The 57,671-nt window shown below is 35.3% G+C and carries 26 protein-coding genes and 7 pseudogenes (1 of these 33 cut by a window edge); 2 read left to right on the top strand and 31 right to left on the bottom strand.

Annotated elements, in window-relative coordinates:
• Positions 1-127 precede the first annotated feature (127 nt).
• The 7 genes and pseudogenes from JFU20_RS02380 to tnpB form a co-directional block, all read right to left on the bottom strand.
• On the bottom strand, positions 128-643 hold the full coding sequence (locus tag JFU20_RS02380; protein WP_016097172.1) for a hypothetical protein: 516 nt from the start codon (positions 641-643) through the stop codon (positions 128-130).
• A gap of 860 nt (positions 644-1,503) precedes the next feature.
• Positions 1,504-1,886: pseudogene (locus JFU20_RS30515) on the bottom strand (hypothetical protein).
• Positions 1,887-1,897: 11 nt separating this feature from the next.
• Positions 1,898-2,425: a hypothetical protein gene (locus JFU20_RS02375; RefSeq protein ID WP_078205071.1), complete on the bottom strand. Its 528-nt coding sequence runs from the start codon at positions 2,423-2,425 to the stop codon at positions 1,898-1,900.
• A gap of 701 nt (positions 2,426-3,126) precedes the next feature.
• On the bottom strand, positions 3,127-3,372 hold the full coding sequence (locus tag JFU20_RS02370) for a cytoplasmic protein (protein WP_078205069.1): 246 nt from the start codon (positions 3,370-3,372) through the stop codon (positions 3,127-3,129).
• Positions 3,373-3,613: 241 nt separating this feature from the next.
• Positions 3,614-4,045: a hypothetical protein gene (locus JFU20_RS30050; RefSeq protein ID WP_242488137.1), complete on the bottom strand. Its 432-nt coding sequence runs from the start codon at positions 4,043-4,045 to the stop codon at positions 3,614-3,616.
• A gap of 5 nt (positions 4,046-4,050) precedes the next feature.
• Positions 4,051-4,311: pseudogene (locus JFU20_RS30660) on the bottom strand (glycosyltransferase family A protein); the annotation flags it as partial.
• A gap of 82 nt (positions 4,312-4,393) precedes the next feature.
• Positions 4,394-5,515 (bottom strand): annotated as a pseudogene (gene tnpB / locus JFU20_RS02355) (IS200/IS605 family element RNA-guided endonuclease TnpB).
• A gap of 1,936 nt (positions 5,516-7,451) precedes the next feature.
• On the opposite strand from tnpB, the gene JFU20_RS02350 reads away from it, so the two are divergent.
• Complete coding sequence (locus JFU20_RS02350) at positions 7,452-7,781, top strand: Lrp/AsnC family transcriptional regulator (protein ID WP_078205067.1); 330 nt, start codon at positions 7,452-7,454, stop codon at positions 7,779-7,781.
• Positions 7,782-7,957: 176 nt separating this feature from the next.
• Here JFU20_RS02350 and JFU20_RS02345 read toward each other — a convergent pair.
• From JFU20_RS02345 to JFU20_RS02300, 10 genes and pseudogenes are all read right to left on the bottom strand, one after another.
• A pseudogene (locus JFU20_RS02345) lies at positions 7,958-8,179 on the bottom strand (hypothetical protein); the annotation flags it as partial.
• A 486-nt stretch (positions 8,180-8,665) separates the two neighbouring features.
• A complete protein-coding gene (locus JFU20_RS02340; RefSeq protein WP_002191540.1) occupies positions 8,666-9,883 on the bottom strand; it encodes an MFS transporter in 1,218 nt (405 codons plus the stop codon).
• 144 nt (positions 9,884-10,027) lie between these two features.
• Positions 10,028-10,483: a GNAT family N-acetyltransferase gene (locus JFU20_RS02335; protein ID WP_078205066.1), complete on the bottom strand. Its 456-nt coding sequence runs from the start codon at positions 10,481-10,483 to the stop codon at positions 10,028-10,030.
• A gap of 14 nt (positions 10,484-10,497) precedes the next feature.
• Positions 10,498-11,526 (bottom strand): NAD(P)/FAD-dependent oxidoreductase, encoded by a 1,029-nt coding sequence (locus tag JFU20_RS02330; RefSeq protein WP_078205065.1) that lies wholly within the window; start codon positions 11,524-11,526, stop codon positions 10,498-10,500.
• A gap of 10 nt (positions 11,527-11,536) precedes the next feature.
• The gene (locus JFU20_RS02325; RefSeq protein WP_078205064.1) at positions 11,537-12,445 is read right to left on the bottom strand and encodes a branched-chain amino acid ABC transporter substrate-binding protein; all 909 of its coding nucleotides are present in this window, start codon (positions 12,443-12,445) and stop codon (positions 11,537-11,539) included.
• Positions 12,446-12,511: 66 nt separating this feature from the next.
• Positions 12,512-14,527, bottom strand: coding sequence for a class I tRNA ligase family protein (locus JFU20_RS02320; RefSeq protein ID WP_078205063.1), 2,016 nt, complete (start codon positions 14,525-14,527; stop codon positions 12,512-12,514).
• A gap of 16 nt (positions 14,528-14,543) precedes the next feature.
• Positions 14,544-15,833 carry a lysine N(6)-hydroxylase/L-ornithine N(5)-oxygenase family protein gene (locus JFU20_RS02315; RefSeq protein WP_002191545.1) on the bottom strand — a complete coding sequence of 430 codons (1,290 nt, stop codon included), beginning with the start codon at positions 15,831-15,833 and terminating at the stop codon, positions 14,544-14,546.
• A gap of 82 nt (positions 15,834-15,915) precedes the next feature.
• Positions 15,916-16,824, bottom strand: a complete 909-nt coding sequence (gene rocF, locus JFU20_RS02310) for an arginase (RefSeq protein ID WP_078205062.1) — start codon at positions 16,822-16,824, stop codon at positions 15,916-15,918.
• A gap of 142 nt (positions 16,825-16,966) precedes the next feature.
• Positions 16,967-18,241 (bottom strand): ATP-grasp domain-containing protein, encoded by a 1,275-nt coding sequence (locus JFU20_RS02305; protein WP_078205061.1) that lies wholly within the window; start codon positions 18,239-18,241, stop codon positions 16,967-16,969.
• Positions 18,242-18,636: 395 nt separating this feature from the next.
• Positions 18,637-18,984 (bottom strand): cupin domain-containing protein, encoded by a 348-nt coding sequence (locus tag JFU20_RS02300; RefSeq protein ID WP_078205060.1) that lies wholly within the window; start codon positions 18,982-18,984, stop codon positions 18,637-18,639.
• Between the two features lie 808 nt (positions 18,985-19,792).
• Here JFU20_RS02300 and JFU20_RS02295 point away from each other — a divergent pair.
• Complete coding sequence (locus JFU20_RS02295; protein ID WP_078205059.1) at positions 19,793-20,383, top strand: SCO family protein; 591 nt, start codon at positions 19,793-19,795, stop codon at positions 20,381-20,383.
• Positions 20,384-20,701: 318 nt separating this feature from the next.
• Here the strand turns inward: JFU20_RS02295 and JFU20_RS30045 are convergent.
• From JFU20_RS30045 to JFU20_RS02240, 14 genes and pseudogenes are all read right to left on the bottom strand, one after another.
• A pseudogene (locus JFU20_RS30045) lies at positions 20,702-20,833 on the bottom strand (LSm family protein).
• Positions 20,834-20,876: 43 nt separating this feature from the next.
• Entirely contained in the window at positions 20,877-21,005 is a 129-nt protein-coding gene (locus JFU20_RS30385; protein ID WP_274606592.1) for a hypothetical protein, read from the bottom strand.
• Positions 21,006-21,210: 205 nt separating this feature from the next.
• Positions 21,211-23,175: a M6 family metalloprotease domain-containing protein gene (locus JFU20_RS02290; protein WP_078205058.1), complete on the bottom strand. Its 1,965-nt coding sequence runs from the start codon at positions 23,173-23,175 to the stop codon at positions 21,211-21,213.
• Positions 23,176-23,439: 264 nt separating this feature from the next.
• Positions 23,440-23,637 carry a hypothetical protein gene (locus tag JFU20_RS02285; RefSeq protein ID WP_373696013.1) on the bottom strand — a complete coding sequence of 66 codons (198 nt, stop codon included), beginning with the start codon at positions 23,635-23,637 and terminating at the stop codon, positions 23,440-23,442.
• A 153-nt stretch (positions 23,638-23,790) separates the two neighbouring features.
• Positions 23,791-24,252: pseudogene (locus JFU20_RS02280) on the bottom strand (penicillin-binding protein); the annotation flags it as partial.
• Positions 24,253-24,371: 119 nt separating this feature from the next.
• Positions 24,372-25,306: pseudogene (locus JFU20_RS30040) on the bottom strand (carbohydrate binding domain-containing protein).
• A gap of 630 nt (positions 25,307-25,936) precedes the next feature.
• Entirely contained in the window at positions 25,937-27,898 is a 1,962-nt protein-coding gene (locus JFU20_RS02275; protein WP_078205057.1) for a DUF3472 domain-containing protein, read from the bottom strand.
• 505 nt (positions 27,899-28,403) lie between these two features.
• The gene (locus JFU20_RS02270) at positions 28,404-28,820 is read right to left on the bottom strand and encodes a DUF4879 domain-containing protein (protein ID WP_078205056.1); all 417 of its coding nucleotides are present in this window, start codon (positions 28,818-28,820) and stop codon (positions 28,404-28,406) included.
• A gap of 243 nt (positions 28,821-29,063) precedes the next feature.
• A complete protein-coding gene (locus tag JFU20_RS02265) occupies positions 29,064-29,786 on the bottom strand; it encodes a thioesterase II family protein (protein WP_201038276.1) in 723 nt (240 codons plus the stop codon).
• A gap of 16 nt (positions 29,787-29,802) precedes the next feature.
• On the bottom strand, positions 29,803-30,477 hold the full coding sequence (locus JFU20_RS02260; RefSeq protein ID WP_078205054.1) for a 4'-phosphopantetheinyl transferase family protein: 675 nt from the start codon (positions 30,475-30,477) through the stop codon (positions 29,803-29,805).
• 422 nt (positions 30,478-30,899) lie between these two features.
• Complete coding sequence (locus JFU20_RS02255; protein ID WP_201038275.1) at positions 30,900-45,809, bottom strand: non-ribosomal peptide synthetase; 14,910 nt, start codon at positions 45,807-45,809, stop codon at positions 30,900-30,902.
• Positions 45,806-52,276 carry a non-ribosomal peptide synthetase gene (locus JFU20_RS02250; RefSeq protein WP_078205052.1) on the bottom strand — a complete coding sequence of 2,157 codons (6,471 nt, stop codon included), beginning with the start codon at positions 52,274-52,276 and terminating at the stop codon, positions 45,806-45,808. Before JFU20_RS02250 ends, JFU20_RS02255 begins: the two co-directional genes overlap by 4 nt.
• A 2-nt stretch (positions 52,277-52,278) precedes the next feature.
• Positions 52,279-56,835, bottom strand: a complete 4,557-nt coding sequence (locus tag JFU20_RS02245; RefSeq protein WP_201038274.1) for a non-ribosomal peptide synthetase — start codon at positions 56,833-56,835, stop codon at positions 52,279-52,281.
• Between the two features lie 14 nt (positions 56,836-56,849).
• Positions 56,850-57,671 carry the 3' portion of an MFS transporter gene (locus tag JFU20_RS02240; RefSeq protein WP_078205050.1) on the bottom strand. It continues 441 nt past the right edge of the window, so 822 of the gene's 1,263 nt are visible here — the last part of the coding sequence; its start codon lies off the right edge, out of view; the stop codon is at positions 56,850-56,852.

Raw genomic sequence — 57,671 nt, 5'->3', positions numbered from 1 at the left:
ATATACTTAATATTTTCATATTTAACAACTATACTTGGTTAAAAAGATAAAAGAATCTCTTTTGCATTAATTGATGCACAAAAGAGATTCTTATTTTAGTAAATTTACTTATAAGATACCAGGCTAATTATTCATGAGGATTAGGTGAAATAGATGCCGGAGCTGGTCCGCAAGTTACTGCAAAACCAAATAGTACCACTGGGTTTACGGACAAGCCAAGCAATGAAAGCACTCCCAATGCTCCCCAGTAATCTTCCTTTTTGAGATATGATTTTATTTGATTAAAATATGACTTGCCAATACCTAATGCATCCTGCCAACATCTTTCCCAAACATTACTTGAATAAACATTAGATGGCATTTCATCATCATTCATTACATAAACACCAGCAATAATAGCTGCTTTTTCTTCATTATTATATGAAGATTTCGCTAGTTCTTCTTTATTAAGAACGTACTTACCTGTTTCCTCATTTTTTACCATAAGTACTGAAAAAATATATTCTAGTTCTTTAACTTGAGCTTCTAACTCCTCAGGTGTAGCCTTATATTGTTTTCCATCTTCAATAGTTGCAGCTGAAGCGAGCGTTGGGACAAAAACTAGAGTTAGAGCCATTAACATAAACATCATTTTCTTTAACATAGTGAATTAACCCCCAAAATTTAATTTTTTCTGCTTCTCCCAAAACTATAAACTTACTATAGAAAGTTTCAAATTTCATCTAAATCATTTACATGTACCACCCTCTTTTTCCAATATTTATAATAATAGTAATATAACCAACTATAAATGTATATATTTTACAATAAATTCATCTATTACAATCATTTGAATTTCAATATATAACTATAAAAAAACTACTATGTATACATAGTAGTTGTATAGAGATAATAAAGTTGTTAAATTTACAATAAAGTCGTTTAAAACATAATAAAGTTGTTGTAAAAATGCCGGTCATGTTATTCAGCAATTGGGCCAGATTATCGAGTGATTTTATTAATTGTTTCGTTAATATTGTGAAGAAGTATTTGATTTCCCTAATAATATTTGAGACGAATCTACTAATGTAATTAAATCTGAATATATGTAAAGTTGCATTTTAAAATACTTATATTAATGTTATACTAGGATTAACCAAGAAGTATCCAACAAATTATGATTAATCACTACATTTTCTTTCATAGTATGTCAACGTTAAAAAAGACACTTTCTATAGTGTCTTTTTTACGTTGCGAGATGAATATATTGACTACATACTCATATTTGGCGAGTTTTTAAGGATGTCTCCTGTGAGCTACATTACATTTTTTAGAATTTATTATTATAAATAATAGAATGTAAAGCACATACTAAGTGTAATACTATCTTATTTAAATTGAAATGGGGTACCGCCAGCATTTTGGAAAAAACCACGCTAAGCAAAAAATAAAATAAGCCATCCATTTGGACAGCTCATTTACATAATTATCGTTATTGGAAGTGTATTTAAGACCATTATTAACTTAATAAGAGTCTAATATCTCAAGTTTCTTAGCTAATACCCAACCACTTAGACCATAAGATGCACAAATGTTGTAATAAAAATAATTCCCCCTTTATTAATGTTTCCTCTAATTCTTTAATATCTTCATAACATATAGGCCAACAATAAGATTTTTGTTGCTCTAATAATTTCTTACTTTCTTTAAAAAAATCTAGAAGTGGATCTTCGTCTATATTAAAAATAATGCTGTCACTTATTTGGGTTTCAAAAAAATGTGCTAGGACACCTGAAAAAAACTATATATACATTGTTTCCTAATTCAGTAAGGGTGTGAATACGAAGTTCTTCTTTCTCAAGATTAACTTGGTATGAAACAATTGTATTATCGTGAACACTTATCATAACTTCACTCCTTAAATTACTTTTGCGGCATTAACTAAAACTTCCTTTACTTTTTTCATATCATCAATAACATAAAGATTTGCTCCTAATTTTGAACAGTGTATCAACACATTTTTATTCTCACCTTCAAGTAATAAAGCAAAATCTGCTTGGATTTGTTCTTTACGTTTATCTTTAACAGAAAATACTTGATATTTCTTACGAAAAATACTTAATTTTGGATTATGAATCTTAGTAAATCTAATATATTTAACATCTCTATATCGCCAATCGTTCTTTTCTTCAGAGTAGTATAGTAATGATTTTTCATAGTAGTCTTCATCATAACATATAGATATTCGGTCAATTTCTCCCCAAAATAGATGGTCATAGGGGACATTTGTAACAGAAAACGGTTCACACTTATCGTTTATAAGTACGACATGTGGTGTTTCGTTCTCTGAGTCTTGATAAAAAGAAATAACATATACGGTTATCTCTTTACTATTTATTAGCCTTTTTATATCTTCTTTAGTTGATAATGAACTAACTAAAACCATATTAAACTCTCCCCTCAATGGGTAATATTGCTTTCTATTAATTTATTTTATCATTGTTTTTTGTTTAACTAACAGGGTAGGTTAGTTAAACAAAGAACAATGAATACCGTATTCATGTTAAGTTAACATAACGTCCTATTATCGGTATTCAATGTATCTAGAAACCTAAAAAAGTACCTTCAGAAGATCTGAAGGTACTTTTCTTTTACATAATCTTTGTTATCGGAAGTTAGCTTTAATAAATTTTGTAAAGAACATCTTGATTTATATCATGAATTGAGTTTGTTAAATCCTCAAAAGAAATTTTCATTTTTTTGGGTTTTCTAATCTTTTCGCTTTCAATGGACTCTTTATACCAATGAAGAAGAAGTCCAATATGTACTTCTGATTTATATAAGTCTTTAAACAATTTATTAAGGAGTTTTTGATAACTTTTACTCTCTTTATTGTCAGAAAAAAGTCACAGGAACACATTCCGTTATCAAGGGTATAGATGCTATTTATAGACAATAGGGGACCTTTTATTACTTTGTTAATGTACAAACCGTGAACTTCAAACTCTTCTTGTACTGTTCTAAGTATTTCTTTTTGAGTAGAAATCGTTAAGATGAGACACATTTTAAGTTCCCTCTCCATGTATTTTATAAATATCTAGTTAATATAACGCGCGTTATCGGAAGTTGATTCTGTTATTCGTTTAATTAAAACCATCTTTTGTGCATTTCACTTAAAAACATTTCTGTGATTTTAAATCCAGAGCTTTCTCCTATAATAGAGTCAATCCCGCAATAAGGACAAACCGCTGTAGTATCATCATCCCACCACTCTGTAATTTCTTCTGGATTAAAAATTTTCAAACAATAAAAACAACCACATATAGTATCTTTTGCTAAGTTGTTTCTATTACAAGAACAGAAATGATGTGCTTCCGCAAAATATTTCTCCATTGGTATCCTCCTTTTTATGATTTTCTTCGATGTTTTACTTGGATTCTCCTTTGCATATTCTATACATGTTCAGTTAACATAACGTCTCATTATCGGTAGTCAATAATGAATATAGCTAATGTGACACGAAAACAGAAAATCCAAGAATATAAGAAAAAGGGGTAATATAAATACAAATCCTAACGCAATGACACTTGCTGTAGTACTCATCGAATCAAGATTATCTTTTTTATATTTAGAATTAATGAAGTAAAAATATAGTTTGAAGAAAGGAACGGAAAGAAGAGTCACTGATTTGTTTTTTCCAAAACTTTGTTTCTGTTTTTCTTTCCTCCAAGGTCATGGAGGTTCTAAAGGGGGAGGGCAGAATAAGAGCAGTTACAGCTGGTATAGTATAGAAAGTTACGTCGTTTAGCAGCAAAAATTTTCGCCACATATTTAGATCACTCCACACATCCTTAGGGCCAGGAGCCCATCCTTCAGGAAGACAACGATAGGTATCCATGCGATGTCCAGCAATTGTAGGACCAAAAATATTAAATGGTTCCTGCAACATGCGGTTACGGACCCAAGCTTCCTCCAATGATTCCTTAATAGTTGTCATCATCTGGTTATGTATTACAGCTAGATACCGACTGTGAACAAAATCAGCTTTGTTTAGAGCTTTCTCCATGTGTTTTAAATGATAGGAAACCACAAATCATCATCACTTAGATAACATACGAACTTCCCTTTGGCAACTTGTAATGCCTCATGTCGGTACAGCTCTCCATGGCGTGTGCCTTTAGGGCGATCCAATACATGAAATCGCATGTCATTATGGACAGATTGCCAGGCAATTTCGCGTCCTTCATCAACAGCACCGTCACAGATAATAAAGACCTCAAAATCTTGACAAGTTTGTTCCAGAATGCTATTAAGTGCATAACGAAGTAGGCATCCATGATTGAACTACCCCCACTTTCACTTCGTTTAGAAGAGGGGGATTCCTAAGTAAAGAGTTCTATCGAACTCTAATTTATTAGGCTAGCTCCACAGTCCTTGTGGTTAGAAGCCTTATCGCTTCATTCTTTAGATTAATACTTGCGTTAATATCCCTATCATGGTGTGTACGACAAGAAGGGCAGTCCCATTTACGTAGGTTTAGATTTTTAACGTCTTTGTTTTGATATCCACAACAAGAACATAATTGGCTTGAAGCAAATGTTTTCGATACGACAATGACTTGTTTGCCATACCATTTTGCTTTGTATTCTAACATGGATCGAAATTGCGACCATGATACTTCACTAATGGCTTTTGCTAACTTATGATTCTTTAACATATTCGATACTTGCAAATCCTCTATACCGATAACATCGTGGTTTTTGATGATTTCAGTTGAGACTTTGTCCAAGTAATCTTTTCTAGCATTCGTCATGTATTCATGAATTCTAGCTACTTTTACTCGCTGTTTATTCCAGCGAGAAGATCCTTTTATTCTTCTAGAAAGAACACGCTGCGCTTTCGCCAACTTCTCTTCTAATGACCGAAAAAACTTCGGATTTTTATAGGTTGTTCCATCTGACAAAATGGCGAAATCTTTTAGTCCCACATCCATTCCGATGTAAGATTGTGTTTTTGGAAGTTCTTGCACTTCTGTTTCAACTAACAATGACACAAAGTATCTGCCAGAAGGGTTCCGTCTAACTGTAGCATTTACAATACGTCCCTTTACTTCGCGACTCTTGGCAAATCGAACAAGACCTAGTTTCGGCAACTTTATCTTTTTTCCTACAATGGCAATGTTTTCATTTGTTTGTTTTGTGGTGTAAGATTGTACGTTGTTTTTCTTAGATTTGAAACGCGGGGCACTAGTTTATTTTTTGAAAAAGCGTGTATAAGCATCCGCAAGGTTGCGAACAGACGACTGAATCGCAATACTATCCACTTCTTTGAGCCAAACAAACTCTTTCTTCATGGCAGGAAGTTTGGCAGAGCATGTACCATATGTCAAACCTTTCCCTGTCTCTTTGTATGCGCTATCCCATAGAGATAGGAAATGATTGAATACAAAACGAGAACAGCCAATCGTTTTATTAATTAGGGTTGCTTGTGTTTTATTTGGATAGATACGAAATTTATATGCTTTATTAATCATCATTCATTTCACCTCCATTTCGGCATGTGTCTATTATACAACAAACATACATTCGATAGATAGTGAAGTAACAGTTTATGTATGTCGAACAATTAAGATGGCTTCCTGCCATCTCTTGTCCGAAGCCAATTCATCTCCCAACTACTCACTTCGCGTTCCTTGAGGAAGGAGTCTTCCTGGCTAAAATGATAAATTCAATTAAATAAAAAAACAGGGTTTCCCTATATAAATTGTAATTAGATAATATATGTAATGGTGACAGTATTATTTGTTACAGGAAGCAAGTGCTCTTTTATTTACGATAAAATGGAATTATTATTATTTATTTCTCAATATTTAATATATTGAATTAAATTCTCTTTATTGGTATTATAATGGTGACAGTTTGTTTCTAATGCTTTAGTTTAAGGACCTGTTTTAATACATCAGGTCCTTCTTAATTTTCTCACTAATAAGATAATGTTTTTTAACTTCTTATTTTTTAACTAGATAGCATATTTTATTGTATAAAGACTTTCCACCCATAGAAATCTACCTTTTTTAAGAGTATGCTTATATGCTTGTTCTTCCCACTTGCTATGAAATAATAGTTTTGTTTCATTTTTTTATACACCTAAATTTCCATAAACATCCCCATTTATTTCAAACTCATTCAAGTCTTTAATAAGATACAGCTTTAATAAGCTAGCAAATCCCTCAGTCTTAAATACCAAACATGGATATAACCAATCATAGTACCTTCAATTATTTATATATTTTCACTTTCTACTTGAATACTACCCGAATCAACTCTTTATAGATCCAATTTAATTTTTTCATAGGTTTGTATACCAAATGAACTCTACCTGGTTTCAATTTTTAAAATTATGCTATATGATTGTGAAACATAGAAAAATTTTACACAATACCTAAGATATCAAGGCTATCTCTTTCTCATTTCTTTAGAATTTCCGTCCGTTTTTCTATAAGAAATTAAACAGCTGTGTTAATAGCCTTATTAATTCTTTAGTTTCTTTTATCAGAGATACACTTGATTAAGATACACACTAGCTAAATGTTTTAATACTTGAAAATGGATATTGGAGAATTTGAAATAACTGAGGTTTTATAAACTTTTTTTAAAAGTAATAAATGATTATAATAATCATTTTGACTAGTAATCTAAATTATAAATAAAAAGAGAAGAACCCACCATAGTTCTTCTCTTTTTATTTATAATTTAGGGTTTTCATATCCATCGATATGAATAGAAGTAAATTAATGGATGAATAATTTACTAATAGAATTATAACATAATAAGCAAAAGCTTTTATATGCAATATTACATATGAAAATTCAATTTTCAAACACCCGCATTTTATAAAATATTTAAATTAAATATCTTAAATACTAATTATTGGTATTTGGAATATTATAAACTAACATAACAATTCACTTAGTTGCTTTTTGATAATTAAACAGATAATAAAAAAGCAACTCGGATTGGGGTTCGAGTTGCTTTTTTAAATAATGCTTATATATGTATTATAACATTTCGCGTAATAAATCCAATATCAATAGACCTAATCTTCGTATTTCTCAATATTTTCAGTTTTACATTACTGCCCTTTAGCGTTGGGAAAACTATTGTATTTACCAAAAATCCATTAAAATTTCTTCAAAAATATGCCTCTTAATGAATGATAGAATGTTATACTATTTCATAAGTATAATTGCTTTTACAATTTGTTGAAAATATATACTCAATAACTTTTGATCATCCGATGCTCTTTTCATAATATAAATTCCTCCTTTAAAAGTTTTTTATCACACAATATTTTATATCTATATCTGAATACCTTTATAATACTAAACCCTAATTCAACTTTCCATTTCATCTATAATGGAAAAAGATTATATTTTTTCTATTTGAAACTAATTTGAAAGGATTTTTTATCAAATGAAAAATACCGTTATTCAAACTAAATCCGCTCACTTGATTGGAACGGAAAAAAGCGTTAAGGAAACAACTACAAATTCTTTACAAGCAATATTAGAAATAAAAGTTAAAGAAGGACAATATCAGGAATTTATGGATTGTATTCAACTTGAAACAAATATTGAATTTTGTTATAGAGTTACAGGAAAGACTGACTTTATTGCTAAAATAATAATAGCTGATTTGAAAGAATTAGAAGAATTTGTTGATAATTATAGTTCTGTAGCTCAAATAGTGTCTAATCTTATAATTTTCAAAACAAATACTAATTATGATTTAGCAGAGAATTAAAGTTATAGGCGACTTTTCATAATAATAAATACCACAACTAAAAACTACACTCCTAACAATTGGGGTGTAGTTCTTTGATAATATAAATTAAGTTTAAGTCACCACTCTAAAACATAATATAAATACATTACTCCAAAAAATGCATAGTAATATTAAAATATAATGGAGTGATAACAATTTTTGGAAAAACGAACAAGAACAAGTTTCGACAATTTAATTTTGTTTCCCACAACGGTACTGTTTTCATTTGTTTGTTTTGGGTTGTAAGATTGTATGATGTTCTTCTTAAATTTAAAACACAGGGCACTGTTTTATTTTTTGAAAAAGCGTGTATAAGCTTCGGCAAGGTTGCCAAAACGGGTACAGCCAATCGTTTTTTGATCAAGGGTTGCTTGTATTTAATTTGGATATATACGAAATTTATATTCTTTATTAATCATCATTCATTTCACGCTTCTTTAAATATGAACCCACCCTAAAGCGAGCGGACGCTCTATATGTAGTGAAATAATAATAACAAACTAGCCAGTAACACTTTATGTATGTCAAATAACTTAAATGGCTTCCTACCATCCCTTGTTCGAAGCCAATTCATCTTCCACCTACTTACCCTTGTGGAAGGATTCTTCTTAGCAAAAACAATATATATAACGACGTAAAATGAGCTAATACTCTCATGTTTATATAAAGAATTATCGCGGATATTGTTTCATTTGAATTGGAAACAGGAAAAATATATTGACTATTTTAATTATAATTACAGCCGAATTAAAAGAAATGAGTACTGTATAATACAGTACTCATTTCTACATAGTTATTTATACATTGTTTCTACATTATAAAATTCACTTCATTAGCTGTTCTTTTCATTTAATACGCTGCTATTAAAATGATTTTGGAGCAACTTCTTGTTGTAAAACTTCTATTTTTTTTCTATGATTTAGTTCGTTTAGATAAATTACCATCATAGTAGCAGCAACAATCGTACCTATTACTCCAAACAGATGGCCTGCATTCATAATCCCAATCCATTGAATAGGTAATGCTAACGTTAAAGGTAAAGCAGCTTTGGTAAACTGGAATGCTAGTGTAGATCGACTAGACCAAATAACCGTTTCTTCTTTTGTTTTAATAAAGTCAAACATCACAGTTCTTTGGTTGATACGTGAACGATTAAAAACAAAACCAAGCATAAATGAAACGGCAATTGCTAAATACCAGGAATGCACTAATCCTAAAGTAATATCAAAAACAGCAATTAATATAAAAATTGACCTTGGAATAAATTTTTCAAATTTCCCAACAAGTGTAGCTAATAAAGCCCCTAAACCTGCTGCAGCACTAACAAATCCATACTGCATAGGATCCCAACGATATACATCGTGAAACAAAATTGGTACTAAAAAATTAAATGAAGCAAGTTGTATTGTTAAAACAGCAATACCAGTAATTGTAATCCACAATATTTTTGAATTGTCTATTGGATTTATTTTTTCAATATGATTTGATACAGGTTTTTTATTTTGCTGAACCTCTTTACTTTTTAATAGAGGCATCAGAAGAGGTAAAAATACCCCAATACCTAATGAGAATGCTAAACCATAAAGTACATTATTAAATCCACCTACATTCATCATAAATCCTGCTATTGCGTTCCCACCAAATGCTCCAATTTGTATTGCAGTTTGTAACATATTTGAAGCCTTTCCTGCTGGAATTTCTCCTGATAATACCATTTGAGACATATATGTTTCCAAACTTTGCGTAGATAAAAATAAAATAATAGAAAAAACACCTGCAAAAATATATAAAGTAAAAACATTAATGTGCTCACTATTTAAAAGACTTATTATAATCAGAATAATGCCGATACAACGGACACCAGAGAAAATTAACAATGGACTTTTTGTTAACCACATCTTAAGGCTTTTCGAATATTTTTGCATAAAGAATGGTAACAAACTCATTAATGTTAATATAATTCCTAAATGAGTAACTGATCCCCCTTTATCCAAAATTGTCCAGGTTAGAGTTACTGTTAACATACCTTCCCCACAAAGAGTCAGCGCCAATAGTACTATAAATATAAATTGAATTGGCATTATACATTCCTTCTTTCTTATATCGGTTGTTTGACCTTAAATTTGTTTTAACTTGTTTAAAGAAAGGGATTTGGAAAATACATAACAAAATTGCACATTGAAAATATTCTGTTATATACGCCCTAAATACTATTAGATTGTTATTTAAATACTGTAAACAATCCAATCACTCTTATTTGCCTTTTGTTTTTTATAGAAGTTTTGAGCAACCATATTATCTTTTGCGGTAACCCATTCCATATATGCATAATTATTGTCTTGGACGTACTTTTTACAAGTATTAAATAACATATCCCCAACACCCAATTTTCTATAATCAGGGATAACAAATAAATCATTCAAGATCATTGCTCTTCCCATACTTAACGTACTGAAAGTCGTATATAAAGTAGCAAATCCAATTGGCTCTTTATTAACCGTACAAACGTAGAATAATCCCAAATCTCTATTTTTTATTATAGTATTAACTAATTCATCTAAAGAACTTTTTTCATGCACCGGTTTTTCATAGAATTCCATATACATTCTAATTAAATTGATAACAGTCTTTCTATCATCATAAGTCGCTTCAAAAACTTCAATATTCTCGAGATTGTTCATAGTCTTTTCTCCCCCTATACTCCAGTAATCATTTTTGCTATTCTCTTACCAATACCAGGAGCCAACTTTACTCCACCACCACTCCAGCCAGTTGCAACGATTAAGCCTTCTGCTTGTGGAAATTGTTCTATAATTCCTCGATTATCTGATGTATATGCATCAAAGCTTCTTCTTCCACCTATAAATAAGTTTTTATTTATATATGGCAATCTACTTTTTGAATTTTGAAGCATTTTTTCTAAGTCATTTGGGTCAATTGACATTTTTTTGTCCGGGTCAATATCATACTTATCTACTGGATATCCTACTAGAGAAGTACCTAGATTATCAGGTCTGCCATATAATCCAGTACTATCATCTATAAAAATTGGATGGTCTTTTTGCCCTATTCCATCAAAGAAATGAATTTGAATAATTTTACTTCTTACTGGAATTTTAATACCTATAGTATCTAATATATTTCCACTCCAGGCTCCAGCTGCCACAACAATATGTTTACAATATATAGTCCCATAGGAGGTTTTAACTCCTACAACACAGTTATTATCCATTAAAATTTCTTTCACTTCGATTCCTTCACAAGCTAATGCACCTTTAGTTTTAGATGTTTCAATCCATGTATTCGTGGCTAACGATGGGCTAATGTACCCTGCTTGTTCCTCGTAAGCGACACAGGTGTTTTTAGGCAAATTTATAAACTCAAATTCTTTCTTTAATACTTCAGATGAAAGGATAGTAATTTTATGTCCAGAATTTTTAAGTTCTCCAATTTGCTTTTCCATTTTTATATGTTGTGTTTCACTTTCAACATATAACATTCCAGTCTGCTTAAATTTAACCTCTTCACTAATACTAAAAAAATCATTTATTCCTTCTTTCGCTATTTCAGTTAGATAGGGATCATTATGATAGACCCTTATAAAACCTCCTGATTGGCCTGTTGATCCACTACTAAAGGAATTTTTCTCTAATAAAATTGTATTTGTAATATTTTGCTTGGTTAAATAATACTGTATAGCTGCACCAATAATACCCCCCCCAATAATAACTACATCAGCTGAATGTTTTATGATAATTCACCTCAACAAAAGATTTATCAATAACTTGTGCAATTATCCATGAAGCTCCTAAACGATCTCCATTGTTTGAAAATTTAATTGTAGAATTACCTCTCGCTAATTCATTGATTAAATTTTCCACATTAGATTCAATACAATCTAATAGATACGAAGCTGCAAGAAATGATGTTTCTACATAATCTTCTTTTGCCTTTATGGTAAAAGCATCATTGGAATAATCTTTAGCTAATTCTATAAATTCATCTACATAAGAATCATCTGAAGCTATAAAAATCCCTTTATACCCTCTCATCCTTAGTTCCTTTAGATAAGTTGCAGAGTTAAAATGTGTCCCGGCAAAGAATATTGCATCACTATACTTATTATTTTCACTATTAAAATCTTCAATTCTAGTAACTTCTTTAAATAAAGAAGTTGCATTTTGATACAGCAAATCTGCTAGGCTTTTTCCGTAAAATGTTTCATCAGAAACCGCCGCAATCGTTTGAATATCTTTAGTTTTCAAAAAATTAATAACAGTTTCAGCTTGTACCAAATCATTAGAACAAAACCTAAATACTAATTCTTCGTTATTAAGCGTAACGTCTAAATTAGTTGATGCAGGAACTAAGAATGGGATTTTCGCCTTGGAATAAAACGGTATTGCTTTTAAAGCACATGCACTATTAAAGTGTCCAATTACAGCAACAACGCCTGATTCAATCATTTTTTTAGAGATATCTTTGATGGTATTTGGATCTCCTTTATCGTCTTGATAAATCCATTCGATGTTACCAGTATAATTTAGCTTCGCACGATTTACACCCTCAATTAACATTTGACCGTATACAGACCTAGGACCTGAAAAAGGGCCTACTACTCCAATTTTTAGTTTCTCTTTCATAATATGAGCTCCCTATATATTTTTTATTAGGAAATATAAGGAGGTAAGTACTACCTCCTTATATTATCAAATATTCTGAAGATAAAAACTGTCGTTTGTTTTTGAAAAATAATTCTTTTGAAGATTTACTTTCTGTCCAGCAGGCAAAAAGTTTACTTCTTCATCCAACTGCATTTCAATATTAAATCCCAAATCCCCCCATAGCATTTTACCAAATGTAGGCATGATTGGGCTAGAAAATAATGCTAAAATTTTCGCAGTATATAATTCTAGTGCAATAGCAGTATTTCTTCTTTGTTGATTATTCTTTAATACCGTTAAAAACTCTTCTCCCGCCGATAATTTCTTAACAATTCTAACTAATTCATTTAATAATCTAACTACCTTTTGGGGTGAAAATGTATTTGGTTCATATGCATTCATAATTTCATTTATAATTCGATTTACATGTTGATAATACATTAAATAGTTACCTGATAATGTCTCTAATTCTGGAGCACCATTTGGAAACTCTGCTTCTAACTTGCATTTTAAATCATGTAACCAAGATTCCCATTCTTGGTTTAAGTTCGTATCTACAATATGATTAAAATCTTCCATAGTGAAGTTTGTTTCAACTGTTTCCGGCCTACTATAAGATAAATAATACCTTACAACATCATGTGAAGCATTTTCTAATAATTCTTTGCCCCATACAGCATGTCCCCTGCTTGTTGAAAACTTAAGACCCTCTAGTTGATAAAATTCATTCGTTATCATTGTTTTAGGAAGAGTTATATCTTCACTATATGCTAGCCAAATAGCAGGGAAAAGCACTGAATGGAAATAACCATTATCATATCCAAAGAAATTAATGATAGTTGTATCTTGATTATTCCAAAAATCTCTTAACGTATACGAAAGATTTTTATCCTGAATTAATTCGTTTGTTGCGGATAAATATCCAGGTGCCATTTCAAACCATACATATATAGTTTGATTTTCATATCCTTCTACCGGAACTGGAATTCCCCAATCAGATACATGCGAAATGGGAATATCAGGCAAATCCTCATCTAGCATTGTCTCACATAATGCCGTTAAATGTGGCCCTATTTTTAATTCTTTGTAGTACTGTTTTAATTGTGTTTTATAATTACTTAATGGGAAAAATAGTTGTTTAATTTTAGATTTCTCTGGTTTGCTGCCACAACATTTACAGGTTGGGTTTAATAAATCAATACACAAATTAGGTCTACCACATTTTTCACAGGCGTTACCATCTGATAATTCATTACAATGTGGGCAATTACCTCTCACATAAGCTTCATAAAGGTGCTTATCGCATTGCTTACAGAATAGAATGTCGACTTCTTTTTCTACTAATTTACCTTCATTCCACAGTTTTTCAAAAAACTCTTTGACAAACTCAATATGAAATGTTGAAAAATGAGGTTTGACAAAAATATCTGGATTAATTTTTGCTAGTCTTAATGTTTTTTCAATTTCATTAGCAAAATGATCTGCCGTTTCTCTAGGAGATTTTTCTAATTGTCCCGCCTTAAACGGTACATAGCTTTGATGATCATCCGCTCCACTCATATAAAAGACTTCGTTCCCTTTAAGTTTTAAATATCTAGTTAAAATGTCAGCTCCTGTATATGGACCAGATAGGTGCCCCACATGTAAATCACCATTAGGTGTTGGTGGTGTAGCCGTTATTAAATACTTCTTTTTATCTGAATTTAACTTTTTGCTATTTTTTTCACTAAAAGTATTTTCCCACCATATGGTGAAGAATATCAATTTTTCATCTGATGTATTTTTCAAACTATGTTCTTCAAATGGTGGAATAAAGATGGCGTCCCCTTGCATAACAGGTTCTTCTTTTTTACCCACTTTAACTATTCCTTCACCCTTAAAGATAATAAAAGTTTCAACTTCATGATGTCCATGAATTTTAGAAATTTCTCCAGGCTCTATGATTCCCCACATTGCACCAAATGGTGAATCATACAATTTATTAGAATGCGGAAATAATCGTTGACACATAATATCATATTCATTTGTAAAAATCTGTGGATTTATCTTTTCAATATGCATCTTTAGACCCCCTATATTATGAAACTACGTTTTTAGTTTTTTCTTCTGTTAATGAATTATATTCTTGTACGGTTTTTAAAATTTCATTTGATCGAATAGATAAATTAGATAATAAAGTGTCACTAAGTCCATGAGTGCTTTCATTTACACCCTGCAAATAAATACCAGGTTTAAATTTATCCGTTGTTTCTAAACGATAATTTCGGGAAACTTCAATATTATCTGAAATGTACGAGTTAAGATTTTTTAATAAAGGATGGTTCTTTTTACTTTCGTATCCAGTAGCAAGAATTACAGCATCAGCTTCAATAACAATCTCTGTATGTTTAACTATGTCTTTGTAATAAACAACAGCTTTATCAGACAGTGTTTTTATCTCAGTTAATTCTAAAAATGGCTTTATTCTAAAACGATCTTCTCCATGGAATTTTTGGTTATATAAAGCTTTATTAATTTGACTAATTAAACTTCCATCCGCAGCTGCATAATTAGTATCACTGTGGTGTTTTAATAAAGCATCTCGATTTTTTTCTGGTAAAGAATAAATAAAATCAATCATATTAGCATCAAATATACGATTAACAAGCTTACTTTCATTTACAGCTTTATATGAGAAAGGTCTCATTGTTGCAGTGATATCTGATTTCGGATAATTATTGATTAGATGGAAAAATAATTCAGCTGAACTTTGTCCTGATCCTACAACTAAAAACTTATGAGCATCATCTTGTTTGAAATTATTAATTTTATTTTTAAATTGACTAGAGTGAAATACTCTACTATTATTCATTTCAATATTTACTGGAGTTCTTGGTGTTCCACCCGTAGCCAAAACAATATTTTTAGTAATATAGCTCTCTAATTGATTAGTTTCTGTATTTTGCACAATAACTTCTAATAATTCAACAGAATTTTCAGACATAACAGGGTCTACTGAAACTACCGATCTACTATAATAAACGTGTTCTTCTAATTGAGAGGCAACCCAAGACATATAATCATTGTATTCAAGTCTTGACGGATAAAACTCTGAGAGATTAATAAAATCGCTTAGTCTCTCATTTTCATGTAAATAATTTAAAAATGAGAATTTACTTTTAGGATTTTTTAGAGTTACAAGGTCTTTCAAAAATGAAATTTGAATATTTGTATTATCTAAAAGCATTCCAGGATGCCATTGATAGTGCGTTTTTTCTTCCAGAAAGATTCTTTCCATTGAACTATTTTCTTCTTCTATAGCAGTTGCTAAAGCTAGGTTAGCTGGTCCAAATCCAATTCCAATAACATCATAGATTTTATTATTCATTTGACTCGTCCTTTTCGTTTTTTTAAATTCTCGTATATAATTTTAGTTTTTTATATTTTTAAAATTAATTTCAAAAAACATTTTATTTAGACATAGTAACCTTCTTACTTAAAAGTCCAGTAATAAGTTCAATTGTTGTGTTGACAGTAATATTATCTTTATCTAATATAGGGTTTATTTCCGTGAACTCTGCCGCTATTAGGTTTGTATTATTTTTTAACATATCAATTGCCTCTTTTGTATCATCTAAACTTAAACCATGTGGAACAGCTAATCCTCCTCCAGGAGCAAATTCAGGATCTAAAGCATCTAAATCAAATGTTAGATGAACTGCATCTGTATTATTATTGAGAATCTTAATCGCCTTTTCCATAATGTATTTTATTCCATGCTTTCTCACATCGTCTGCTGTAAAAATTGTTACTCCTAAATTTTTGAGAAACTCTTCTTCCCCCGGGTCTAAATCACGAATTCCTATTTGTACGATATTCTTTGGATTAATTTTAGTTTCTTTCTCTAGAAAATCTTTAAATTTTTCGTTACCGTATCCTAAGAGAATTGCTAAAGACATCCCATGAATATTACCAGAAATCGATGTTTCAAATGTATTTGCATCCCCATGAGCATCAAACCAAATTACTCCTAATCGTTGTGTTTTTCTAAGAATTCCAGTTACAGTCCCAATTGCAATACTATGATCTCCACCTAAAACTAATGGGAAATGCCCTTTTTCCAATTCGTTCTCAACTGTTGAAGCAATATTTTTACATATATCAATTACTTCATTTGAAAACTCTTGTTTGACAATTCCATAATTTTTATTATTGGTTGAAGGAAGAGAAATGTCTCCTAGATCAACAAAATCAATTCCGATTTCAGTTAATTGTTTCGACATACCGCCATATCTTACAACATATGGTCCAAGGTCAACCCCTCCTATACTAGCTCCGAAGTAAGTAGGTGCTCCCAAAATAGATACTCTTTTATTCATAGTGTTTTCCACTCCATTTCTATAATTATACACATTGGATTACTTGGTTATAATTTGGTACTATTCAATAATTTATCGATAAATCTAGCGGTTATATTCCTCATTTAAACAAGGAATATAACAACCAGATTTACTAAAGTTTTTATGCATGAACTGGAATTTCTAATTCTATATCTAATTGATTATCTAATTCTCTAGCTCTTTTGCGCAATTTTTCTACATCAGATTTATCTTTATATGGTGCTCTTAATGAAAGTAATCCCGTTATATCAAATCCTTTTGGAGCATGATATACTTCAGATCCTACTTTAGCTACAGGATAGTAAGCCTTATACTCTGGCTGTTCAGCAACAATTCCCAATTCATTTTTCTTTATTATTCCAGATCTATATACAAATTTAATACAAGTACAAGATTTTGGTGTTGTAGATCTAGTTAAGAAGAATTCCAAAATATCCCCATTACAATCTAATAAACCAAGAATATTAACGGCTACTAAATCAATACCATGTACATCACGTATATTACGATAAACATGCCCACCACTGATTCTAGTACTAAATTCTACAACTTTAAAATTCCCTTGCGTATCTCGGCGTAGTTCTACATTAAATAAACTGTTTTCAATAGCTAATTTTCCACATATTTCTTTAGCAATACTAACAACTATGTCTTCATCTACACCAACATACGGTAAAGTGTATTCATCTTCCTCGAAATATGGACCCATCATTTTATTTTTATTGTGAATTCCACCAAGGTAAAATTCTCCATTTAAAACGACTCCATCAACTGTAATTTCTTCCCCAGTCAGAAATTCTTCTACTAATGCCACACATTGTTGTGTTTGGTTAAAATAGAATCCTTTATTTGTTTTAGAAAGATTAATAATTTTTTCTAATGAATTATTCAATTCTTCTAAACTGTTAACTAAATATACAGATTCACTGCTAGCGGCCATAGTAGGCTTAATGATTACAGGGAAAGGAATATTTTCTATTTCTTTCTCTGCATCCTCTATAGAATTAATTTTTGCAAATTTAGGACTAGCAATAGAATTCTTTAACATAAACTCTCTCTGCTTTGATTTATCTCGAGATGTCGTAGCAGCTTCAACAGATAACGCCTTATTTTCAAAGCGTTCATTAATTTTAGCAGTTAAGACAATATCAGTTTCTTGCCAAGTCACAAAAAAACTAATTCCTATATCTTTTCCTTTTGTAAAAATATAATTTTCAGCATCTATTTCAGAAGCCTCTTCAAGTACAATTACTTCTTTAAAGCGCGCATCCATTGTTTTACTTGGTACACTCGTAAACAAGTAAAGTTCATCAGATATTCTTCCAGCAGTTTCAATATGATCACCATGAATGCTATAACCTTTTCTCATGATGATTCCAATTTTTTTATTTTTCATATGTAATCTCCTTTTCTTCTCTGTATATGTTGATATCACGTTGTAATCGTATACTAAAACTTTTGATTGTTCAATAGATTAGAAATATTTAGAAATATTTTTCCGTAAATATATTTTTATGTAAAAAAATACCAAAAATATCTCATATTGAAAGGCATACAACTAGATATTTTTACTTGAAAAAAAAACAAAAATTCATTAAAACGCTATATAGTTTACCTTTTTTAAACATAAATTTACTTATTTTAACATTTATGTTTTTTTCTATTAATTATTATTTATTGATAAAATTTATTTTTCTTTAATGGAATAACATACCTGCTTATAATTAGTAGTTGTCTAATTTAAACAAATTTGATAAAAAGACATTTATTTTTACCTTTCTTATTATGCAATTATCGTTGTAATTTAAAATCTTTTTCGCAAGAGTATTCAGCAGGTGCAAAGAAAACAAGTACCGTTAGATCTTCTTTAATAGTATGAAATCTATGTTTCATGTTAGCCTTTACATAAATAATAGAACCAGATTCAACAAAAATATTTTCACTCTCTACTTCAAGTTGTGCTCTGCCATTGATAATATAATATACTTCATCTTCTGTATGTGGTTGTTGCATATCTAAAGATCCTGCTTTCAATTCATAAATTCCCATACTTAAATCTGTTTCATGCAAAAATTCATAATAATTTTTGTCAATGTTTCTTTTTTCTCTTAAAATCTGAGTAAGTTGATAATTTTTCACTTGTATCCTCCTAATGTTATAAAATTCTAGAATCAATTAACTAATTTAACTTAATAAAAGGAATATATCAGGTATAATCTAAATTTCTTCACATGTGTCTGAAAAATTAATTAAAGATATATAAACTGCAAGCATAACAAAACAAGATAGAAATAATCCTATCTCTTTTCTACATAAGGGACATGCTTACAGATTATCCTTTCATTTCAAATTTCATTTTAATAGGAGAAATCTTAATATTCAATCTCTAAAATATTTTCTCAATATGTATAATTTAATCTTTAAATTATACTATAGTTAACTCTATTTTTAATACGTTATCCAAATGTATGATGTTTTTTCACTCTTATGAAGGGTAATAATTCAAGAATCATACTGAGATGGATCTATTATTAGCATAGTCAACAAGTCCTTGAATGACCTATCTATTTTTCCTTACATACCATACTTCTTATCAGATATAGAGGTTTGTATAAAAAATTACTAAATAATATCTCCTTGTTTTACTTCACCTTTTATTATGAATCGTGAAATAAAGAGGCAATGTATGTAATAATGACACATCTAACAATCTTAATTATAAGTGGTCTTGTGAACTATAAACATCAAAAAGGAAGCTATATGCATAATAGTATTATTATAAATAGTAATATAAATACTATGGAACATGATGGTTCATTCGGCTGTGTTAAGATTAATTCGATAGCTATCAAAAATAAAATTTAACCAAAGTAAATACTACCGAGTGTTGGGTAGTTCATATAACCATTCCGTAAAATCTATAAAAATTGAAAGGAGATAAATACATATGAAAAAAATGAATTTCATTAGATCACTTATACTTATACTTATATTCACAGTTATAGCTCTAGGAGCATGCAAAGATGCAGAACTCAACAATTCACTAAATTGGGATGTGCAGAAGTTCTCATTTACAGATCAAAATGGGAAGCAATTTGGATCAGCTGAGTTACAAGATAAAATTTGGGTAGCTGATTTCTTCTTTACAAATTGCCAAACAGTTTGTCCACCTATGACAGCAAATATGGCAAAACTCCAGAGAATGTTGAATACGGACGGGATTAAAGATGTAGAATTTGTATCATTTAGTGTTGATCCTGAAGTAGACACACCAGAAAAAATAACAGAATTTTTGAAAATCTATGAAATGGATGGAAGTAGGACTCATTTCCTCACGGGATATAAAAGAGCAGATATTGAAAAGTTTGCTAAAGAAAACTTCCAATCACTTGTAACTAAGCCAGAAAATGATACACAAGTTATACATGGCACAAGTTTTTATCTTATTGACAAAAATGGAAAAGTTCTAAAAAAATATTCAGGTGTCGAAAATACTCCTTATGACGAAATTATTCAAGACATTAAAAAAATTCGATAATAAAATTCTATTAAGTCAATGGTTTGAGGAAAGTGAAAGTTTACTTTCATTTTTTAAAAATATTTACAACAAGATTTGTAATTACTTTCTCAATATAAATAATCTTGTTGATTATGTTTTTAATATTAAGAATCAGCAAAAATTTAAGCATAATAAAAATATAATGGTTATATTTTTTGTTTACTCCTTGTGCTAAAGATAAGATCGTGTTCGCCGATCTTATCTTTTTACTTTGTATATTTTTGATATCAAAAAAGTATCCTTATAATAAGAATTCTGCAACTGGAACCCATTTTTTTTAATAATTCAAGAGATTATTCATTTGTAGACTACTTGTTTCCTACCATAAACCATCTACAGTAAATTTATCTGTTGAAAGGGTCTTAACACGTAAGGGAACCCTACTTTTTAAAAATATAGTGATGACCTCTCTTTTAATTGTTCATACATATCTTCTTGTAAGTTACATTTGAAATGCGCCTCCTATTTTTATTTACTTTTCTTCTAATACTTGCTGCCACTCATTGCTGGATATTTGCATCTCAAATTCACTTTCTATTTTGCCAAACTTTTTTCCTATTTTGCTTACATAGTATTTTTTCACTTCATCTGAAATTTTCATTTGACATTAATATGAGATGTCTTTAAATATGTTTACGAAAAGAATTAAACTAAGCTAAGAAAGTGAATTTTATCAATCCGAGTTTTTCTTTTACATATTGGCTAGTATAGGATAAAAAGGTTATCAAATGCCGAACGAAACTCTCCGCAGATGATAACCCTTTGGAGTAGCGTATCAATGATTTAAATAGCTACTCACAAATATATTATTGAGCCACTCCAAATACATTAATTTCAGCCGCACATGTCCATGGATTATTATTTACCTCGCTTAATGCACGTAGTCTAATATAACGACCTGTTTTGTTTGCAAAGCTGACTTCTTTCAAATTAGTATTATTTGCAAAAGCACCTATGGACACAGCTGTTCCCCAATTCACTCCATCACCACTGACGTAAAACTCATAGTCCTTAATCGTCCCATTTATTTGGCCGTCTTGCCTTGGCAGGTAGCTGAATTTGGAGAGGTTATAGGTCGTACCCAAATCAATTTGAATCTCGTGTGGCATTGGAGCAACAGGGCTCCAGTTTGTATGCCAAAATGTGTCTTTGTTTCCGTCAAAGGCATACACACCTAAATTGTACCAATTATAGCTATCTACATATTTTAGTGTCCAGTTTGTCTGCGGAATTAAACTAGCTTCTTTTGTTGTGACTGCTACATTCATAGCAGAATTACTTGTACTTGTAGTTGTAATCGTTACTCCTGATTTTTCTCCCGTGTAGGTACTACTATTCGGATTGGTGTCTGGACCAAAGGTAGCAGCATGATTTTGATTCGTGTAATAGAACGGGTCTTGGTATTCACTGATGGATTGCTCTATATCAATGAAAGGATGAGGATCACTGGAATTATTATTCATGGATTCATCAATATGCCAAACCGCAATACCGCCAGAATTTGTTGGTAAGCTCGCATCATATCCAACCTTTGCGCGATTCTCAACTAAAAAATACGTATTATCCTTTAAAGGAATCTTTAACACATTATAGTTATTTGGGATCGCATTTAGAGTAAAATTGTTAGTGGTATTTACTACATTTGGTGTTACAAATCCTAATTTTACTTTTGACCAAGCATCCATATGACCGGGTGTAGCTCCATAATCTTCTCCTTGAAGACTATTCCAAGATCCATTACCCATTATACTTAGACTACCCACATGATTATTATCACCATATAGATCTGGCAGGCCAAAGGAATGACCTAACTCATGAGCAGGGATACCAATCGTTGCCATATGACCATATTGTTTTTCACCCTGCGCCGTATACATGCCTGATACAGTAACACCATCGTGATTTGTATTGGGAGCATACGACTGATGTGCCCAAATATAAGGAAGTGGAGCACCAGGAGCAGCCTGTTCATTACCAGCAAGAAAACTTACAATGTAGAAGCCATCTTTAGAGTCAATGACTTGATCATTATTAGTATCCAAACTAGCAAAATTCACTTGAGAATCAGCTTTAACCAATGCATCTGTTATAACCGTACTCATGCTTTTTCCCGATGTACTCGGATGAGCGTAGTCTAATTTTATTTTAACTACCCCATCATTTTGCGTACCATATGCTTCGGAAGCTGGAGTGATCTGTACTTTTCCATTACTTACTTCATTATAGTAATTCTTTACTGACTTTTGATTTGTAGAAAAGAATTTGTTACTCCAATCGTTATCGTTATATGCAATATCAACATCTGTAAACCCAATCAACAAAACAAGTAATTTTTTGGTTCCTAAAACGGGAGTGACAGTTCCATCAATATTTTTTGGTGATTCTTTTTGTAATTTATTTATGTGCTCCTGTTTTTTCTTTGCTTGAGGGTTGTATTTCTTTATCCATTTGTTCAAATTGTTCTCATTTACCGCCATTGAAGGCTTCTTATCAATTTTATATTTTTTCCCCGTCGATTTCAGTTCATCTGATGTAAGCTCAGCGTAATTCCAATACCCCTTCTGATCTTGTAAAAGTACGTCGCCATCCTTTGTACTTACCCAATGGAACCATTCATCTCCATGTAACGTGCCCTCAAAAGATTCGCCTGAAGGCTGCTTCATTTTGACAACTCCATCGTATGCTGGTGCGGCAAAAGCGTTCGTTTGAAAATACAAAACACAAATTAAAGAAAAAACGGACATGAACAGGAATTTAAAAATTCTTTGCATAAACTTTCCCCCTTTTTCAATGGTATGTGGAAGATTCTGTTGATAGCCAGACTAGATTCATACATGGAATAAATCGAGAGATACATCTGAATAAGACTAACAGAATACCTTTAATTATAATTACAATAAATTGAAAAAATGTTATTTTTTTAATTTAATTAATATTTTCTCAAGATTAGTCAATAAAACAGAATTGATGAAAGTTACATTTGGAGTTCCGGAAAAAATTATACTTTTTAGAATCTATATAATGCCACATGTTGACTAACCCAAATTACATAAAGCAGCCCAGTCTTGTGCACCATGCTTATTTTTAAGTTTTATAAATCCCGGCTCTTTTGCAAGTTGTTGAAGAATATGTAGAGATTCACCGAAGAAGTGAAATTCATCTCGAATCGATAAATACATAGAAAAACGCCATCCTTTCCTATAATTCTGTAGAAAGAATAGCGTATTTTTCATTTAAAGGGTACTATATAAAGAGACTTCACCCTTTCAACTTACAATGTACTTCAACGACTACTAGCTACTTCCTAAACGTTGTTCCTCATTTACTAATCTGTTTATGCTTTTTTTAAATTTGCAAAAGGACCAACAATATCTTCATATTACTTATTAACCATTATTGGCTGGATTCTCTCTTGAATTCCCATCATTACTTGGTTGCATTGGCGTTCCATGGCCATCCCCATTGTTTGGCAGTGTTGTATTTCCTTGGTCACTACCATTGTTTGGCGGCTTTGTATTTCCTTCGCCACTCCCACTGTTTGGCTCACTTTGCTTTTGCTCTTCTGGTTTCTTTAATTCTTCTTGTTTCTTTTGCTTTTCTTTTTGCTTATTTTCACTCGGCTGTTCAGTCGTATTTGCTATTTTCGTATTTGAAGAAGAATCACGCTTCTCACCTTTAATACGTAATTCGCTACCTTCTTGAACTACACTGTTCGGCATTTTAAATTGCGACTTATCTGTAGCAGAATTAGTCATCATTTCTTTATAAATCAACTGAGCAATCTTCGTATTTTTACTACTAATATAATTTTCTTTACTATCTTTTATATATCCAGTCCATACTGCCATCAACCTAAGAATTGCAAATACCCCAAAATGAAAAACGAGCTGAATTCCCATAAATAAATGTAGAAAGAACAAACTTCGTTTTGGATACATTTCAAAGTCTCAAGTCTATAGGCATATGGCTACTTTTCAACTAGTACGATATCATCAATATAGGCATGAAGATATTCATTATCATCGCCTGGTAATACGGAATCAGTAAAAATGTTGATATTTGGACTTGGAGAACTATAATTTCGAGTAGTAAATTCGAACGATTTTTGTTCATACTGTGAGGAAGTAAATCTAATGCCGTCTGGTTTTATTACATCAGGCCCCCTACTGATACGTATATACTTCTACCAGGAGTAGTTACTTTTCCAGATGCGGACAGTATGTATGTAGTATTAGGCTTCAAAGTTACGTCCCCCAAAAATCCACCGCTATATCCACTTAAATGAAGTCCTTTAGAATTATTTACTCCTGCATGCTCTTCAATATTGTAATTTATATAGCCATATGGTTTAAGAGGTTCTAAACTTGAATTGTGGTCAAAATCAACATTTAAAATATAAGATTTTTCCTTTTCCTTTAATTGTACATTATCAAACTTAACCCTCCCATTTGCTGTAGAAGCAAGTTTGACACATCTTCCCCTGTTTTAAACTTTATCTCATGATGTTCCGGCTTAAATCCTGTATACTGCTTCTTTGTTAATGGAACGATTTCTTGATTGGCATTCAGATTACCTACTGTTACTTCTGATGGGGAAACTATACTTCCCGCTATATCAAATGTTAATGTATATTCTGTATACGGCTTTACAGTAACAAGCTGATAGGCTGTGTCTGCATGTATTAATTTGAGATAATGATTGCCTGGTTCAGAAGTGCCGATATTCTCGGTAGAAGAATTAGGATTAGATAAAATCCAGTTATTTAGCCCATCCTCAAAGTCTCCATTCCTAACTTGTTCATTTGCAGATGGACTATCTGCTGATACAATACCTGAAAAAACCTATACTGGCACTTAATGCAATTGCTGTAGAAAATACTCCTATACCGACTTTTTTTAACAATTTCTTCATCTCCTCTGGTCAGATTAAAATTTACTTTTTCACATTTATATATATTTGGATAAACCTGCCAAAGAACAACTTTATTTATAAATTATTTATAGGTTATTTTCAATTGAAAGATCTTCAACATATACAAGGACACTTTGCTCAAATTAAACGGGTAAAGAAAGCATATCAAGAGAGCATAGTGACCTATTAACTAACGAAAGCGTCAGTTCCACTTGCTCGTATATTAAGGTTATTAGTATCAATTTAACCAAATATTATTCCAAAGCTACATGAATAAAACACACGACCAGCTTATGGGTTAATAATTAACTTACGGCCAATTTATGTTTCCAATTCCGTTAAATAACTAGATAATTATTTGCAAAAATAAGTGTTTTCTGGTCAACTTATGCTTCCAACTACGGCCAACTTATAGGTAAAGTGACAGTTTTGAAACTTAAAGGATTATGTGGACGTAACTATCTATTGAATTAAGATATTATAAGAACCTTTGGTGCGAATTTCCTCAATATTATTATCAATTCCTATTTGAGTTGTAGAGGCACAAATTAATCCTACAATTTCTCCAGAAATGTGGACCACAATAAAAAAGTTGAGGATTCCCCCAACTTTTTTATACATTTATTGTATTATTAATCCTGTAGATGTAACCTGATATGTTCTTTTCTTGCCTATATATTCCTGTTTTCCATTCTCAAGGTTAGTTAAAGTCGCTCGTGTTTTTTCCTTAGCTGCTTCCCCTTCTATATGAGTAAATTCTATATAATCTCCTACTTTTATAGGTACTGTTTGGGTTTCCGCATTTTGTTGTCTATTTCCCATGATTTCCTTATTGTAGATAACGCTACCGGATGAGTTCTGGACTTTAATACTTGCATATGTACTATTAAAGTAAGAATGCGGTACGCCAGCTTCTAATTTGACTTTCAGCTCTTCTGTTGTTTTATTATAATCTACTTTTGCAATTTCTCTATCACTATATCCTTTTAATGACCATGCAAATTGTTTTCCATCTAGAATTGTTGTCTCTGGCATTTTTTCTACTTTCTTTAATCCCTCTTTTGTAACCTGATACCTCGCTGTCTTTCCAATAGTCTCATTTTTGTTATTTTCAAGATTCGTTAATGTTGCGCGTGTTTTTTCCTTTACTGCGTCTCCTTCTATATGAGTTAATTCAATGTAATTTCCCACTTTTACAGACACAGTTTGGGTTTCGGCATTTTGTTGTCTATTCCCCACGATTTCCTTATTGTATATAACGCTACCAGATGAGTTCTGGACTTTAATACTTGCATATGTGCTATTGAAATAAGAATGCGGTACACCAGCTTCTAATTTGATTTTCAGCTCTTCTGCCGCTTTATTATAATCCACTTTTGCAATTTCTCTATCACTATATCCCTTTAGGGACCATGCAAATTGATTCCCTACTAAAATATCAGAATTTCCATTTGTAATTTCTACTTTTTTCTCTGCAGTTCGATCAAATATGTCTGTTAATGTAATTTTAGCAAAAGCCGTTTGAGGCAATTGCATAGTTTGACTTACCTCAGTTTGGTAGGACTTAATATTATCGATTACTTTCAAAGGTTGTCCCATTAACTTTTCATTGTCATAGATTTCAATTTTCCCTTTAAACTGTGGAGTACTTTGTTCTTTCAATTTCCATGAAACATTTAATTTTCCAGCTTCAAAGCGAATATTTTGAATATCAAAATCTAAATTTCCCATTTCTGGTTGACTAGGCTGATTTATATTAAAAGTTTTTCCAGTACCAATAGTTGATTGAGTATTTCCTCCTGCCCTAACCCATAGATATTCTGAAGTTGCTCCTCCATCGTATTGATAGGACGTATCCTGTTGCCCAGAGATACGCTGGTTATTCCAAGAGTTCCATTGTTTATCTGAAACTTTTCTGCTGTATCCATTTTTAAGACGTGCTTCTCTTACATCTTGTCCATTACCAGCCCAGTCCTCTTGAAACATCGATAGACCATAGTTAAATGCAACATTCGCAACTGGATGGTCCATAATAGCAACTAACTTCCATTGATTTAATTTATTATCTTTTATCCACTGGCCAAACTTTGTATGGCCATCTTCTTGCCAAGAACGTAGAGTCATTCGATACCATTCACTATCTTTCCAATTATAAGTTGTTTGTACCTTTAGACCTGTTCCTTCTCCACCAAATCTACTGGCTTCTGAAGTCGGCGATAAATATTCAGCTTTTATTGCTTGGTTTGATGCTATTGGATCCCAAAGTGCAAAGTGAAGGGTACGTTTACCGGTTTGATCAAAACCGCTTTGTTGTTGGAAGCCAGCATAACCGCCACCCTCTCCTCCCTGATTCCAGTTATGTACAGCCCAATACGTATAAGGTGCCGTTTGGACTGGTGACCAGTCTATGCTAATAATATCTGAAGCAGCAGTATTTTGTGGTGTTACATAGACTGATGGGGCATGAGATCGAATTGCTGCCTCTGTACTAGAAATTGGTGTTCCAAACATTGAAAGCATGGTGCAGGCCGCTGTAATTACAGTAATTTGTTTTACTCTTCTCCTTGTTTTTGGTTTAAACATAATTTCCAATCTCCTTTTAAATTATTTTAGTTACATAAAATAATAACGATATACATACTATTAAACAAATTATGTAAAAAAATAACATTAGCTATATTACCTAGGTATGTTTTATGTTTTTTTCACTACTATTACTAATCAAATTATAGTATTTGGTTATAAAATCGTATGATTTGGGCCTAAATGTAGACTAAAAATATTATAAAAATTCATAAATATGTAGTTTTAGATATTTATGATGAAAGACCCATTAAATAACTTCATTAATTTTGTGATAGATTTCTTTCCTTTATTAATCACACTATTAAAAATAAGTTTGTTTACCCAAATATTATTATGTCAACTTTCGATGTGACAATTAAACAAAATGGCTTATCAATTTGCTAGTTTCTCATCATTAGATAAAAAAAGCCTACTTAAAAATGTAGACTCCTTTAGTTATAGTTATCTAAACATTACATATATTACAAACACAAAAAAATTAACATTAAACTCTTCTTTTAGCTTATTTAATATTTAATGAAGTAGATAATGTATTCCAAGGTGCATTTGTAGATGTGTTTTGATATTTAAATTGTCCATTTTGCTGTCCCGAAGCATCCCATTTATATTCCCATCCATCAACTGTTCTATCACCATTAATATCAATCATCTTAGAATCTACTTTTTTTAACTTTTGACCACTCATTTGAGCAATTGGATTTCTACCATATCCCATTTCATTTGTATAAATGTATAAATAGCTTCCTCCATGATCTTTAACTGTACTTAAATTGTTGGGACCAATAAACTCAACTCCGCCTAATTGAGATTCAACTTTTACTACATTTAACGATATTAAGGGTGGTGCTGGTGCTGCAGATACATCTTTCGCTAAACCAACTGTTGCTCCCACTACTAATGATGAAACCCCTAGAATCATTCTTTTTAATTTAGAAGATCATTTTTCTGGTGATAAAATAAAATGAGATAAGAAAACTTCACCTACAGGTAAAGCATAAATAAACTAAAGTTAATTCATATATTTTGCTTAGAATTCCATCATTACCTACCTTTGAACATTTCGTTGAGGCTTCTATGACTCCATTCAATGATATTCCAGCAGTACCTGTATTTTTCACCTTTAATTTTTGGTTTCTCAGCCATGATTGTACTTAGAAAAACTCTAAAAACTAGTTGGAAATCTTTTAGAATCTAACTTTCTTATAATTCTATTTGCTATTTCTTCAATATTTTCATTTAGAAAGAAATGATTACCTTTAAAAGAGTGAAAAGTACACGTTTTACTTGTGTATTGTTCCCATTTTATTACTTGATTATATGTAGTAAATTCATCATTTTCCCCATTAAATATAAGAAAATCAATATCACATGCTTGCATATTATTGTCATGAATATATGTCTCAACAATTTTAAAATCTGCCCTTAGAATTGGGAGGAAAATTCCCATTAATTCTTCTGATTGAAGTAACCCGGACGGTGTACCTCCCATTGCAATAACTTCTCTTTTAAATTGTTCGTTAGAAAAATTATGTCGGATATTTTTCATTTTACTATTTGGGTGGTTTCTACCGGACAAAACAAGAAATTCAGGCAATACGTTTTTAGAATCTTGTATTTTTCTGGCTACTTCATAGGCAATCAAACTTCCCATGCTATGCCCATATAGAATATAGGGCGAATGCTCTATCTGCTTAACTATACTAGTGTAGACATCATTTACGGCCTCTTCCATACTTTGGTACAAGCTTTCTTCAATTCTATATCCTCTACCAGCTAACTCTATTGGGACTACTTCAATATATGGATTAAAGTAATTTTTCCATTTTGCGTAACTAAACGCAGATCCCCCAGCATGTGGAAAGCAAAAAAGTTTAGTCTTCTGCATTGATTTTCTCCTTACTTTAAAATTTGTTTATATTTTGGCAAATTGTATAAATATCTTTAATTATTATATCCTGCGGAAATTCTTCCCTTGTTGCACAAGCAGATATCTTATAATTCGGCTCAATGCTATATTGTCTAAAGTAAAAGTCTTTAGGTATATTCTTATATGAGATTAAAATTCGTGACTCTTTTTTTATAGAAAATGCATTTAACGGGATATAAAGCCCTTTTCCAATCGTTTTTATATAGCTTTCTTTTAATGTCCATATATCATAAAAATAATTAATTTGTTCATCAGAATTCATACTAGATATATCATAAAATTCTTCATCTGAAAAAAACTCATTTGCTAATTTAAGAGCCTCTATTTCTGAAACTTTCTCTATATCAATCCCTACATTAGAATTAGCAGTGCCACAAACCACCCATTCTCCTGAATGTGAAATATTAAAATGAAAGTCAGAAAAGTTTTCAACAAAAGGTTTTCCATACTCATTATATATAAATCTAATTTCTTCATTACTAATTTTATACTTTTGGCAGACTAGAGATCGGATTAACAAATCTCCTATTAAAGTCCTATTAATATCACATAAATTTAATAACCGCTTCATTCGTTCTCTCTTCTCATTTGAAATCAAGTTACTAAATTGATTAAACAAATGATTTCCAATATTCTTTGGTATTTTCACAGCATGAATTTGTATGATAAATCACTTCCTTTTTAAAAGGATGGCTTCCTATGTATACGTTATAGAAATTCAATTTCATTTTCTAACTTGCATCTATTCAAGTGCAAATATAATAGAAAAGGTGCATATTAACATATCAATGAAAATATACACCTTTCCTCAGCAATATCATCAAAGCATTCGCTTCTGGTACAAAAGCTTCAGATAATTTACAGCATACTATGAACAAATCATATATGTTTCTATGTCCCTATCAAGCAATTTTTCATTAGCCCCTTAAAAAGTAATGCTCTTGATATATACATAATCTCCTACACTTGATGTGCAGTTATTGGACTGCTCTCTTTATTTACACTACTACTCACAAATAACGACTTTAATAATAACAATGTTCGTTTATAAAGTTGCCTATTTTGTGCTCTCTACTTTTCCGTTAGTGAAAGGGATGTCTCTTTTATTCCTTCTAATTCATTTAGTAGATACTTAGCTAACTTTTCAACTGCGGGGGAAGCTACTATTTCTTCGTGTGATCCAGGGACCGAATACATATTCACTCTTCCTTTTAATAAAGGCTTCCAATCCGTAAACAATTCTTTACCTTCCTCAGCACTAAAGTAAATGACTTCCCCAAAATATGGTGTTAAATCATGCTCTGCCATTAAATTCAGACATTTCCTGTGAGCATTGATAATTTGCTTCAAATTCGTAAGATTTGCATCAGGCGGGAGCACTCCTTCCACAATTAATTGCTCAACAAGCATGTCCTGTTGATGAACAAGCTCTTCTTCCTGATCCACTAACTCTATATTGATGAAATGCTCCAATATATAAGATAGCATTTCATCTTCTGTCTTGTAATCCCGTTCTGAAGGCACCTTGGTATCCAATAGTACCAACACCTCAACTTCTTCTCCCTGGTTCCGTAGCATAGTTGCGATTTCATAGGCGATGGCACCGCCCAGAGACCATCCTCCCAGACGATACGGCCCCTCTGGCTGAGCCCGCTTCATTTCCTCGATGTAGAGTTGAACTACTTCCGATAAAATCAACCCGTTCATTCCTTCTTTCTCTACGAGAGGATTCTGTAGACCATAAAATGAGCAGTGATCCTTGAGTAACCTTGCTAGCTGAATGTAACAGAGTACATTACCCATAAACGGGTGAACACAGAAGAAAGGTCTTTTCTCTGATTCTTGTAATGGAACCAGAACCGATAATGATTCTTCCATACGATGATTCTCACGGATGAGACAAGCGATTCCTTCCACTGTCGGATTCTTAATTAGTGCGGGCACCTTAATCTCTTTTCCAAATTTCTCTCTGACCTTTGAAATCAATTTGATTACAAGGAGAGAGTGACCTCCTATATTGAAGAAATCATCGTTTACATGGATATCTTCTAACTGTAGCAAATCCTGCCAGATTGTAATCAGCTGATACTCGATTTCATCCCGTGGGATGATTGGTGTAGAAAAGGTACTTTCTCTTTGAATCGTTAAGCTGTTCAGTGCCTTTCGATCAACCTTCCCATTTGTTGTAAGGGGAATCGCATCAACCTCAATAAAGTGTGCAGGAATCATATAATTCGGTACTTGCCTCTTGAGATGCTCACGCCATTCATGCATACTTCCTTTACCCACCACATAGGCAGCCAATCTCTGATCTCCTGGTTGGTCCTCTCTTATCAAGACTACCGCCTCTTTCACCGATGGATGACTTTCTAAATTCGCTTCAATCTCTCCAAGCTCAATCCGGAATCCTCGAATTTTCACTTGATTATCGATTCTTCCCAGATAATCCAAATGGCCATCAGCTAAATAACGGACTAGATCTCCCGTCCGGTATAACCGTTCTCCTTCATTAAATGGATGTGGAATAAAACGTTCTAACGTTAACTCTGGACGATTCAAGTATCCTCTCGCTAGGCCTGCTCCACCGATATAAAGTTCACCCGTTACACCAACTGGAACAGGTAACAACTTCTCATCCAATACATAGGCTTGAACATTTGGCAACGGACGCCCAATGGTTACTCTCTTACTATCTTTTTTGATACGATAGCATGTCGCATCAACCGTACATTCCGTAGGACCATATACATTATAAAAATGGATATGGTCATTCTCTACTAGTTGTTCCCACAGTGATGGCATAATCGCTTCTCCACCGACCAGTACCTTGCTTGGAACATGAACACTATCGTTTGTTTCTAACAACCCCTCATCTATTAGTAATTGGAGTAGTGAAGGTGTTATATCGAACATTTCCAACTTATTCTCCCGAATATAAGATATAAACTGTTGAGGATCACTGCGAACTTCTGTTGAAATAATATACAAACTAGAACCATACAAAAGCATTTGTAATTGTTTAACGGATGAATCAAAGGCGATTGAGGCATTTAGACCAACGCGCATGTTATCATGTGCCCGATGTGAAAAAACCTCTTTCTGTAAACCATAGGATAGATTTAATACCGAATGATGCTGCACCATAACCCCTTTTGGATTCCCGGTCGAACCTGAAGTGTAGATAACATACGCCAAGTTTTCTCCTGTTACTTTACATATTGGTGAAAGAGTGTTTTCTTGCGAAATCATTGCTTGATCTCGGTCCAAACAAACTGTTTCAACTTCTTCAGGCATCCAACCTTGTGATACTTCGTTCGTAACCAATATTTGAATTCCTGTGTCCTCCAGAATATATCGTAGGTGACTTTCTGGATACGATGGATCCAGCGGAACATAGGCTGATCCAGCTTTCAAGATTCCCATGAGACCGACAATCATCTCCACTGAACGTTGGAAACAAAGCCCGACCAATGACTCCGTCCCAATCCCCATTTTCTGAAGATAATGGGCCAATTGGTTTGCTTTCTCATTCAGCTCTCGATACGTCAACCGCTGATTTTCATCCACCACTGCCACCGCATCAGGTGTACGATCCACTTGATCTTCAAAAAGTTTGTGGATCACACTTTCACGTGGATACGCTGCTGCATTATCATTCCATTCTTCCAGTAGTTGTTTCTGTTCTATTTCCGTAACATACACCAGCTCCGACAGAGTTTGATCAACGTTCTCGATCATTTGCTTTAACACCTGGCTTAAATGCCCCAGCATCCGTTCAATAGTGAGACCATTAAACTTGCTACGATCATACTTCAACTTTAACAACAACTGGCTTTCTGGGACAACTGTCAATCCTAATGGATAATGAGTTTGCTCTACTCCTTCCAACCCACCAATTTCTAGATTTCCTGAGGACTCCTCTTTCACTGGGTAGTTTTCAAACACATACAAGCTATGGAACAGCGGGGTTCCTCTAGGAACTTCACTCCATCCTTGAATCTCTGTCAAAGAAGCATATTCATATTGTCTTCTTTCTATCTCTTCCTCTTGTATCTTCTGCAACCAATCCATTATTTTTATATTATCTATCAACTGAATTCGCGTCGGTGATGTGGTAATAAAAGGACCTACAATGTTTTCAACATCAATAATCTCCGTAGGGCGTCCTGAGCTAGTTACACCATAGACAATTTCATCTTCTCCACTATACCGGCTCATGAGATACGCCCACGCACCTTGAATTACTGTATTCAAAGTGAGCCTATTGCGCTTCGCCCAGTTTTGTAACGCTTGGGTTTGCTCTTCTGATAAATAAGTTACCTTCTCTGTGTAACCTTTTTCTTGCTCTTTACTTTCTAAGCCCAGCAGGGTTGGAGCTGTAAAACCTTTAAGTTTCTCTCTCCAGAATTGCTCCGCCTGCTCCTGATTCTGTTCTCTTAGCCATTGAATATATTTCTTGTATGGCGATGAATTAGGTAAATGCACGGCTTCTCCATTCATTCTCTTCTGGTACACTGTAAGCAATTCGTTAAAGACCAGTGGTAGGCTCCATCCATCCAACAGAATATGGTGATGTGTCCAAACAATTCGATATTCTTCCTCACCTTCTTGAATGACAGTCACCCGCATCAATGGCGCTTTATCAAAAAGAAAGGCTTGTTTTCGATCCAATGCCAAAAAGGCTTTTCTTTTCTCTTCTTTTTCTTCAGCAGTCAGCGTACGCCAATCTTCTACATTCACCTTAAATGGAACACTCTCATACACCACTTGTAAAGGCTCCTCAACTTCATTCCAAAGGAAAGCTGAGCGGAAAATTTCATGCCGCTGAATTATCGATTTCCACGCCAGTTCGAAAGTAGCAATATCCAATTCTCCTCTAATCATGAAACTTAATTGCACTATATACGGCGCTACATGTTCCTCCCCTTGGTCATGCAATGCATGGAAAATCATTCCTTCTTGCAAAGGCGATAGTGGATATAAATCGGTAATCGGATAATTATTTCCACGATTCATCTTGGTTAATACTTTTGTCAAACTGGCTTGGTCAAGATTAGCCATCACAAAATCTGAAACGGTCAGTGCAGATTCTCCATCCGCAGATTGAATCAATTTACTTAGTTGATGGAGCATATTCTCTGCAATACTTTGAATCGTTGATTTCGCATATTGTCCTACATTGTATACCCAAGTGAACTGAAGCTTCCCATCCGTTACCATTCCAATTACATCAATTAAATGCAATCGCTTGGAACCAGAAGCATGATCTAAGCGCTTAAATCCGTTCTCTGGAATAAGTATTGCATCGTCAGAAAACATTTGGTCAAATTGTCCAAGATAGTTAAAACTAATAGACGGTGTATGTTGAGACCCCCATTGCTCACACATTGTTGTGTTCAGATACCGCAAAATTCCATGGTCAACACCCTTATTAGGAATTTTACGCACTTGTTCTTTAACTGCTTTTAATGCTGCAATTGGCGTGTCGGCACCGGTAATATTTAAGTGAACAGGATAAATACTTGTAAACCACCCCACGGTTCTAGATAGGTCAACGTCTTCGATAATCTCTTCCCGACCATGCCCCTCCAAATCCACGGTCAGCGTCGGATGACCTGTCCATGCTGCCGTAGCCTGTACCAATGCTGTTAATAGTACTTCATTGATTTGGACACGATGAGTGCTTGAAATCTCTTTCAATAACGTACGGGTCTCTTTCTCATCCAGCACCACGGTAATCTCCTCGTTTCCTGTGTTTGCTGGAACTTCGAGGGTGGTATCCACTGGTAGCATAGCCACTTCTTGTTCGGATTGCTGCTCCCAGTAATCACGCACTTCTTGCACAATCCCAGCTTCAGCGTAATGATGCAATTTCTCCGACCACGCTTTAAAGGATGTACTCTTTGTAGGTAATTGGATCATCTGATCCTTGCTCGCTTGATTATACGCCGTTTGCAGATCCTCCAGTAAAATCCGCCAAGAAACACCATCCACTGCTAAGTGATGAATCACCCAGAATAATCGGCCTGCTCTTTTCTCACCTTCATCAAAATACACCATTCTCATTAGCGGTCCTGCGTGTAAGTGCAAGCTTGCTTGTGCAGTGTCAATCTCCGTTTGAATCACTTGATGCCATTCTGCTTGTGGCACTTCGTCTAATGAAATAACGGTCAGCGTCGATTGTTCTTCGATCCCTTCGTTCCGCTGTTTCCAAGCTCCATTCGGTAACCGTTCATATCTTAAACGCAAAGCATCATGATGGATTAGAAGGGTACTCACAGATTTTTCCAGTATTACTATATCCAGTCGCTCTTTTGTTCTAAAAAACATGGATTGATTCCAATGGTGTGGGTTTGGATGATCTTGTGCAAAAAACCATTGCTGGATTGGTGTAAGGATCAGTTCTCCAGTTACAACTCCCTGCTCTGCTTGTACACCCCGTTCTTCATTGACTACTTGCGCCAACTCGGCAATCGTTTGGTGTTCAAACATTTGCTTTGGCGTCAATTGCAAACCTGCTTGCTTCGCACGAGAGACAATCTGAATGCTGAGAATTGAGTCTCCACCAATTTCAAAGAAGTTATCATGGATTCCCACCTTTTTAATCCCTAATACTTGCTTCCAAATGGTGGCCAGTGTTTCTTCGTTACCATTCCGCGTGGCAACACATTCACTTTCGATTTTCCTCTCCTCTGGTACAGGTAAGGCCTCACGATCAACTTTTCCGTTAGCAGTTAGTGGAATGGCTTCCATCATCACAAATCCTGAAGGAACCATATGGCTTGGTAGTTCCGCCTTGAGATAATCTCTCCACTCACCTACATTCCCGTCACCCACGACATATGCCACCAACCGTTTATCACCCGGCTGATCTTCTCGAACAATTACAACAGCCTCTTTTATGGAGACATGTGCGTTTAAAGCAGATTCAATTTCTCCGAGCTCAATTCGGAAACCACGGATTTTCACCTGGTGATCAATCCGCCCAAGATAATCCAGATTTCCATCAGGTAAGTATCTCGCTAAGTCTCCTGTCCGATATAATCGCGCTCCTGGGTCACTACTGAATGGATGAGGAATGAAACGCTCTGCAGTCAATTCGGGTCTGTTTAAATATCCACGTGCAAGTCCTGCTCCACCAATATATAGTTCGCCAGCTACGCCAATAGGCACAGGTTGTTGACAAGCGTCTAGTACATACACTTCTAAATCTGGAATCTGTTTTCCTATATTACTTCTTGAAGCATGCTGCACATCATCTTGAGTAATTGGATAATACGTAACATGAACGGTAGTTTCTGTAATTCCATACATATTAATTAACTGTGGTTCCTGCTCTCCATACCTTTGAAACCATGGTACCAAGCTGGTAGGATCGAGTGCTTCCCCACCAAATATGACATAGCGCAGATGCAAGTCTTTCTTCTCATCTTCTTGTTCACACACTTGTATCAATTGTCGAAATGCGGATGGTGTCTGATTAAGAACCGTAACCTTTTCCTTTACTAACAGTTGATAGAAATCCTTGGGCGATCGACTAATCCAGTAAGGAACAACAATCAATCTTCCGCCATGGAGTAATGCCCCCCAAATCTCCCATACCGAGAAGTCAAACGCATAAGAATGGAAAAGCGTCCAAGTATCTTTTTCATCAAACTGATACCAACATTCCGTCGATTTAAATAAACGAATCACATTTTGATGCTCTACCATAACTCCCTTCGGATTCCCTGTTGATCCCGAAGTATAGATTACATACGCCAAGTTTTCTCCTGTCACTTCACATATTGGTGAAAGGGTGCTTTCTCGCGAAATCATCGCTTTATCCCGATCCAAACAAACTGTTTTGATTTCTTCAGTTATCCAACCTTCTAATGCTTCGTTCGTGACCAATACTTGAATCCCTGTGTCCTCCAGAATATATCGTAGGCGACTTTCTGGATACGATGGATCCAATGGAACATAGGCTGCCCCAGCTTTCAAGATCCCCATGAGACCGACAATCATCTCAACTGAACGCTGGAAGCAGAGACCAACCAATGACTCGCTCCCAATCCCACATTTCTGGAGATAATGTGCCAATTGGTTTGCTTTTTCATTCAGCTCTCGATAGGTTAACTGCTGTTTTTCATCTACCACTGCCACCGCGTCAGGTGTACGATTTACTTGCTCTTCATACAGCTGATGAATCCCAAATTCCTGTGGATATGCTACAGCATTATTATTCCACTCTTCTAACTGCTTTTGCTGTAATCCTGACAGTATCGGCAACTTAGCTAATGATTTATCAGGATGTTCCACGATTAAATTCAACCAGTTTCCAAAATTTTCGGCTATGGATTCAATAGTTAAACTGTCAAATAAATCAGTCCTATAAACAAAAGTAAGCAATAAGCCCTCTTCCACTTCTGCGGCAGTTAAACTTAAATCAAATTTGGCGATTGAAGCGTGGCTGTCCATTACTTCTATACTTCGTCCATGTAGCTGTGGTAGCTCTTGTCCCGTATTTTGCAAAGTAAACATGGTTTGGAAAATCGGAGAATAACTTGTACTTCGTTCAGGTTGGATAACCTCCACAATTTTCTCAAACGGAACATCTTGGTACTCATATGCCTTCAATGCTTTTATCCGCACTTGAGACAACAACTCTTGAAATGCCGGTGCGCCACTTAAATCAGCTCGATAAACCAACGTGTTGACAAAGAAACCAATCAACCCTTCAATTTCTCGATAATTTCGATTCGCAATTGGGCTTCCAACAAGAATATCTGATTGTCCTGTATAACGGGCAAGGAAACTTTGATACGATGCCAATAAGGTCATGAAAAGCGTGGCCCCTTCTTGACGACTAAGTTCGTTTAATTTATCCAGTAATGAGCGTGACAACAACACATTATGAGTTAATCCATGGTGGGTTTGCACCGGAGGACGGGGACGATCCATCGGCAACATTAAGACTGGTAACTCACCAGACAGTTCTTCCTTCCAATATGCAAGCTGTTGGTTTAGTACTTCATCTATCAACCATTCTCTTTGCCACTGAGCAAAATCGGCATATTGAACTGGTAGTGGTGCAAGGTCTGCTGGTTTTTCACCAATCGCCTCCTCATAAAATGCCATCCATTCTTGGAGCAAGATTTCCATCGACCATCCATCCGAGATGATATGATGCATATTACACAGAAGAACCCATTCTTCTTCTGAAATTTTCACGATTTGTCCACGGAACAATGGCCCTTGCTCTAAGTCAAATGGGGATTCGACTTCAGTTTGAATCCATTGCTCCACTTCTCTTTCTCTCTCTTCTGGAGAAATCTTAGTTAAGTCAATTTGTGGAAGGGAACGGAAAGTATACGATTGAATCTTCTGCACAGGATGACCGTCCACTTCATGAAATACTGTCCGCAATGATTCATGACGCTCTATCAACTGATTCCATCCCAACTCCAATGCTTCTAGTAACCAATTTCCTGTAAGACGGCATACCATCGGCATATTATAAAGTGCACTATTAGGTGTAAATTGATCGATAAACCATAAGCGCTGTTGAGCATAAGAAAGTGGAATGGCATTTCCTCGTTCCATCGGCATCAATGGTGGAATTTCTCGTTTTTTGCCTCCCTTACGTAATTGATCTAATCGCTTCGCCAGTGCCTCGACCGTTGAATATTCGAACAGTTCACGTACCGGTAATTTGATTTGAAAGACTTCTTGCAAGCGTGAGACCACTTGTGTAGCAAGTAGAGAATGACCACCAAGTTCAAAGAAAGAATCCTGAACACCTATATTTTCTATTCCTAGCACTTGACTCCACACTGAAGCGATAAGTTCCTCTAGCGGAGTTCGTGCGTGAACGGTATTTTCCGTAGATAATTTGCTAGGTATTGGCAATGCCTTTAAATCAAGTTTTCCATTCGGTGTAAGTGGTAAAAATTCCATCTCAATAAAGTTTGTTGGGACCATATAATTTGGTAAATGTGTTTGTAGATGCTCTCGCCATTCTTGGACACTTCCTTCACCAACTACATAAGCTACTAATCTCTTGTCGCCTGGATCATCCTCTCGTACCAATACAACCGCTTCTTTCACAGAAGAATGTGCCTGCAAGACTGCTTCTATTTCTCCCAATTCAATCCGGAAACCACGAATTTTCACTTGGTCATCTATACGACCATGGAACTGGAGAGCACCATCAGAAAGATAACTTGCTTTGTCTCCGGTGTAATAGAGACGTTCTCCTGACTTGAATGGATGCGAAATAAATTTTTCCTTTGTAAGGTCCGGACGATTAGCATATCCACGAGCAAGACTTTTCCCTCCAATATAGAGATCTCCAATCACACCACTTGGTACTAGCTGAAGATGAGAATCTAACACATAAACTTCTGTATTCGCAATCGGTCGACCAATCGATGGCGTACCTGTTGTCACTCCTACAGGTACATAACAATCCGTGGTAACAACGGTATTTTCCGATGGACCATACTGATTGATTACCGCAAAAGGAATATCGTTAGATGGATACTGCGTTAATTGATCCCCGCCGGTAATGATAAAACGAAGATCCGTTTTACCTGGCCAAGATAATTTCAAGAGTCTTTCCAGAATAGGCGTAGGTGCAAAACTAGCTGTTATTCGCGAATCAATGAGCCAGTCTCTTAGTGCTTCTGGATTAATTCTCAGTTCCTCTGTTGACAAGTAGAGTGCTGCACCAGCAGTTAGATACGGCCAAATCTCCTGAACAGCCGAATCAAAAGCAATCCCTGCAATCTGAGTCGCACGATCCTCTGCTGTAATACGATAAACTTCTTGATGCCAAGAAACCATATTCATTAATGAGCGATATTCAATCATGACACCCTTTGGCTTTCCTGTAGAACCAGAGGTATAGACAATGTAAGCTAAGTTCTCTGGATTTATCTGCCGTGTAGGTGCGATTACGCTTTCCACTGTTAACTCTTCTAACCTCACCATTTCGACCTGTTCGAAAAGGCCTTCTTGTCCTTCCGCCGTCACTACAAATTGAATTCCTGCATCTTCAATCATGTATTCTAACCTTGATTTTGGGTACAACGGATCTAAAACGACATAAGCTCCACCAGCTTTTAATATGCCTAGTAAACTTACCATGAGCTCAGCCGACCTCGGAAGATAAACTCCCACGACTGACTCTGGAGCAACTCCTTTTCGCTGTAAAACATTTGCCAACTGATTTGCTTGTGCATCCAGTTCACCGTAAGTCCAATCTTTTGTTTGATCAACTACCGCAATCGCTTCAGGACGCTTTGCTACTTGTTCCTCAAATCTGTCGCAAATAAGACCCTGTGGGGGCATTTCCATTACAGTGTCATTCCATGTTTCTAATAACAAAGTACGCTCAGGTTCCGATAGCATGCTCAGACTATGCAACGGATTTTGCGGGTAATGGGAAACTTCGTGTAGCCATTTCTCAAAGTGCCCTGCCATCCGTTCAATAGTTGTGGCATTGAATAAATCCTTATTGTATTCAAAAGTAAAAAGTAATCCCTCTTCCGTCTCAGCTACCATTACGCTTAAATCAAACTTTGCGATTGGACTATGGCTTTCTATCATTTCAATACTTCTACCAGATAACACCGGGAACTCTTGTTTCATATTTTGCAGGATGAACATAGTCTGGAAGATTGGCGAATGACTTGTACTCCGCTCTGGTTGTACAACTTCCACAATTTTTTCAAAAGGGATATCTTGATACTCATACGCCTTCAATGCTTTTTGACGAACCTGAGACAGAACATCCTGAAATGTCGGTCTACCACTTAGATTAGCCCGATATACCAAGGTGTTGACGAAGAAACCAATAAGTCCTTCAATTTCTCTATAATTTCGATTAGCAATTGGACTTCCGACCAGAATATCTTCTTGTCCCGTATAGCGGGATAGAAAACTTTGATATGCAGCTAACAGGGTCATGAAGAGTGTAGCCCCTTCTTGACGACTAAATTCATTTAATTTGTCATGTAGCGTGCTTGGCAGAACCAGGGTGTATGTCGACCCATGATGAGTTTGTATTGCGGGACGCGGGCGATCAATAGGAAGTTGGAGTACAGGAAGCTCCCCAGACAATTCTTCCCTCCAATATTGGAGTTGTTGATCAAGCACTTCCGCCTTCAGCCATCCTTTTTGCCACTGAGCGAAGTCGGCATATTGAACCGGTAATGGTTCAAGTTCTGCTACCTTTCCATCCGTAGCTTTCTCATAGAATGCCATCCATTCTTCAAGTAGGACTCCCATTGACCATCCATCTGAAATGATATGATGTAAAGTACAAAGGAGAATCCATTCTTCCTCTCCCACTTGCAAAATACTTGTCCTGATTAGTGGGCCCTCTGTTAAATCAAATGGCACTTCTGTTTCTTGTTGAATCAAACGTTTAACTTCTTCTTCTCGGTCTTCTGGAGAAAGCATAGTTAAATCCGTTTTCGGAATTGATCGAAAAGCATACGGTTCAATTTGCTGCACGGGCTGACCGTTCACTTCATGAAAGACCGTCCGCAATGATTCATGACGCTCTATGAGCTGATTCCATCCCTTTTCCAATGCCTCAGGTAGCCAACTCCCTGTAAGGCGGCATACCATTGGCATATTGTAAAGGGCGCTATTAGGTGTAAATTGATCGATAAACCATAAGCGCTGTTGGGCATAAGAGAGCGGAATAGTTTCCCCTCTTTCCATCGGCATTAGTGGCGGAATCTCTCGTTTTCTATCTCCTTTACGTAACTGATCTAATCGCTTTGCCAGTGACTCCACCGTTGCATACTCAAATAGTTCACGTACCGGTAATTCGATTTGAAAGATTTCTTGTAAGCGTGAAACTACTTGAGTAGCTAGCAGCGAGTGACCACCAATCTCAAAAAAAGAATCCTGAACACGTATATTTTTTATACCTAACACTTGGCCCCATACGGAAACAATGAGCTCCTCTACTGGTGTTCGTGATGAAGTAGTAATATCTTCACTTATGAACTGTGCCTCCAATTCCAATAAAGCTTTCCGATTCACCTTACCATTTGGAGTGAGTGGCATCCCTTCAACTTGGAAGAAGTATGCCGGAACCATATAATGTGGCAATTGCTTCTTAAGATATTCACGCCACTCTCCAGTATCCCCTTCACCCACTACATAAGCTACTAACTGCTTATCTCCTGGTCGATCTTCCTTCACCAACACGACAGCCTCTTTTACAGATGAGCGATCATGTAAAGCTGCTTCGATTTCTCCCAGTTCAATTCGGAATCCTCTGATTTTGACTTGGTTATCCATTCTTCCAATATACTCCAAGTTACGATCATTCATATATCTCACCAGGTCACCCGTTCGATATAATCGTTCCCCTTCCTTAAAGGGATGCGGAATAAAACGCTCAGTAGTTAACTCTGGTCGATTGAAGTAGCCACGTGCCAATCCTACTCCTCCAAGGTAAAGTTCCCCCGCCACACCAATCGGTACCACCTGTTGATGTTGATCTAACACATACAACTCTGTATTATCAATTGGACGACCAATTGGAATAAGCATAGGTTCTTTTTCTAAATCACAATTATAATAAGTCACATCCACAGTCGCTTCGGTAGGACCATACAAGTTAATTAACTTTGTTTGCTGAACATCGTAAAATACCCCCTTAAAGCGGCGAACCTGTTCAGTATTTAATGCTTCTCCACTAGTAAAAACCTGATTTAAAGACGCTACATCCCTTTTCGAATTATATTGTTCCATATAATCCAAGAAAGTAGATAACATCGACGGAACAAAGTGAATGGTGTTCACACGATATCGTTCGATATACTCCTCAATCACCGCAGGATCTTTCTCTCCTCCTGGTGGAAGCAAACAAACACGTGCTCCTACAAATGACCACCAAAATAATTCCCAGACAGAAACATCAAACGAAAACGGTGTCTTTTGTAGAATTGTATCCTCCTCAGATAATGGATATTTTTTCTGCATCCACTGTAGGCGGTTGATAACCGAATGGTGTTCAATCATTACTCCCTTCGGATTTCCCGTCGAACCCGAAGTGTATATGATATAGGCTAAGTTATTTGCAGTTACTCCACTTACCGGAGCCAAATTACTCTCTTTAGAAATCATTACTTGATCCCGGTCTAAACAAATTGCTTGAATATCTTTAGGTAACCAGTCCTGTAGTGCCTCGTTTGTTAACAGCACTTGAATTTGTGAATTCTCTAAAATGTATCTCAGGCGGTTTTCGGGATAACTTGGGTCCAGTGGGACATAAGCCCCTCCTGCTTTCAAAATCCCAAAGAGACCAATAATCATATCAGGAGAGCGTTCAACACATATACCAACCAATGATTCAGGTCCTATACCTCGTTTTTGTAGATAATGTGCCAATTGGTTCGATTTTTCATTGAGTTCTTGATACGTTAACTTTCCACCCTCATAAACTACCGCCACTGCATCAGGTGTACGTGCCACTTGCTGCTCAAATAGCTCATGAATCATACACTCATGACCATAAACTACGTCAGTATCATTCCATTCTTCTAGGAGTTGTTTCTGCTCTGTGTCCGATAACATCGACAGCTTTGTATATGATTCATCTGGATGATACGCGATTTCATTTAACCAGTTCTCAAAATGGCCTGCCATACGTGCAACGGTACTACTATCAAATAAATCCGTGTTGTATTCAAATGAGACAAATAGGCCTTCTTCCACTTCGTAGGCAGTTAAACTCAGATCAAATTTTACAATAGACATATTACTTTCTACCATTTCGATACTTCTACCAGACAAATCTAGTCGTTCTTGTTTTATATTCTGTAGTGTAAACATGGTCTGAAAGATAGGAGAATGACTCATACTTCGTTCAGGTTGTACAGCTTCTACCACTTTTTCAAATGGTATATCTTGATATTCGTAAGCTTTTAACGCCTTTTTCTTTGTTTGGTTCAAAATCTCCCGAAAAGTAGGGGTGCCACTCAAATCTGATCGGTAAACCAACGTATTAACAAAGAAACCGATTAATCCTTCTACTCCCTTATGATTCCGATTTGCAATCGGACTTCCGACTAGAATATCTTTTTGCCCCGTATAACGAGCAAGAAAGCTCTGGTATGCAGCCATTAAAGTCATAAATAAGGTAGATCCTTCTTGTCGACTTATATCCTTTAATTGATTGAGTAATCTATAAGGAAAAATCACGTGATGCGTATCCCCAGCGTAAGTTTGCGTAACCGGTCGAGGTCGGTCCACTGGCAGTTGTAATATAGGAAGCTCCCCAGACAATTCTTCCTCCCAATACGTAAGTTGACGATTTAACACATCACCTTGCAACCACTCCTTTTGCCACTTCGCAAAGTCTGCATATTGAATGGATAGTGAACTTAATTTAGCAGGATTCCCGCCTGTTTCTTCTTCATAGAAAGTAAGTAATTCATTCATGAATATACCGATGGACCAAGCATCAGAAATAATATGATGCATCGTACATAGTAATAACCATTCATCCTTTCCTAATTGAACAAGCTGATTACGAATTAAAGGGCCATTTATTAAATCAAATGGTTCTTGCGCTTCTCTCGCAATTAAACTATCTACCTCTTTTTCTTTTACTTCTAGAGGAAGTTGCGAGTAATCCCTTACAGGTAATGCTCTAGGAAGGAATTCGACAATTTGTTGTACAGGTTGTTCTCCTACTTCTTTAAAAACGGTTCGTAATGATTCATGACGTTCAATGAGTCGATTGAATCCCTTTTCTAATGCTTCAGGAATCCAATTTCCTTTTAGATGCCATACCGTTGGAATATTATATAAAGAACTGTTTGGGTTAAATCTGTCCATAAACCACAAACGTTGTTGTGCATAAGACAACGGAAGTGCTTCTTTATTCTCCTTTTTTTGCATTTGCTTCTGAAGCCAAGCTCTTTTCTCAGGAGAAAGTGAACTCAGCTTTGCATGTAAATCACTTCTCATTTTTTTACCCCTTCCTCAACTAAATTACTCTCGAATATTCCTTGTGCTTCTTCCTCTGATAGCTCTTCTAATTGCTTAAGTAGTTCAAGTAATTCTTCATCATTACTCACTTCTGCTTCTTTTTGAATATAGTCTTGAAGACTTACATTCTCCTTACTATCATTCTGTATTTCTTGATTTTTGTTATAGAACAATTGATCAATCTGTTTTGCCAATTGTTGCACCGTATGAAACGTAAATAGATCATGCAATGGTAACTCGATTCCAAAAGCCTCTTTAAGATTGGAAACAGCTTGTGTAGCAAGTAATGAATGCCCACCTATTTCAAAAAACGAATCCTGCACTCCAATATTTTCTACACCTAAAACTTGATGCCATATTGAAACGATTGTTTTTTCCGTAGGTGTACGGGGAGCAATATAACCCCTCACTATCTCCTGTCTCTCTGGTACTGGTAAGGCCTTCCTATCAATCTTTCCATTTGGAGTGAGTGGAAATGCATTCAATCCGACAAAATAGGCTGGAATCATGTAATTTGGTAGCTGGTCCTTGAGATAATCACGCCACTTATGAGCATCCCCATCTCCCACAACATAGGCAATCAAACGTGGATCACCAAGATAATCTTCCCGCACCATCACAAGAACTTCGTTAACTAATGTATGCTTTTGCAATGTCGCTTCAATTTCTCCTAGTTCAATCCGGAACCCACGAATTTTTACCTGATGATCGATTCGGCCAAGATACTCCAAATTTCCATCTGGCAGATACCTTACTAGGTCTCCAGTCCGGTATACTCGCTCTCCTTCTTTAAACGGATGCGGTATAAAACAATCTTGCGTTAAGTCAGGACGGTTTAAGTATCCACGTGCTAATCCTGATCCACCAATGTAAAGCTCACCAACTACACCAATTGGAACCATTTTTTGTTCAGCACTCAGTACATATACTTCTGCATTGAAGACTGGTTTACCAATTGGTGGTACCCTATACATGACACCCTTTTCTAATTCCATATATGTGGAATACGTAGTATCTTCGGACGGTCCATATAGGTTGTACACCTTCTCAATCGTACTTCTCTCGTATAAATCTTGAACGAGTGAATATGGTAATGGTTCTCCAGCCAAATTCATCACCTTTACCGAAGAAGGAATTGTTTTTGCGCGAACCAGTTCCTTCGCTGCCGATGGCACAGTATTGACCAAAGTCACACCCTTGGTAGACAACTTGTCTAGATGTAGAGCATTTTCAGCGACAATCACCTTACCACCCATCGTTAAGGGAACAAACACTTCAAAAACGGATAGATCAAAGGATAGCGAAGTTGAAGCTAATACTCCCGCTAATTCCTTTTGGGAATATGTGTGATGCGCCCAATGAATCATTGTTACTGTATTCCTGTGCTCAATCATTACCCCCTTTGGATTTCCAGTGGAACCTGAAGTATAGATAATATAGGCTAAATTATCGCCCGTCACTTCACTGGTACACACTGTAGTTACTTCTTGTTCTATTTCTTCTCGATCACGATCAATACAAATCACGGTAACGGATTTAGTTATAACCATTTTTTGTTGTAACTTTTCCTGTGTCACCAGTACCTTTATTTGAGCATCCTCTAAAATGTATTGCAGTCGACTTTCCGGATACGCTGGATCAATTGGGACATATGCTCCTCCTGCCTTCATAATTCCTAAGAGGCCGACAATCATCTCGGATGAACGTGTAACGCAAATCCCAACCAATGATTCGCATGCAACACCATTTTTCTGTAAATAATGTGCCAGCTGATTCGAGCGTTCGTCCAACTCTCGATATGTTAGTTCTTCATCTTCGCACACTACTGCAATTGCTTCTGGTGTTTTTTTCACTTGTTCTTCAAACAATGTATGAATCGTGCTTTCTTGTATATCTACAACACCTGATTCATTCCATTCCTCTAGTAATTGCTTATATTCTGCTTTCGATAACATATTCAGTTCAGATAATAAATATTTTGGATGAGAGACAATTTGATTTAACCAATGTTCAAAATGACTTGCCATGCGTTCAATGGTTGTATCATTAAACAAATCAGTATTGTATTCAAAGGTTAGCGATAATCCTTCTTCCGTCTCAGAAGCAAATAAACTCAAATCAAATTTCGCAACAGAAGCATGACTTTCCATGAGTTCCATGTTTCTTTCAGATAGCTGAGGAAACGCTTGTTTCGTATTCTGTAAAGTAAACATGGTTTGAAATATCGGTGAATGACTTGTATTCCGTTCCGGTTTTACAGATTCCACCACTTTCTCAAATGGAATGTCCTGATACTCGTAGGCTTTTAGTGCTTTTTTTCGTACCTGCGACAAAAGTTCTTGGAACGTCGGATTTTCACTGAAATCTGCTCGATAAACCAACGTATTTGCAAAGAAACCTATTAATCCCTCAATCTCTTTAACATTTCGATTTGCAATTGGGCTTCCAACCAAGATGTCGTCTTGTCCTGTATAACGAGAAAGGAAGCTTTGATACGCTGCCATCAATGTCATAAATAAAGTGCATCCTTCTTGCAGACTTAAATCTTTGAGCTTTTCCTGTAGGGAATTCGCCACCGTTAAGGACTGACTTGCACCACGGTGGGTTTGAACCGCAGGTCGAGGACGATCCATCGGTAATTGTAAAACCGGTAGCTCCCCAGATAATTCTTCCTTCCAATATTGAAGGTGCTGATCCAAATTCTCTTCTTTTTGCCATTCCTTCTGCCACATGACAAAGTCTGCATATTGGATAGATAACTCCTTCAATTCCACCGGTTTTCCGCTTAGTGCTCCTTCATAAAAAGCCATCCATTCTTCAAGTAAGATTCCCATTGACCATCCATCTGAAATAATATGATGCATCGTACAAAGGAGAACCCTTTCTTCCCTGTCCACTTTCAATATTCGTGCTCGAATTAGAGGACCTTGTCCAAAATGAAATGGTTCCTCCGCTTCGTTTTGAATGAGCCGTTTCATTTCTCTTTCCCTATCTTCTAAAGAGAGATCTGTTAGATCCGTTTGAGAGATATGTCTGAATACATGAGATTGAACCTGTTGAAAAGGTTCACCCTCTTGTTTTAGAATTATCGTTCGTAATGATTCATGACGCTCAAACAACTGATTCCATCCGGATTCCAATGCTTCAATTGACCATTTACCTGTTAAGCGACACGCTGCATGAATATTGTACATCGCACTATTTGGCATTAATTGTTCAATAAACCATAGACGTTTCTGCGCATAGGAAAGTGGAATAGATTCTTCTCGTGTCATAGGTACAAGGGGTGGAACCTCTCGTTTTTTATCTTCTTTGCGCAACTGATCTACTCGTTTCGCTAATGCTTCCACTGTATCGTGCTTGAAAAGTTCACGTAATGGGATTTTGATTTGGAACAATTCTTGCAATCGAGAGACGATTTGAGTAGCAAGTAGTGAGTGCCCACCACTTTCAAAGAAGGAATCCTGAATACCAATATTTTCTGTCCCTAACACTTGACCCCAAACCGAGGCAATAAGCTCTTCCGATGGCGTTCGAGGTAGAACATTTAAATCTCCAATAGCTTGCTCATCAGGTGCTGGCAAGGCCTTTCGGTCAATTTTCCCATTCGGAGTAAGCGGGAAGTGTTCTAACTCTACAAAGTGAGCTGGAATCATATGATTCGGTAATTGGTTTTGTAAATACTCTCTCCACTCTTGGGTATTTCCATCGCTTATTACATATGCAACCAATCGTTGATCACCTGGACGGTCTTCTCTAACTAATACGACAGCCTCTTTAATAAACGAACATTTTTCTAAAGTCGCTTCAATTTCTCCTAATTCAATCCTAAAACCGCGCATTTTTACTTGATGGTCCATTCTACCTATAAATTCTATATTTCCATCAGTTAGATATCTTACTGAATCTCCTGTTCGATATAGTCGTTCCCCCAATCGAAATGGATGCGAAACGAATTTTTCAGCAGTAAGATTCGGACGATTTAAGTATCCACGTGCTAAACCAGCACCACCAATATATAACTCACCCTCAATTCCTATTGATTGCAAGCGTTGATTTTGGTCTAATACATATAATTGCGTGTTCTGTATTGGCTGCCCAATAGAAACAAATTCTTGATTAGGCTGAATATCAAATGCATTTACATAAATAGTGGCTTCAGTTGGTCCATAAAAGTTGGTTAATTTCACTTGTCCACTATAATTCCATTTCTGTTGAAATCGTCTAACTAACCCTGAACTTAGTTCTTCTCCACCAGAAAATACATGGCGTACGGACGAACAATTCATGTTCAATTCAATATGATTGAAGTGATCTAAGAAAACAGATAACATCGAAGGTACAAATTGAACTATAGTAACCTGATGTTTTTTAATCACTTCAGCTATAATAGAAGGATCTTTTTCTCCACCTCGAGGTAGGAAAGATACACTTGCTCCAACGTGAATACCCCAAAATAACTCCCAAACAGATACATCAAATGAGAATGGGGTTTTCTGCAAGACCACATCCTTTTCAGAAAGTGGATATTTATGTTGCATCCATTCTAGGTAATTGATTACTGAATGATGCTCAATCATCACTCCCTTTGGATTACCTGTAGATCCTGAAGTATACATAACATACGCTAAACTTCTCCCTGTTACACCACTTATACATGGGATTGATTCTTCTTTTTTAAGTGCAGTATAATCTTTATTCATACAAATCGTTTCAACATCTTCAGATATATATAAATTTTTTGAATTTTCTTCCGTCACTAGTACTTCGATTCCAGCATCCTCTAATATATAACGAAGCCGACTCTCTGGATAAGTAGGATCAAGTGGAACATACGCCCCTCCTGATTTTAGAATACCTAATAACGCTATCATCATTTGTAATGAACGTTCCATATATACCCCGACTAGAGACTCTGAACCTACACCACGCTTTTGTAAATAATGTGCTAGCTGATTCGCACGCTCATCCAACTCTCTATAGGTAATTTGTTCATTTTCGTACATAGCTGCGATTGCTTCTGGATTTTTCTTGACTTGCTCCTCAAACACCGTATGAATCATGCCTTCAGCTGAATATTTTACTTCAGTATTATTCCATTCCTCTAGTAACTGTGTCTGCTCTTCCACTGTTAAATGAGTAATTTCAAAGAGTTTTGAATCTAAGCTCTTCGTCATCTGAATTAATATTTGCAATAAGTGACCCTGAATCCGATTTATTGTTTCTTCATTAAAATAGCTTCGATCATACATCAACTTTAAAGTAATTTTCTTACCGGGCATTACAATGAGTGTTAAAGGATAATTTGTTTGTTCCGCGCTTTTAACATCTAGTAATCTTAAATCATCATTTCTCTTACCTTGAATTGGATAATTTTCAAACACATACAAGGTATGAAATAAGGAACTATTCCGCGGAACCTCACTCCACCCTTGAATATCAACCAACGAATTATGCTCATATTGTCTTCGTTCCATTTCTTTCATCTGTATTTTACGAAGCCAATCTACTACTGATGTATCATCCGTTAATCGAATTCTCGTAGGTAATGTGTTAATAAATAGACCTACCATATTCTCTGCTCCTATCAAATCAGTAGGACGTCCAGAGCTAGTTATGCCAAATACGATGTCACTTTCACCGCTATACCTACTCATCAAATAGGCCCATGCGCCTTGTACTAACGTATTCAATGTTAATCGACTATTTCGTACCCACTCTTGTAAATTCTCAGTGAGTTCCTCAGATATCTGATAAACACACTCTCCATAGCCCTTCTCCTGTTCTTGATCCTTTCTTTCCATCGCTAATGGCGTAGGTGCATAAAACCCCTTTAATTCTTCTGTCCAAAATTCCTCTGCTTGACTTTGATCTTGTTTATTTATCCACTGGATATATTTTTTATAAGGAAGAGATTTAGGAAGATTCAACAATTCTCCCTTTATCATCTTGAGATAAACTTCCATCACTTCACTAAAGACCAATGACACACTCCACCCATCTAGCAAAATATGATGATGTGTCCAAATGATTCTCGTTTCCTCTTCTGCTTCTTTAATCGCAGTGACTCTCATCAACGGTGCTTCATCCAATAAAAATCCTTTTCTACGATCTGCAGTCAAAAACTGGTGTAATTTCTTCTCCCTCTCCTCATGCGAATGGGCACTCCAATCCTCTTGATGAATAGTAAAAGAAAGACGTTGGTAAACTGCTTGCAGAGGTTTTTCTACTTCCTCCCACACAAATACTGAGCGTAGAACTTCATGTCGATGAATAACATATTCCCAAGCCTTTTCAAAAGTAGCAACATCCAATTGCCCCCCGAGCAAGAAGCCTACTTGTACAATGTAGGAAAAAGAATGTTCATCATCTTGATCGTATAAAGTATGAAACAATATTCCTTTTTGCAAAGGTGATAATCCATATATATCTATAACGTCTCCCATCTTTACACCCTCTTCTTTGTTAATTTAAGTAATACTTTGCTCAAGCTTTCTTCCGTAAGATCCTCAGCATCAGCAAAATCTGATACTGTAAAAGCTGACTCTGTTGTTGGTTTATTTATAAGTTGACGAAGATGCCTCAACATACCATCTGCTATCGCTTGAATTTTTAATCTAGAAAACTGTTCTCTACTATATATCCAAACAAAATGTAACTTCTCATCTTTTACCATACCGATAACCTCAATTAGATGAGATGGCTTGGAATCTGGAGCATGATCTAAAAATGTAAACCCTGTCTCTTGCATAAACAAAGATTCTTTTGAAAACACTTGATCAAATTGGCCCAAATAGTTAAAGCTTATTGAAGGCTTTTGCTGATAAAACGGAAGTAATTCTTTTTTCAAGTAACGTAAAATACCATAATCAACTCCGCGATTCGGAATTTGACGCAATTGATCTTTTACAGCCTTTAATCCTTCAATAGGTGTTTTAGTTCCTTGAAAATTCAGATGAACAGGATAAATACTCGTGAACCAGCCCACTGTCCGTGATAGATCAATACCTTCAACCATCTCTTCTCTCCCGTGTCCTTCTAGATGAATAGAAACCGTTTGCTGATTTGTAAAATCGACGATAGCTTGTCCTAATGCCGCCAATAGTACCTCATTTATCCTTGTCTTATGAGTCACTGGAACTTCTTGTAACAATGCATGTGTTTCTTCTACTCCTAAAGTCCTCGTCACTTGATCAATCGATTCTTCTGTTGTTTCTTGCATTGGATAGTCCATTGGAATTTTCATCGTTTCTTTTTCTACCCGTTCATTCCAATAATCTTGTACTTCTTTTGAAATACCCGAATCACTGTATGCCTGCAGGCGTTCCGACCACTCTTTAAAAGATGTACTTTTCGCAGGTAGGCGAACTCCTTGACCTTGTTTCATCTGGTTATATACCACCTGTAAATCTTCCAATAGAATTCTCCACGATACTCCATCTACTACTAAATGATGAATCACCCAGAATATTCGATCATTTCCAGACAAGGTGTCCTCAAAGTAAACTACTCTCATTAACGGACCTGTAACTAAATTGAAACTAGTTTGAGTAATGTTCATCTCTTCTTGTATTACTTTATTCCACGCTTGTTGATTAGCTTTGTTCCGTTTTACCACATGAAGTACAGAATGCTCATCAGTCCCTTCATTTCTCTGCCTCCACGTTCCATTTGGTAACTGTTCGTACCGGAAACGTAAAGCATCATGATGTTTTAGTAAGTTTAAGATCGCTCCTTCTAGTAACTTCACGTCCAATCTCTCTTTTACTCTTAAAAGCATTGATTGATTCCAATGCTCCGGACGTGAATGTTCTTGCTCGAAGAACCAGTACTGAATTGGAGTAAGGGGCACTTCTCCTGTCACAATTCCCTGCTCCGCTTGCACTCCCTGCGTTTCTATAGCCACTTGTGCCAACTCGGCAATGGTTGGGCATTCAAACATTTGCTTTGGAGTAAGTTTTAACCCCACTTGACTTGCTTGAGATATGATTTGAATACTGAGAATCGAGTCACCACCAATTTCAAAGAAATTATCATAGATTCCCACCTTTTTAACACCTAACACATGCTTCCAGATGGTAGCCAGTATCTGTTCGTTACTATTCCGAGGGGCAACAGCTTCACTTTTAATCTGCCTTTCCTCCGGCACAGGTAAGGCCTCACGATCAACTTTACCGTTAGCTGTAAGTGGAATAGCTTCCATCGTCACAAATCCCGAAGGGACCATATAGCTCGGTAGTTTCGCTTTAAGGTACTCTCTCCACGCACCTACATTTCCATCTCCTACAACATATGCTACTAATCGTTTATCACCCGGTTGATCTTCTCTTACAATTACAACTGCCTCTTTTATAGATACATATGCATTTAAAGTAGACTCAATCTCCCCAATCTCAATTCGGAAACCACGTATTTTAACCTGATGATCAATTCTTCCACGATAATCCAGATTCCCATCCGGCAAATACCTCGCTAAGTCTCCTGTCCGGTATAATCTTGCTTTCGAATCACTACTAAATGGATGAGATATAAAGTGCTCTGCTGTTAATTCAGGTCTATTTAAATACCCACGTGCAAGCCCTGCCCCGCCAATATAAAGCTCACCATCTACACCTATAGGAACAGGTTGTTGATAGGCGTCTAGTATATACACTTCTAAATCTGGAATTCGTTTTCCGATATTACTTCTTGAAGCATGCTGCACATCATCTAGAGTAATTGGATAATATGTAACATGAACTGTAGTTTCTGTAATTCCATACATGTTAATTAACTGCGGTTCTTTCTCACCATACCTTTGAAACCATGGTAACAAGCTAATAGGTTCTAACGCTTCTCCACCAAATATCACATAACGCAGCTGCAAGTTTTTATTCTCATCTTCTTGTTCACACACCTGTATTAATTGTCGAAATGCGGAAGGCGTCTGATTTAGAACCGTGACTTCTTCCTCTACCAATAGTTGATAGAAATCCTTAGGCGATCGACTAATCCAGTAAGGAACAACAACCAGTTTTCCACCATACAATAATGCTCCCCAAATTTCCCATACTGAGAAATCAAATGCATAAGAATGAAAAAGCGTCCAAGTATCTTTTTCATTAAACTGATACCAACATTCCGTTGATTTAAATAAACGAATAACATTGTGATGCTCTACCATGACGCCCTTCGGATTCCCTGTTGATCCCGAAGTATAGATTACGTAAGCTAGGTGTTGAGGATTTACATTAGAAATCGGTAAAGTCTTACTTTCTTGCTCAATCTCATCTCGATCACGATCCAGGCAAATCGATTTAATATTTTCTGGTAACCATTTCAATTCTTTTAAACTTTCTTGCGTTACGAATAACTGAATGCCAGCATCCTCTAAAATATATTGAAGTCGCTGCTCTGGATATGTTGGATCAAGTGGAACATAGGCTCCACCAGCCTTCAAAATCCCTAAAATACCTACAATCATTTCTAGAGAACGTTCAACACACAGCCCAACTAAAGTATCAGGTCCTACTCCTTTTTTCTGCAGATAATGAGCTAACTGATTTGCACGTTCATTTAGCTCCCTATAAGTAACTTTTCCTTTTTCATACGTAACTGCAATAGAATTTGGATAAATCATCGCTTGCTGTTCAAACAATTCATGAATAGTTACTTGAGCTGGAAAATCAAGCTTAGGATTGTTGAACTCTACTAAACTTTTTCTTTTATCTTCTTCTGAAATAATTTCAATCTCAGAAACCTTTTGCTTTGGGTTTTTAAATGTATTTTCTATTATTGCTAACATGGTTTTAAAAAAGCGGTTTATCTCTTCTTTAGAAAATAGCTCTTTACGATAGTCAATATGTACTTGTAAAGAGTCTATATCAGTCAAATTCTCAATATGTACTGCAAAATCTTGCATTTCTTCACCATTTGGAATCCAAAGTGAGTCACCACTTTCATCACGATCTCTATAATCAATCGTAGTTCCGAAAAGTCTAACATTGCTGTTATTCTCTTTATTAATCTGCTTTAATAACAAATCAAATGGGTATTTCTGATGTCGTAATGATTTACTTTGTTTTCTGGACACCCTACCAATAAATGAAAGTACTTCTTCTTCTGGATCCATATCCATTCTTAGAGGAACCGTACTCACCATCATCCCAATTAATTCCCGTTCCATTTTAGTCATACGATTGCCATAAGCCATTCCTAATGCAATATCAAGCGATGAGGTCCACCGATACATAGACAATGAGAAAGCAGCAACAAAAAGAGAATATACACTTAATTTATAATCTTCAGAAAATATCTCTATCTTTTTCTTCAAATGCTCCGATAATATAAACGTTTCACGTGATGCTTTGGTACTAACTTGGTACGTATTATAAGGCTTCAATCCCGTCACAGATGGAATTGTTTTAAATTCTTCTAACCAGAATTTTTGATCTTTTTGAAAGCGAATACTATTCAAGTATGTTTGTTCATTGGCCAGAAATTGAACATATGAATTTCTAATTTCGCCTTCCTCAGTCTCGTTATGCATCTCATAATAATATTTTGCAATCTGACTGGTAAATATTTGGATTGATAAACCATCCATGATAATATGATGAACATTCCCAAAGACTGCACATTCATTATCGTTTAATTTTATTAAAGCGAAATAGTATAAATCTGAATTAAATAATGTAAACGTTTCTTTTGTTTTCTGCTCAATCCATTTCTCAAGCAAATCTGAATCCTCCACGGAACTGAAATCGAAAAACTCAAATTCTTGTTCTTCATGTTTAATAAAATATTGTTCAGGTTCCTGATGCCCATTTTCTTTTAATCTGATGCAAAGACCATCATTTTCACTAATAACACGATTCACAACTCGATTTAATTTTGAATAATCCATTTTTCTATGAAGTTTAAACAAAAACCTTAAATTACATATCCCTTTACCGGAATGAATAACTTCTGTATACCATATTCTCCTCTGTGGATGACTTAACGGATAACATTCCTCATTGGCCATAAAAAATCTTCCCTTCAAAAATTATTTACTCTTACAGGTTCTTGTTTATGTGTAACCCATAAATATTTCTGTAGTGCAACCCCAATTACTGCAATGATGATGAGCCCAATACCCACATAAAAATAGAGTTCAATTACTCCGAAGAAGTGAACCAGTGGACCGCTCATAGCAGGAGAAATAATGAGGGCTGCATTTGCTAAACTGCTTTGAATCCCAAATACTCTTCCGACCTGTTCTTGATGAGATTCTATTTGTAGAATGACTTGATTGGATACAAACATAAGTCCACTTCCAATACCAGCTATAAAACTGATCAGATAGGCAAAAATGAGGGATGCATCAGGACTTATCAGAGTTATCAGACTGATCCCTCCAAAGCCAATTCCCATTAAAGCAATACCTCCACATATTATCCAACCATATTGAAAATGTTTTAATTTCTGAGTTAAGAATGCGCCAATTATTCCCCCAAGACCAATAATAGAAATGATGTATCCCATTTTACTCTTATCATTTGGGAACAAGCTCTTAAATAAAGTAGGGAACTGTGAGTCTACTAATTGTAATACTGCCATAGCTATTGTAAAGAAAATCATGGTTGATAATATCATCCGATTGGATAATACATAACCCCAGCCTTGTAACCAAGCAGTCCAAGTACTTTGCTGTTTCTTTTCTATATGTTCTCTTGACAGAGATTCCTGTAACCTTATTGTGGGCAACAGAACCAAAGCAGCTAGTAAACAGCATATTGCCCTTATAATCAGACAAAACTCTGGCTGAAACCAGCTCAGCAACATTCCTCCTATAAGTGGGCCCAGTATCTTGGTTCCTTG

Source organism: Bacillus sp. TH30 (assembly GCF_016650875.1).
Classification (GTDB): domain Bacteria; phylum Bacillota; class Bacilli; order Bacillales; family Bacillaceae_G; genus Bacillus_A; species Bacillus_A mycoides.
Note: the sequence above shows the minus strand (reverse complement) of the source record. Positions and strands in the feature narration are given on the sequence as shown.

Bases quoted from the DNA above. Each gene is read 5' to 3' on its own strand.
- JFU20_RS02275 (WP_078205057.1), bottom strand. From the start codon at position 27,898: ATGTTTAAACCAAAAACAAGGAGAAGAGTAAAACAAATTACTGTAATT.
- rocF (WP_078205062.1), bottom strand. From the start codon at position 16,824: ATGAATAAAAGAGTATCTATTTTGGGAGCACCTACTTACTTCGGAGCT.
- JFU20_RS02370 (WP_078205069.1), bottom strand. From the start codon at position 3,372: ATGGAGAAATATTTTGCGGAAGCACATCATTTCTGTTCTTGTAATAGA.
- JFU20_RS02350 (WP_078205067.1), top strand. From the start codon at position 7,452: ATGAAAAATACCGTTATTCAAACTAAATCCGCTCACTTGATTGGAACG.
- JFU20_RS02380 (WP_016097172.1), bottom strand. From the start codon at position 643: ATGTTAAAGAAAATGATGTTTATGTTAATGGCTCTAACTCTAGTTTTT.
- JFU20_RS02375 (WP_078205071.1), bottom strand. From the start codon at position 2,425: ATGGTTTTAGTTAGTTCATTATCAACTAAAGAAGATATAAAAAGGCTA.
- JFU20_RS02320 (WP_078205063.1), bottom strand. From the start codon at position 14,527: ATGCATATTGAAAAGATAAATCCACAGATTTTTACAAATGAATATGAT.
- JFU20_RS02265 (WP_201038276.1), bottom strand. From the start codon at position 29,786: ATGCAGAAGACTAAACTTTTTTGCTTTCCACATGCTGGGGGATCTGCG.
- JFU20_RS02305 (WP_078205061.1), bottom strand. From the start codon at position 18,241: ATGAAAAATAAAAAAATTGGAATCATCATGAGAAAAGGTTATAGCATT.
- JFU20_RS02325 (WP_078205064.1), bottom strand. From the start codon at position 12,445: ATGAAAGAGAAACTAAAAATTGGAGTAGTAGGCCCTTTTTCAGGTCCT.
- JFU20_RS02335 (WP_078205066.1), bottom strand. From the start codon at position 10,483: ATGAACAATCTCGAGAATATTGAAGTTTTTGAAGCGACTTATGATGAT.
- JFU20_RS02285 (WP_373696013.1), bottom strand. From the start codon at position 23,637: ATGAAAAATACGCTATTCTTTCTACAGAATTATAGGAAAGGATGGCGT.
- JFU20_RS30385 (WP_274606592.1), bottom strand. From the start codon at position 21,005: ATGAAAATTTCAGATGAAGTGAAAAAATACTATGTAAGCAAAATAGGA.
- JFU20_RS02270 (WP_078205056.1), bottom strand. From the start codon at position 28,820: ATGATTCTAGGGGTTTCATCATTAGTAGTGGGAGCAACAGTTGGTTTA.
- JFU20_RS02295 (WP_078205059.1), top strand. From the start codon at position 19,793: ATGAAAAAAATGAATTTCATTAGATCACTTATACTTATACTTATATTC.
- JFU20_RS02245 (WP_201038274.1), bottom strand. From the start codon at position 56,835: ATGGCCAATGAGGAATGTTATCCGTTAAGTCATCCACAGAGGAGAATA.
- JFU20_RS02255 (WP_201038275.1), bottom strand. From the start codon at position 45,809: ATGAGAAGTGATTTACATGCAAAGCTGAGTTCACTTTCTCCTGAGAAA.
- JFU20_RS02250 (WP_078205052.1), bottom strand. From the start codon at position 52,276: ATGGGAGACGTTATAGATATATATGGATTATCACCTTTGCAAAAAGGA.
- JFU20_RS02290 (WP_078205058.1), bottom strand. From the start codon at position 23,175: ATGCAAAGAATTTTTAAATTCCTGTTCATGTCCGTTTTTTCTTTAATT.
- JFU20_RS02340 (WP_002191540.1), bottom strand. From the start codon at position 9,883: ATGCCAATTCAATTTATATTTATAGTACTATTGGCGCTGACTCTTTGT.
- JFU20_RS02315 (WP_002191545.1), bottom strand. From the start codon at position 15,833: ATGAATAATAAAATCTATGATGTTATTGGAATTGGATTTGGACCAGCT.
- JFU20_RS30050 (WP_242488137.1), bottom strand. From the start codon at position 4,045: ATGGAGAAAGCTCTAAACAAAGCTGATTTTGTTCACAGTCGGTATCTA.